Annotated in this window: 40 protein-coding genes (1 of these 40 cut by a window edge); 17 read left to right on the forward strand and 23 right to left on the reverse strand. The window is 62.8% G+C overall.

Features of this window, described 5'->3' with window-relative positions; translation table 11 throughout:
• Positions 1-662 carry the start of a hybrid sensor histidine kinase/response regulator gene (locus tag PLANPX_RS26815; RefSeq protein WP_152101689.1) on the reverse strand. 988 nt of this gene lie to the left of the window's left edge, so 662 of the gene's 1,650 nt are visible here — the first part of the coding sequence; its start codon is at positions 660-662; its stop codon lies beyond the left edge, outside the window.
• A 1,023-nt stretch (positions 663-1,685) separates the two neighbouring features.
• Here PLANPX_RS26815 and PLANPX_RS28370 point away from each other — a divergent pair.
• The 4 genes from PLANPX_RS28370 to PLANPX_RS26835 all read left to right on the forward strand — a co-directional run bounded on the left by PLANPX_RS28370 (position 1,686) and on the right by PLANPX_RS26835 (position 8,417).
• Positions 1,686-3,383, forward strand: a complete 1,698-nt coding sequence (locus PLANPX_RS28370) for a DEAD/DEAH box helicase (protein WP_198421821.1) — start codon at positions 1,686-1,688, stop codon at positions 3,381-3,383.
• Between the two features lie 104 nt (positions 3,384-3,487).
• A complete protein-coding gene (locus PLANPX_RS26825; protein ID WP_152101691.1) occupies positions 3,488-5,194 on the forward strand; it encodes a glycoside hydrolase family 25 protein in 1,707 nt (568 codons plus the stop codon).
• Positions 5,195-5,204: 10 nt separating this feature from the next.
• Positions 5,205-6,551 carry an NAD(P)/FAD-dependent oxidoreductase gene (locus tag PLANPX_RS26830; RefSeq protein WP_152101692.1) on the forward strand — a complete coding sequence of 449 codons (1,347 nt, stop codon included), beginning with the start codon at positions 5,205-5,207 and terminating at the stop codon, positions 6,549-6,551.
• Positions 6,552-6,659: 108 nt separating this feature from the next.
• A complete protein-coding gene (locus PLANPX_RS26835; RefSeq protein ID WP_152101693.1) occupies positions 6,660-8,417 on the forward strand; it encodes a family 16 glycoside hydrolase in 1,758 nt (585 codons plus the stop codon).
• A gap of 177 nt (positions 8,418-8,594) precedes the next feature.
• Here the strand turns inward: PLANPX_RS26835 and PLANPX_RS26840 are convergent, their stop codons facing one another.
• Complete coding sequence (locus PLANPX_RS26840; protein ID WP_152101694.1) at positions 8,595-11,909, reverse strand: PVC-type heme-binding CxxCH protein; 3,315 nt, start codon at positions 11,907-11,909, stop codon at positions 8,595-8,597.
• A 305-nt stretch (positions 11,910-12,214) separates the two neighbouring features.
• Between PLANPX_RS26840 and PLANPX_RS26845 the strand changes: the two genes are divergently transcribed.
• Both PLANPX_RS26845 and PLANPX_RS26850 read left to right on the forward strand, forming a co-directional pair.
• Complete coding sequence (locus PLANPX_RS26845) at positions 12,215-13,087, forward strand: alkaline phosphatase family protein (RefSeq protein WP_172992353.1); 873 nt, start codon at positions 12,215-12,217, stop codon at positions 13,085-13,087.
• A 554-nt stretch (positions 13,088-13,641) separates the two neighbouring features.
• The gene (locus tag PLANPX_RS26850) at positions 13,642-14,202 is read left to right on the forward strand and encodes an Ig-like domain-containing protein (protein ID WP_152101696.1); all 561 of its coding nucleotides are present in this window, start codon (positions 13,642-13,644) and stop codon (positions 14,200-14,202) included.
• A 143-nt stretch (positions 14,203-14,345) separates the two neighbouring features.
• Here PLANPX_RS26850 and PLANPX_RS26855 read toward each other — a convergent pair whose 3' ends face one another.
• The 3 genes from PLANPX_RS26855 to PLANPX_RS26865 form a co-directional block, all read right to left on the reverse strand.
• Entirely contained in the window at positions 14,346-14,600 is a 255-nt protein-coding gene (locus PLANPX_RS26855; RefSeq protein ID WP_152101697.1) for a hypothetical protein, read from the reverse strand.
• Positions 14,601-14,652: 52 nt separating this feature from the next.
• On the reverse strand, positions 14,653-15,084 hold the full coding sequence (locus PLANPX_RS26860) for a hypothetical protein (protein WP_152101698.1): 432 nt from the start codon (positions 15,082-15,084) through the stop codon (positions 14,653-14,655).
• 197 nt (positions 15,085-15,281) lie between these two features.
• Positions 15,282-16,031, reverse strand: a complete 750-nt coding sequence (locus tag PLANPX_RS26865) for a superoxide dismutase (RefSeq protein WP_232536258.1) — start codon at positions 16,029-16,031, stop codon at positions 15,282-15,284.
• A gap of 517 nt (positions 16,032-16,548) precedes the next feature.
• Between PLANPX_RS26865 and PLANPX_RS26870 the strand changes: the two genes are divergently transcribed.
• Both PLANPX_RS26870 and PLANPX_RS26875 read left to right on the forward strand, forming a co-directional pair.
• Positions 16,549-17,340: a hypothetical protein gene (locus PLANPX_RS26870; protein WP_152101699.1), complete on the forward strand. Its 792-nt coding sequence runs from the start codon at positions 16,549-16,551 to the stop codon at positions 17,338-17,340.
• Positions 17,341-17,618: 278 nt separating this feature from the next.
• On the forward strand, positions 17,619-17,873 hold the full coding sequence (locus PLANPX_RS26875) for a hypothetical protein (protein WP_152101700.1): 255 nt from the start codon (positions 17,619-17,621) through the stop codon (positions 17,871-17,873).
• A 322-nt stretch (positions 17,874-18,195) separates the two neighbouring features.
• On the opposite strand, the gene ilvC is transcribed toward PLANPX_RS26875, so the two are convergent.
• The 3 genes from ilvC to ilvN all read right to left on the reverse strand — a co-directional run bounded on the left by ilvC (position 18,196) and on the right by ilvN (position 21,321).
• Positions 18,196-19,203, reverse strand: a complete 1,008-nt coding sequence (ilvC, locus tag PLANPX_RS26880; RefSeq protein ID WP_152101701.1) for a ketol-acid reductoisomerase — start codon at positions 19,201-19,203, stop codon at positions 18,196-18,198.
• A 130-nt stretch (positions 19,204-19,333) separates the two neighbouring features.
• Positions 19,334-20,731, reverse strand: a complete 1,398-nt coding sequence (locus PLANPX_RS26885; protein ID WP_152101702.1) for a hypothetical protein — start codon at positions 20,729-20,731, stop codon at positions 19,334-19,336.
• A gap of 59 nt (positions 20,732-20,790) precedes the next feature.
• Positions 20,791-21,321 (reverse strand): acetolactate synthase small subunit, encoded by a 531-nt coding sequence (gene ilvN / locus PLANPX_RS26890; RefSeq protein ID WP_152101703.1) that lies wholly within the window; start codon positions 21,319-21,321, stop codon positions 20,791-20,793.
• 360 nt (positions 21,322-21,681) lie between these two features.
• Here ilvN and uvrA point away from each other — a divergent pair, with 360 nt between their 5' ends.
• Together uvrA and PLANPX_RS26900 are read left to right on the forward strand one after the other, a co-directional pair.
• Complete coding sequence (gene uvrA, locus PLANPX_RS26895) at positions 21,682-24,558, forward strand: excinuclease ABC subunit UvrA (protein ID WP_152101704.1); 2,877 nt, start codon at positions 21,682-21,684, stop codon at positions 24,556-24,558.
• Positions 24,559-24,789: 231 nt separating this feature from the next.
• Complete coding sequence (locus tag PLANPX_RS26900) at positions 24,790-25,425, forward strand: PEP-CTERM sorting domain-containing protein (protein ID WP_152101705.1); 636 nt, start codon at positions 24,790-24,792, stop codon at positions 25,423-25,425.
• 158 nt (positions 25,426-25,583) lie between these two features.
• Here the strand turns inward: PLANPX_RS26900 and fadA are convergent, their stop codons facing one another.
• Positions 25,584-26,741, reverse strand: coding sequence for an acetyl-CoA C-acyltransferase FadA (fadA, locus tag PLANPX_RS26905; RefSeq protein WP_152101706.1), 1,158 nt, complete (start codon positions 26,739-26,741; stop codon positions 25,584-25,586).
• A 148-nt stretch (positions 26,742-26,889) separates the two neighbouring features.
• Positions 26,890-29,034 (reverse strand): 3-hydroxyacyl-CoA dehydrogenase NAD-binding domain-containing protein, encoded by a 2,145-nt coding sequence (locus tag PLANPX_RS26910; protein WP_152101707.1) that lies wholly within the window; start codon positions 29,032-29,034, stop codon positions 26,890-26,892.
• 233 nt (positions 29,035-29,267) lie between these two features.
• On the opposite strand from PLANPX_RS26910, the gene PLANPX_RS26915 reads away from it, so the two are divergent.
• A complete protein-coding gene (locus PLANPX_RS26915) occupies positions 29,268-29,789 on the forward strand; it encodes a DUF4430 domain-containing protein (protein WP_152101708.1) in 522 nt (173 codons plus the stop codon).
• Positions 29,790-29,811: 22 nt separating this feature from the next.
• Here PLANPX_RS26915 and PLANPX_RS26920 read toward each other — a convergent pair whose 3' ends face one another.
• Positions 29,812-30,057: a hypothetical protein gene (locus tag PLANPX_RS26920; RefSeq protein WP_152101709.1), complete on the reverse strand. Its 246-nt coding sequence runs from the start codon at positions 30,055-30,057 to the stop codon at positions 29,812-29,814.
• 172 nt (positions 30,058-30,229) lie between these two features.
• On the opposite strand from PLANPX_RS26920, the gene PLANPX_RS26925 reads away from it, so the two are divergent.
• Positions 30,230-30,784, forward strand: coding sequence for a DUF6580 family putative transport protein (locus PLANPX_RS26925; protein WP_152101710.1), 555 nt, complete (start codon positions 30,230-30,232; stop codon positions 30,782-30,784).
• Positions 30,785-30,936: 152 nt separating this feature from the next.
• Here the strand turns inward: PLANPX_RS26925 and PLANPX_RS26930 are convergent, their stop codons facing one another.
• Positions 30,937-32,439: a hypothetical protein gene (locus PLANPX_RS26930; RefSeq protein WP_152101711.1), complete on the reverse strand. Its 1,503-nt coding sequence runs from the start codon at positions 32,437-32,439 to the stop codon at positions 30,937-30,939.
• Between the two features lie 351 nt (positions 32,440-32,790).
• Here PLANPX_RS26930 and PLANPX_RS26935 point away from each other — a divergent pair, with 351 nt between their 5' ends.
• Entirely contained in the window at positions 32,791-33,720 is a 930-nt protein-coding gene (locus PLANPX_RS26935; protein WP_152101712.1) for a histone deacetylase, read from the forward strand.
• Between the two features lie 23 nt (positions 33,721-33,743).
• Here PLANPX_RS26935 and PLANPX_RS26940 read toward each other — a convergent pair whose 3' ends face one another.
• From PLANPX_RS26940 to PLANPX_RS26960, 5 genes are all read right to left on the reverse strand, one after another.
• Positions 33,744-36,197 carry a DUF11 domain-containing protein gene (locus PLANPX_RS26940; RefSeq protein WP_152101713.1) on the reverse strand — a complete coding sequence of 818 codons (2,454 nt, stop codon included), beginning with the start codon at positions 36,195-36,197 and terminating at the stop codon, positions 33,744-33,746.
• Positions 36,198-36,528: 331 nt separating this feature from the next.
• Entirely contained in the window at positions 36,529-37,626 is a 1,098-nt protein-coding gene (locus PLANPX_RS26945) for a prenyltransferase/squalene oxidase repeat-containing protein (RefSeq protein WP_198421822.1), read from the reverse strand.
• Positions 37,627-37,884: 258 nt separating this feature from the next.
• A complete protein-coding gene (locus PLANPX_RS26950) occupies positions 37,885-38,172 on the reverse strand; it encodes a co-chaperone GroES (protein WP_152101715.1) in 288 nt (95 codons plus the stop codon).
• A 262-nt stretch (positions 38,173-38,434) separates the two neighbouring features.
• On the reverse strand, positions 38,435-38,872 hold the full coding sequence (locus tag PLANPX_RS26955; protein ID WP_152101716.1) for a Minf_1886 family protein: 438 nt from the start codon (positions 38,870-38,872) through the stop codon (positions 38,435-38,437).
• Positions 38,873-39,022: 150 nt separating this feature from the next.
• A complete protein-coding gene (locus PLANPX_RS26960; RefSeq protein ID WP_152101717.1) occupies positions 39,023-39,955 on the reverse strand; it encodes a PSP1 domain-containing protein in 933 nt (310 codons plus the stop codon).
• 421 nt (positions 39,956-40,376) lie between these two features.
• Between PLANPX_RS26960 and PLANPX_RS26965 the strand changes: the two genes are divergently transcribed.
• Positions 40,377-41,123 carry a dienelactone hydrolase family protein gene (locus tag PLANPX_RS26965; protein WP_172992354.1) on the forward strand — a complete coding sequence of 249 codons (747 nt, stop codon included), beginning with the start codon at positions 40,377-40,379 and terminating at the stop codon, positions 41,121-41,123.
• 90 nt (positions 41,124-41,213) lie between these two features.
• Here the strand turns inward: PLANPX_RS26965 and PLANPX_RS26970 are convergent, their stop codons facing one another.
• The 5 genes from PLANPX_RS26970 to PLANPX_RS26990 all read right to left on the reverse strand — a co-directional run bounded on the left by PLANPX_RS26970 (position 41,214) and on the right by PLANPX_RS26990 (position 51,956).
• On the reverse strand, positions 41,214-43,454 hold the full coding sequence (locus PLANPX_RS26970) for a penicillin acylase family protein (protein ID WP_152101719.1): 2,241 nt from the start codon (positions 43,452-43,454) through the stop codon (positions 41,214-41,216).
• A gap of 166 nt (positions 43,455-43,620) precedes the next feature.
• Positions 43,621-44,625: a YhdH/YhfP family quinone oxidoreductase gene (locus PLANPX_RS26975; RefSeq protein ID WP_152101720.1), complete on the reverse strand. Its 1,005-nt coding sequence runs from the start codon at positions 44,623-44,625 to the stop codon at positions 43,621-43,623.
• A gap of 292 nt (positions 44,626-44,917) precedes the next feature.
• Positions 44,918-48,157, reverse strand: a complete 3,240-nt coding sequence (locus tag PLANPX_RS26980) for an ELWxxDGT repeat protein (RefSeq protein WP_152101721.1) — start codon at positions 48,155-48,157, stop codon at positions 44,918-44,920.
• Between the two features lie 96 nt (positions 48,158-48,253).
• A complete protein-coding gene (locus tag PLANPX_RS26985) occupies positions 48,254-51,142 on the reverse strand; it encodes an ELWxxDGT repeat protein (RefSeq protein WP_152101722.1) in 2,889 nt (962 codons plus the stop codon).
• A gap of 259 nt (positions 51,143-51,401) precedes the next feature.
• Positions 51,402-51,956, reverse strand: a complete 555-nt coding sequence (locus tag PLANPX_RS26990) for a hypothetical protein (RefSeq protein WP_152101723.1) — start codon at positions 51,954-51,956, stop codon at positions 51,402-51,404.
• Positions 51,957-52,561: 605 nt separating this feature from the next.
• Here PLANPX_RS26990 and PLANPX_RS26995 point away from each other — a divergent pair.
• The 3 genes from PLANPX_RS26995 to PLANPX_RS27005 all read left to right on the forward strand — a co-directional run bounded on the left by PLANPX_RS26995 (position 52,562) and on the right by PLANPX_RS27005 (position 55,729).
• Positions 52,562-53,428 carry a hypothetical protein gene (locus PLANPX_RS26995; RefSeq protein ID WP_152101724.1) on the forward strand — a complete coding sequence of 289 codons (867 nt, stop codon included), beginning with the start codon at positions 52,562-52,564 and terminating at the stop codon, positions 53,426-53,428.
• 175 nt (positions 53,429-53,603) lie between these two features.
• On the forward strand, positions 53,604-54,002 hold the full coding sequence (locus PLANPX_RS27000) for a hypothetical protein (RefSeq protein ID WP_152101725.1): 399 nt from the start codon (positions 53,604-53,606) through the stop codon (positions 54,000-54,002).
• Positions 54,003-54,109: 107 nt separating this feature from the next.
• Complete coding sequence (locus PLANPX_RS27005) at positions 54,110-55,729, forward strand: RAD55 family ATPase (protein WP_152101726.1); 1,620 nt, start codon at positions 54,110-54,112, stop codon at positions 55,727-55,729.
• Between the two features lie 87 nt (positions 55,730-55,816).
• Here PLANPX_RS27005 and PLANPX_RS27010 read toward each other — a convergent pair whose 3' ends face one another.
• A complete protein-coding gene (locus PLANPX_RS27010; RefSeq protein ID WP_152101727.1) occupies positions 55,817-57,571 on the reverse strand; it encodes a glycerophosphodiester phosphodiesterase family protein in 1,755 nt (584 codons plus the stop codon).
• Positions 57,572-57,671 lie beyond the last annotated feature (100 nt).

Raw genomic sequence — 57,671 nt, forward strand, 5'->3', positions numbered from 1 at the left:
TCGATGATTTGCACCTGAGCGCGGCCATTCCGTTCGATCACCGTCGCCGCGTTGGTCACTTCGTCCGGACTGCGAGGATTCATCAGCAGCAACTGAGCGTATCCCATCATCGCGTTGAGCGGCGTCCGCAACTCATGCGAGACGAGCGATAAAAACTCGTCCTTCATGCGGTTCGCCTTCTCTGCTTCGCTCCGCGCGTGCCGTTCGCTTTCCAGCAGCCGCTCGCGCTCTTCCTCGGCTAGCTTCCGCTCGGCAATCTCGTGAGCCAGTTGCTCGTTCAACTTCGCCATCCCTGGAAAGTGGAGCACGCCAGGCGTGATCTGGATGAGTGCGAACACCGTTCCCCACGAGACGACCGCCGTCGCAAATTTCACCAACCCCGCCAACCGATAGACCGGCTGCCAAAAGATGATCGCATCGATGAGGTGCGTCGTCCCGCAAGCGAAAATAAAGGCCACGAACAACCACAAGATCCGCGGAAACGGCACGTCCTTTCGCCGCAAAATGAAAAATGCCAGCACGCACGGAATCGCGGTGTAAGCGCCCCAGATCGCGATGTCGGAGAGAATGTGAAGCCAACCGAGCTCGTCGCTCCAGACGCCGCACTTCCACCGCGGCGGAAAGCCGGTGGTATCAAACGCCCCGGTCAGAATCTCGAACATGAGAAGCCCCGCGTCGTGCCTGCGAAGGTGATTGCCGAGCGAGAGCGACCGCGCGGCGTCGCCTCATGATATCGGCCGAACCAAGCGTCGGCGACGGAGAGCGGGCGAGCCGAATGCAAGCCTGCCATTTCTGCCATCTGCGCATCGGCCGGCAAATCGCTAACAATTACAGACGTGCGGATCGGGGATCGCGATGCGCGCCGAGTAGTTGCACCACCGTTGGGTTCGTATCCCGTGCCCGAAGAGAATTTTCTTAATGAGGTTCCCTCCCCTTGAGGGGGAGGGTTAGGGAGGGGTGGTTGAAGCGGGTACCAACTACGCCCCCCTCCCCAGCCCTCCCCTCCAGGGGGAGGGAGCCAGAACATCTAGTACCAACGGCCACGCTCGCCATTCTGTCGCGACAAAATAGACGAGACGACAAAATGCCAACCATCGAAACCAACGCAAACCCCCGAGAAAACGGCTCTCGAAACGGCCTCACCGTGTCACCATTGCCTTTTTGTCGCCAAAAATCGCACGACGCGACAAAATGCCGCCAACGCTACCCGATAATCAACGTAACTACAATCATTAAAAAGACTTACGGAGCGGACGACTCGCAGTCCCGCTCCCACCCGGCATTGACTTCCCCCTCCACAGTGGTATTCTTGTCTCCGTACCTCAGGTGCGAGACCGGCCACCAGCCTCCTTTTGGCGTCGCCGGATCATTCGATTTCGTTGTCGCGGTCCAGCGGCGAGTTCTTTCCCCTCCGGAAAGCCCCTTCGCCAGCGGATTCCTGCCTTCGACCACGACTGATTTTCTTGCCCCTCGTGGCAATTGCGTGCACCACGCGGACTTCGTCGTTCCACGACGTCGTCGAATATCAGTCTCTCACCAGACCGATTCTCGTGTTCCCCGCACGTTAGCAATCAACCGTCGCGGCCCTCGTTCTTTCACGAGTGCGGCCGCGGTATCCAGTCAAGCTCTGCGCTCAATGTGCGCGGGGTCAACGCTCGCATCCGCGGGCAGAAATGAATTTGAGAATGGTTAAGTTCGATTCACTCAACCTTGGTCCGGCTCTGCTTCGCGCGATCGCCGACAAAGGTTACGAGATCGCGACGCCGATTCAGGCTGATGCGATTCCCCCGATCCTCGAAGGTCGCGACCTGATCGGTTGCGCCCAGACCGGCACCGGCAAGACGGCCGCTTTCGCGCTGCCGACAATCCACCGTATTCTCGTCGCGCTCCAAAAAGAACGCGACGAAGCGGCCAAGGCCAACGGTCAACCGACCGACCAACCCGAAGCGGCGGAAGCTCCTGCCGAACCTCAAGATTCGCGCCGCCAAGGCAATCGGGCCGATCGCCGCGCCGGTCGCCACCAAACTTCACGCCGTCCGCAAGCTCGTCGCAAGACCCGCGCCCTGGTGCTCGCTCCGACCCGCGAACTCGTTTCGCAAATCGCGGCCAGCTTCGCTGTCTACGGCAAGCACACCGCGCTGCGTCATGCCGTGATCTACGGCGGCGTCGGCCAGGGCCCGCAAGTGAAGGCCCTGCAACACGGTTCTGACGTGATCATCGCCACGCCGGGCCGCTTGCTCGACCTGATGAACCAAGGGCACGTTGATCTCAGCAAGATCGAGAGCCTGATTCTCGACGAAGCCGATCAAATGCTCGACATGGGCTTCATCCCCGACCTGAAGCGGATCATCTCGAAGGTGCCGAAGCAGCGCCAAACGCTGATGTTCTCGGCCACGATGCCGCAAGCGATTCGCGAACTCGCTCACGAGTGGCTTGAGTTCCCCGTGAGCGTGCAAACCGCTCCGGTCGCGACGCCGGCCGAGAAGGTCGACCAAACGGTTTACTTCGTCTCGAAGGACGGCAAGATTCGCCTCCTCGAGCAGTGGCTGCAGAACACAGCGAACAGCCGCACGATCGTCTTCTCGCGCACCAAGCACGGGGCCGACAAGATCGTGAAGTACCTCTGCAAGAGCAAGATCAACGCCGCGGCGATTCACGGCAACAAAAGCCAGAACTTCCGCGAACGGACGCTGCAGCAGTTCAAGTCGAACCGTCCGCCGGTGTTGGTGGCGACCGACATCGCCGCTCGCGGTCTCGACATCAAAGAGGTGTCGCACGTCATTAATTACGACATCCCGGAAACCCCGGAAACCTACGTGCACCGCATCGGTCGCACGGCTCGCGCCGGCGCCACGGGTTCAGCGATCTCGTTCTGCTCGGCGGAAGAGATTCGCTACTTCCGCGGCATCGAGAAGTTGACCCGTCGGCGGATCGAAGTCGGCGTCGGTCACGAAGACCTTACGTTCACCGCTCCCCCGGCCCCGGTCGACGAACCACGCCCGCAGCGTGGCGGCCAACGTGGCCGTCGCGGCGGACCGGGCGGTCCTGGCGGCGGCGGTAATCGTCGTTCGCGGTTCAGCAAGTCGAACGGCGGCGGCTACGGCAATAACAATGGCGGCGGTAGCAACGGCGCCCCGGCCGCTGGTCACGCCACTGGCAACGGCGCTGGCGGAGCCCGCCCAGCTGGCGGTCGTCGTTTCAACGGCGCGAATGGCGCCAGCCGTCCGAAGCCACCTCGTCCGCCGAAGCGTCGCACCGACGGTCGCGCCGCCGACAGCGAGCCGCTGACGCTCGACGGTCCCGCGCCCGCCAACAACAAGCCGCCGGCCACCGGCAGCGGCCGTCGCCCCAAGCGCCGCAAGAAGGTGACTTCGAAGCTGTAAAAGTTGCGAAGCCTTCGTAAGGATTGCGCGAAGCTTAGTAAGCCGCTGCGCTTAACGGCGAATTGCCGGGGAATTCCTCGGCAATTCGCCGCGCAGGCCGCTGCTTGAAAAGCGCTAACGTCGCGACTGGCGTTTACACTAGAGAGAGCGTCACGGCCCGCATTGTCGGCGACGCCCTCGGTGGCGAAGGTCGTCGCCTCTCACTCCAGGCGGTTCTTGCGATGCATCGTTCGCGGCAACTCATTTTGCTAACGCTCTTGGCTGTTTGTTGTTGCCAACAACGCGGCGCCGCGCAGCCATACGTTCCCGGCATCGACGTCTCGCTCTTTCAGGATGCGATTGACTGGAATGCCGTCCGCACGGCCGGCGTCGAGTTCGCCGTCGTCCGCGCGAGCCGCGGCGAGACCTACAACGACCCGCTGTTCCTCGCCAATATGCGTGAGGCGACGAAGGCGGGCGTGTTGGTCGGAACGTATCACTTCTGCAACCTCGACACGAACTACGGTTCGCTGTCGAACGCCGATGCGATCGCCGACGCCACGGCCGAAGCCAATCATTACCTCAGCGTCATCAAACCCTACTACGACGCCGGTCAGATGCTGCCCCCGGTGGCCGACGTCGAAGGCTTCCCAGACTTTGCCTCGACGGCTCAGGCGAAGAACTACACTTCGGTTTGGACAAAACAGTTCTCCGACACGATCTACAACTCGCTCGGCGTGAAGCCGATGGTTTACACGAGTCTCTCGAAGGCGAACAGCTTCTTCACCACCGCGGTGTCGAACCAGAACGACCTCTGGCTCGCGTGGTGGAAGTCGACCGGTACGGCCAACCCGCCCACGGCCGCCGACACGCCGACATGGGGCGCCTGGGACTTTTGGCAGTGGGCCGACGACTGGACGGTCAACGGCATCGAAGGAGCCGTCGACGGCGACTTGTTCAACGGCAACCGCGCTCAATTGGAAGCGAAGCTCAGCGGCCATGGCCAGCTTGGCGGTCTGCCCGGCGGGCGGATGCTGATTACCGACTTCGACGGCGGCGATCAGGAAGGTTACTTCGGGCAATCGCCGACTTACTCAGGTTCGAACACCGGCATCGCCTCGGCGACCGCGGAGCGCGTCACGAACCAAGCGCACGAAGGGACCGGTTCGCAACGACTTACGGTCACCCCGAGCAGCGCCACGTGGTCGATGCGCTTCCTGCCCGGCCTCGGCGCCTCGCCCTCAACGCCCGATGCGAATCTCAAGCTTGAGACGACAGGTTCGATCGGCTTCTGGCTGAAGACGGCTAGCACCGGGATGTCGGTCCAACTTGCAATCGACGATTCCGATGGCACGGAGCGCAGCATTTCAAAGTCTGTCGCGTCCGACAATCAGTGGCATCTCTACGAATGGCAGTTCGACGACGCAGCCCAGTGGAACACGTGGCTGTCGGGCTCAAACGGCGCGATCAACGCTGCGACGACGACGATCGACTCAATCCTGTTCTCGGGCAACGCTGCGTCAACGTTCTATATGGATACGGTGGCCCATAATCCCAATGGGAGTTTGGCGCCGATTGCGGGCGACTTCAACCAGGACTGGCTCGTCGACGGTCGCGACCTCGACGTGTGGAAGACGGCGTTCGGCGCCACCGCAGCGGGCGATGCGAACAACGACGGCGTCACCAATGGCGCCGACTTCCTCGTTTGGCAAAGCCATCAAACGGTCGTGAACGCCTCTGCCGCCGTCGCCGCCGTGCCCGAACCTGCCGCGGTGACGCTCGTCGGCGTCGCTCTCCTCTGCGGGTGGCGTCGCCGAGGCCATGCGGGGTAAGCTGCTCGGCATGGATGAATCGTTCGAAGTGGTCGTCATCGGCGCCGGAGCGGCTGGGCTTATGGCGGCGACGCGCGCCGCCGAACGGGGCCGCCGTACGCTGCTGCTCGAGAAGAACACGAAGCCTGGCGTGAAGATCCTCATGTCGGGCGGCACCCGCTGCAACCTCACCCACTCAACCGACGCCCGCGGCATCGTCGCGGGCTTCGGCGCGGGGGGGCCGTTCCTCCACTCGGCGCTCGCGGCGCTCGGGCCGGACGAACTCGTGTGGATGTTCGAAGCCGAGGGGGTCGCGACCAAAGTTGAAGAGACCGGCAAGGTGTTCCCGGCCAGCGACCGTGCGCTCGACGTGCTGCTCGCGCTACGGCGAATGCTCGATCGCAGCGGCGCCGAGTTGCGACTCGCGACGCCAGTGCTGGAGATCGCCCGCGAAGGCGACGGCTATCGCGTGTTTACCGACGACGGCGGCATCCATGCCGAGCGGCTGATCATCACCGTCGGCGGCCAGTCGTACCCCGGCTGCGGCACGATCGGCGAAGGGTACGCGTGGGCGAAGACGTTCGGCCACAAAATCATCCCGCCCCGCCCCGCGCTCGTGCCGCTCACGTCGAACGAACGCTGGGTGCAAGAACTAAGCGGCGTGACCGTGCCCGACGTTCTAGTAGAGGTCGTGGCCGACGATTCTCCCCCTCCCTCGAAGGGAGGGGCCAGGGGAGGGATTCCCAACCGCCCCACCCCGCAAGAAAAAGCAGACAAGAAAAACCAAAAACCCCTCACCCAACCTCTCCCCTCAGGGGAGAGGGTTCGGATGTCTCGCCGCGCTTCGTTCTTGTTCACCCACTTCGGCCTCTCCGGCCCCGCGCCGATGGACGTCAGCCGCGCGATCACGGAACGTCCCCAAGCCGGGTTGTGGAAGGCGATCTGCGACTTCGTTCCCAATGTGAAAGAGAACGAAATCCTCGACCGCCTCGCCGCCGAAGCCGCACACTCCGGCAAGAAGGGCGTCCTCAACATCATCGCGGAACTCGCGCCGCGCCGTTTGGCCGAGGCGCTGATGACCCGCGCTCGCGTCCCGCACGATCGCCGCGCCGCCGAACTCTCGCGTAACGAGCGCTTGGCGCTCGTCGAAGGATTGAAACGGACCGCCATCCCCATCAGCGGCACGCTCGGCTTCAAGAAGGCCGAGGTCACCGCCGGCGGCGTCTCGCTCGACGAAGTCGACTCGCGGACGATGGAAAGCAAGCTCGCGCCGAACCTGTTTTTCGCCGGCGAGATTCTCGATCTCGACGGCCGCATCGGCGGTTTTAATTTTCAGGCGGCGTTCAGCACCGGCTTTCTCGCCGGCGAGAAGGCGTAAACCGCCCGATTGCTGCGCAGTTTCGGGGCTGGCGACGGCGCCGAACGTCTAACTAAAATAGGCCTCTTCGGCCAACAGACTTTTCTGCACCACCCTGCGAGCACATCCATGGATCGCCGCCAGTTCCTCGCCGCCAGCGCTCTCACGCCGGCACTCACTCTCGCCGCGTCTCGCCTCGGCTTCGCAGCGGAGAGCGACGGTTGGATCCAACTCTTCAACGGCAAGGACCTCACGGGCTGGACGCCGAAGATTCGCGGGCATGAACTCGGCGTCAACTACGCCGACACGTTCCGCGTCGAGAACGGCGTCATCAAAACCGCCTACGATAAGTACGAAGGCCCCTTCCGCGGCCGCTACGGCCACCTGTTCTATAAGGAGCCGTACTCGAACTACATCCTGCGCATCGAGTACCGCTTCGTCGGCGAGCAGGCCAACGGCGGCCCCGGCTGGGCGACCCGCAACAGCGGCGTGATGATCCATGGGCAAGATCCGAAGGGGATGACGAAGGACCAGGAGTTTCCCGTTTCGATCGAGGTGCAGTTCCTCGGCGGCGATGGCAAGAACCCGCGGCCAACGGGCAACCTCTGCACGCCTGGTACGAACGTCGTGCTCGATGGCAAGCTCCACACGGCCCACTGCACGAACAGTACGAGCGACACCTTCCACGGCGACCAATGGGTGACCGCCGAGATTGAAGTCCACGCCGGCAAACTGATCCGCCACAAGATCAACGGCAAGACGGTGCTCGAGTACACCGAGCCGCAACTCGATCCGCAAGACGCGGATGCCAAGAAGTTGCTCGAGGCCGGTGCGGCGAAGATCATCACTGGCGGCACGATCGCGCTGCAGTCGGAAAGCCATCCCGTCGAGTTCCGCAAAGTGGAACTCAAGCCGCTGCCAGCCGAGACAGGCGCCAAGAACGATCCGCAGGAGCCGTGCGACCCTGTGGAACTCACCGAGCCGGGTTCGTTCATGATCGTCGCGATGCCCGATACCCAGATCTACGCGATGCATCTCAAGTGGAATCATCACTTCCACAACCAAACGCAGTGGATCGCCGACAACGCCGAGCGGCTCAACATCAAGTACGTCCTCCACGAAGGGGACATCACGAACAACAACGTGCCGAAGCAGTGGGAAGTTGCGAAGGCGGCGATGAGCCGGCTCGACGGTAAGGTTCCCTACGCCTTGACGCCGGGCAATCACGACTACGGCAAGAACGGTTCGTCGGCCGATCGCACGACGATGCTCAACGACTATTTCTCCGCCGAGGAACTGGCGAAGGTTCCCGGCTTCGGCGGCGTGATGGAAGCGGGCAAGCTGGAGAATAGCTACCACACGTTCGAAGCGAACGGCAAGAAGTATCTCATCCTCGCGCTCGAATGGGGACCGCGGGACGAAGCGGTGGCGTGGGCCGACAAGATCGTCAGCAAGCATCCCGATCATCAAGTGATCCTGCTCACACATGCCTACATGTACTACGACGATACGCGGTACGACTGGAAGACGCGCGGCGACAAGCAAACCTGGAACCCGCACGCTTACGCCCAGTCGAAGCTGCCAGGCGGCGTCAACGACGGCCAAGAGCTATGGGACAAGCTCGTGAAGAAGCACCCTGGCTTTATCATGACGCTCAACGGCCACGTCCTCGAAGATGGCGCCGGCCGCACGTCGACCCCCGGCGACGCGGGTAACATGGTCCATCAAATGCTGGCCAACTATCAGAACCGCGCTGAGGGAGGCGAAGGCTTCATGCGACTGATCGAGTTCCTGCCCGACGGCAAGACGATCAAGGTACGGAGCTTTAGCCCGTCGACGAAGCGGTGCAAAGTGGCCGAGGATCAGCAGTTCACGCTGAGCCTGTAGGGCGAATGCGTTAACCGCGAATCACGCGAATCTGCAGCAGCATGAGAAGACTGGACAGGATTACGGGATCGTATCGGATCGACAGGATTGGAAAGACGAAATCCTGTCGATCCTCTTTATCATGTGATCCCGTCCAGTCTTAATTTGCGTCAAGTAACGGTTAATCGCCGTACCGACTTACTCGCCGCCGGAGGCCGTTTCGGCGGGAGGCGTCGGCGCCGTCTGCTGCGCGGCGAGGAACTCGAGCAGGTCGAGGAACTCGACGCCGCTCATTCCTTCGTGCAGTTTCTCCGGCATGCTGGAGACTTCGAGCTCTTCGCGAATGTCGATGTCTTCCTTCGGCACCTTCTCAACGGTGCCCTGGCCGACGACGAGGGTCAGTTCCTTGTCGTCCTCAGCGACGACAAGCCCCGAGACCGCTTTGCCGTCGATCGTGAGAATGTTGGTCGCCCGGTACTTCGGATCGATCTTCTTGTTGGGGAACAGCACCGATTCGAGGATTTCGTCGAGCCGCAGCCGCTTGCCGACGTCGCTCAGGTTTGGTCCGAAGTCGGCCCCCTCGGCGCCGACGCGATGGCAGGCGGCGCACGCCCGCTTGAAGACCTTGGCGCCTTCGCCCGCGTTGCCGTCGAGGGCGTTGAGCCGCGACATCACCGTGGTGCGATGGCCTTCGCTGTCGTAGCGTTCGATGATCGAGTTCACCAGCGAAGTCACTTCGCGGCCCTTATCGTTGCCGGAAGCAACGCGAACGAGAAAAGCCGCCGCTGCCGGATCTTCAATCGACCACGGTGCATTCCCGGCGAGGGCCGGTTCCCACACCGGTCGTAGCGAACCAAGCGCACTTTCAAGCGTGAACGTGAGCTCGGCATCCATCGGGTGCTTGAGCACGCCGAGCGCGAGTTGCACCGCCGTCGGTACGGGGAAGTAGCTCAACCCGCGAACCGCTTCGAGTCGCACCCGCGGGTGAGGATCGCTTGCGAGCTTCGCCAGCATGTCGAGGGCGCCCGGATAGAGATCGCGTTGGTCGGCGATCGTGTGCGCCGCCGCCGCGCGAGCGTTGAAGTCTTGCGCCGCGGCGACCTGTTCGATCAGCTTCGCATCGAACGCATGCTGCCCGGCGAGCGCCCACATTGCTTCGGTGATAAGTCGATCGTGCAGCGGATCGTTCGCATCGATCTTGCCGACCCACTCCTGCACTGCCGCGACGACCTGATCTTTCGGTCGATCGCGCAGTTCGCGCTGTACGCGGTACCGCGCTGCGGGCTCGTATTCGCGGAGTTGTTCCAAGAGTTCCGGCACGCTCTTCCCCGCTTGGGTGACCGGCGTCACCAGCGGCCGGCCCTTCGCGGTCATGCGGTAGATGCGGCCATGCGTGTGATCGCGATTCGGATCGCGCTGCGAGTACTGCATGTGGCCGATGAGCGGGTTATGCCAATCGATGAAGTAGAGGGCGCCATCGGGGCCAATTTGCGGATCGCCGGGGCGGAAGTTGCGGTCGGTCGACGTCACCAGATCTTCGACGCGACTTCCTTTGTAGCCCGAGCCATTGTCCTCAACCTTGAACTGCAAAATGCCGTTCATGTTGATGACGCAGGCGTAGAAGAAGTTCCCCTGCTCCGATTCGGGGAAGTGGCGGCTAAACAAAAAGCCGTTGCCGAGCGCCGGCCGCATCGTTGGGCCGTCGTAGGCGATGAACTGCTCGTTGTTGCCTCGCTGCTCGCTCGGCGCCACGGTCAGCGGCGTCGCCCAGTGCTGGTTGGCGCCGGTGCCGTCGCCGAGGAACGGCTGGCCCCAATCGTTGTGGCTAAAGCACCACGCGTTCACCAGACAGGGGTAGATGTACTTTTCCAGCTTCCAGTTACGCGGGTCGAGGGCGTAGCCGGACGATTTGTCTTTGTTGCGGACCGGTCCGTACGGCGTTTCGACCGTGCCGCTCATCGAGATCCCTTCGAGCATGATGAGCCGCCCGTCGGGGGTCCACTCGAACGCGCTGATCGCGTGATGCGTATCGTCGGTAGCGAAGCCGTCGAGCACCACCTCGTGGACGTCGGCCTTATCGTCGCCGTCGGTATCCTTGAAAAACATCAGCTTCGGCTGATTCACGACGAGCACGCCGCCGTTCCAGAACTCGAACCCGACCGGCACGTGCAATCCGTCGGCGAAGACAGTCGACTTGTCGGCCTTACCGTCCCCGTCGGTGTCTTCGAAGATGATCAGCTTGTCGTTCGGTTTCGGATCGCCCGGCTTCCACTGCGGGTAGCTTGGCATGCACGCGGCCCACAGGCGGCCCTTGTTATCAAACGCCATCTGCACCGGCTTGGCGAGGTCGGGGAAGTCTTCTTCCGATGCGAAGGTTTGGATTTCGTATCCCTCGGGAACCTTCATCGCCTTGAGCGCTTCATCGGGCGTGAGGATGCGGAGGTCAGCCGGTTCGGAATAGGGTTTTGTGCCGAAGGCGGTCGGCGGGATCGCGAGCACGGGGTTCACGTCGTCGGGGACCGGCGGCGTCTTGCCTTGAGCGATCGCCCAGATGACTTCGTCACGCTGCGCGCACATCTTGCGAATCTTCGCATACTCGGCAGGGAACGTTTCGACGTCGAGCGGTTTCGAACGGCTGCCGTAGACGTACCAGCCGTTGACCATGCGGTAGTCTTGCTGGTGGTGCCATTGGAGGTCGACGATGGCGTTGCGCAACGGCTCAAGCTTTTTCCAGTCGGACGCTTTCGTGATATCGACCGTCCCTTTTCCAAAGAGTGCTCCGTCAAGAATGCCCGCGACGAACGCATCTCCGACGGGATTAAGGTGGACGCCGTCAGTCGTGAAATGGAGTACTAGTCCCTTCTTTCCTTCCTTTGATCGCTTCGGCTCCTGCGGAGTCTTTGCGAACAGATCAACGAACGGCAACTTCTCCGTCTGCGCGAACTCCTTCATCGCCTTCGTATACTCATAGAGATTCTCATTCTCCTTAGCCCCATTCGGCATCAACGGATTGCCGGTTGCTTCGTACGCAATTGGCGATACCAGTACAATCCGCGGCGCCACGCCATCTTTGGTGAACTGGTCGCGGGTCCGTTTCACCCATGCCGCCAAGTCTTCCTTGAACTTCGGCAGCCCGTCGTATCCGGCATACGACTCGTTGTAACCAAAGAACGCGATGATCACGTTGGGTGCAAATTCCTCCAGCGGGTCGTCGATCGCCGTGTAGTCGTTCGAACGCTGCTGGTTGCCGACCTCGTCCGCCGGCCAGCCGAAGTTGCGGACGACGAGCTCGTAGGCCGGGAATCGCGTGTGGAGCAGCGCCTCGAAATTGCCGTAGAGCCGCATCCGCTCGGCGAGACCGTTGCCGACGAGGGCGATGCGATCGTGCGGCTTCAGTTCAAGCTGCGGCTGGGAGGCGTCAGCCGCGAGGACTCGACTGTCGGTCGCAATGAAGCCGAGAGCCAAGAGAAACAGAGCGAGACTAAGGAAGCGAATGCTTGCGAGACTACGCACGTCGAAACTCCGTCGCGTGGAAGCCGCCGTGGTGGATGGCGGCGATAGATCAGAAGCAACTACGCTGAGGCAGCGCAGTATGCCATTATAGCCATACGTACGGCCGCGAGGGGAACTGCCTCGGCCGCGAAAAGCCGGCAGAGAATCCGCAAAACACCGGCGGAAATCTTGTAAGATATTTGGCTCATCCAGCGTAGTGCGAGCAACGCCACGACTTCTTTCGCGAGGACAGCCTGATGCTCAGCCGTTCTCTCCGCCGCCGGTTCGGCGTGACTTCATTTGCAATCTGTGTAGCGATTTTCGCAATGGCCTCCGCCGCTGACGCCGTGGAGCCGACGAAGAAGGTGCTCGTCATTGGCATCGACGGTTGTCGTTTCGACGCCCTCCAGCGGGCCGAGACTCCGCATCTCGACGCGCTGATGGAAGCGGGCGCCGTCGCCCAACCGACGCGGATTTTTCCGGCGCGGTATCGAGAGGCCGACACGATCAGCGGTCCCGGGTGGTCGAACATCCTATGCGGCGTCTGGTCCGACAAGCATCGCGCGATGGACAACGAATTCACGGCGCCGAACTACGAGGAGTACCCTCACTTCTTCAAACGGTTGAAGCAGGCGCAGCCCGACGCCGCGACGGCGTCGTTCTCCGACTGGAGCCCGATCGCAAAAAACATCCTCAGCGATTCGGACGTGACGCTCGACGCCGAACGCGAGGATCACAACTACCAACTCAGCGACGTCGAGATCGTCGCCGCGGCGAGCAAGCATTTGCGCGAAGCCGATCCGACGGCGACGGTCGTTTACTTCGGACAGGTTGACGGCGCCGGGCATGCCGACGGGTTTCATCCCTCGGTGCCGACTTACGTGAAGGCGATCGAACGGGTCGATGGCTATGTTGGCGAACTGCTCGCAGCGATCGAATCGCGCCCCACTCGCGCCAATGAAGATTGGCTGATCCTGGTAACGACCGACCACGGCGGCAGCGGCACGAGCCATAGCAACGGGCACGAGAATCCGGAGGTCGCGTGCTCGTGGCTGGTCGTCAGCGGCGATGCGGCCCATCGCGGCAAGATCGCCGGTGAACGGGGACAGGTCGACCTCGTGCCGACGGCGCTCAAGCACCTCGGCGTCTCCGTTGATCCGGCTTGGAAGCTGGATGGCGAAGCGGTGGGATTGAAGTAGGTGCGAGTGGCTGGCGGTTGCGTGGTTCTGAATGCGGGGATTTTTAACCACGAAACACGCGAAAGGACACGAAAAGAAAGCGAGAGGGAATGCAATAAGTTGCGTTCGTTAGCGTCGGTCGGCGTTGACTCTTCTTTATTTTCGGTGCTCTCGTACTTTGCTAAGTAAAATTTCCTCTCTCCGCTATCTTTTGCCAGTAGAGATCCTTCAGGTCCGACTCGCTAACAAATCACATCTCGAAGAACGGAGACCGTCATGGGCGTTCGTTTGTGGATGGCAAACGTAGTTCGGGCTGCGGCCATGGCGAGCACGCTGTTGCTGCAGCAGGCGACGATGGCAGACGGTAGCGAGAACGACTCAGTGCCGCGCAGTCGCAGGCTGGCGATGCGACCGAGAGCGATTCCGCAACGAAGGCCGCAACTGCGGAGCCGAGCGCCAGGCGGACGAAGAGTCCTTTCCCGCAATACAGAGCGAATCCAGCCAACGGCGCGACGGACATTGATCCGGGGCTGAAGGAGATTGTGATTCGCTTTGATCGCGAGATGGAGGCGGGGATGAGTATCACGGGCGATCCGTCGCTATTGCCGCCGATCGACTCGGCTTCCGCGAAGCCCGGGTGGCGAGATCGACGAACATTCGTGTTGCCGGTGAAGCTCGCCGAGGGAGCGTACTATCGGATCGGGATTAATTCGAAAAGCCACCAGAACTTTCGCGACAGCCATGGCACGCCCGCCCCGCCGACCGTGATCGCATTCACTACCAATGGGGCGTCGAAGAAGTTAGTCGCCAAGTTGGCGGCGCCGCGCGTCGTGTCGACGGAGCCGCCGATTGGATCCAAGGACGTCGACGCCGCTATTAGCGAACTGAAGATAACGTTCGACGCGCCGATGGGGGGCGGCATGTCGTTCGTCGGCAAGGTGCCCGCGACCAGTGACCGCCGGCCGGCTTGGTCGAAGGATGGCCGCACAATCACGCTGCCGATCAAACTGGAGCCAGGGCAAACATACCGCTTCGGGCTGAATAGCGAACGGCACGTCAACTTCCAGAGCAAAGGCGGCGTGCCGCTGGAACCGGTGGCGTTCGAGTTCTCAACGGCAGCGAAAGAGAATAAGTAGAAGCGGGGATTTTTTAACCACGAAACACACGAAAGGAACGAAAGAAGCAGAAAAAGCCAAATTGCACCGCTGATGGAGGCTGATTGATCGTTAGTAAAGACGGAATAGTTTATTAGCGCCCATTCGCGTCAATTAGCGGTTCCTCATCTTTTTTCCTTTTCGTTCATTTCGTGTGTTTCGTGGTTTAACTCTTCTGCCTCTGGGCTCATCGTCGCCGCGACGGATGGGAATCTTCGCAACATGGCCTTGAGCGTGAGGGCCTGCAGGATGATCAGCGGCGTGAGCAGTACGAGGCCGCCGAGTGCGATGCTGAAGCCGTAGATGAAAACCGTGAGCGGGACTGAGAACAGGAAGAAGAGAACGAGTGCGATTGCGGCGATGTGGAGTTTGCGGAGCATGGACGCTGTCGCACCCATCGAGTGAGTTTCACTAATTTTTGAGCGCCTGCCATCAGAAAACGCCGTCAGGAAAGCTGTTATGGGTGATGGCTCCCTTAAGTGTCCCATGGCTTCCACGCACACGCATGCTCGCTTTGGGGATTTCCACCTTTATCCATTGCGCTGTTGGACTCGTCAAATCAATTAGTTGCGAAAAATCACCCTCGCTAAGCAAACAGATCGTTACCTTGCCGCACACCAACACAATAAATGTTCTAAATCCAGATGCAATGTCTGAGCTTATTGTGTTGAGGTCATCGGGTTGAAATGTGAAAGTCCAAGGCGCACTAGTTTTTTCCGTCAATTTGACCATCAATCGCCGGTCAGTGTTAACCATGTAGTGGCCGTACTTCGCGTCTGCTTTATTGAGCGCTTTGAATGATACGTGCTCGGTGAGTTGCGTGAGAGCTGCGCCATGAAACAAGTCTTTTTGTTGGATCTTCATCCGTCCCTCAACTTTGAAGAGATTGCCCAAAAGTGGCGATTGTTACGAGTGCATTGAGGACGGATAATATCCTGTATATAAAAGCCCGGCAAGTATTTTGATTAATTGCGCTCCGGGAACTGTAAAGGATAAATGCATTGGCCCCCGGTCAACGACCGAGGGCCAATGCTTGTTTAGATTACGTTCGGCGTCAGAAGTTACGCCGCGTCAAAATTCTTCGACGCCTGGTCCCAATCGACCACGTTCCACCAAGCGGTCACGTAATCAGGCCTCTTGTTGCGGTACTTCAGGTAGTAGGCGTGCTCCCACACGTCGATGCCGACGATTGGGGTCTTGCCGGCGGTCAGTGGGCTGTCTTGGTTCGCGGTGCTGATCACCTCGAGGCCTTCGGGGCCCTTCACCAGCCAGGCCCAGCCGCTGCCGAAGCGGGTGGCGGCGGCGTTGTTCAGCGCTTCCTTGAACGATGCGAAGCTGCCGAACTTCTTGTTGATCTCTTCCGCCAGTTTGCCGGTCGGCTGGCCGCCCTTGCCGGGGCCGATGATCGTCCAGAAGAAGGTGTGGTTCACATGGCCGCCGCCGTTGTTCTGCACGGCGGTGCGAATCTCCTCCGGAATCGCATCAAGCTTCTTCACCAGTTCATCGGCCGGCAGCTTCGCCAGTTCCGGGTAGTTGGCGACCGCGGCGTTCAGCTTGTCGATGTACGCCTGATGATGCTTCGTGTAGTGGATCTCCATCGTCTCGGCGTCGATGTTCGGCTCGAGCGCGTCGAAGGCGTAGCCGAGTTTCGGCAACTTGTAGGGGCCGGTCGGCGCGGCGGGAGCAGCGGCGGCGGTTTGAGCCTGGGCGTTCGACGCCAGCATGCCGACGGCGCCGCTAGCAGCGAGCGCGGCGGCGGAGGCGCCGAGGAAGGAGCGGCGATCGACCGGGTGATCGGATGGGGTAGCCATGTAACAAAGCCTCCTCAAGGGTGGGACTGAATTGTTTGAGTTGTACGGGTGGTAATTGAGCGGGAATTTCAACGGGTGCCACTGGCGTGTCGCCAGTGCTGAAGCGGCGAGTGAGTACCTACTTCGCACTGGCGACACGCCAGTGGCACCCAGCGGGCGCGTTCTCCTTTGGATTAAACCGCTATTGCGCGCTCGTGTGGCGGTGCAGGCACTACGGAATAGCCGCAATGCACAGTTTCCGCGACCGTCAATGTTAACGCTGTCGCCGGGCGGGTGCCACCGATCTGCTGGCGCCAATCGCCCGCAAACGCTCGCCGCAACTCTTACGACGCAGGCAACTTACGACTCGTTCGACAGTTCGGCGAAATTACTGCGAACCGCTCGACCCCTTTCGTGGATCCTTCCGTAGAACGGGCAGACCGAATATGGAAAGTCCCGCAACAGGAAGGGCGGGCGGTAGCGCGTCGGGCCGAGAGGAACTCGCTCGGATGCGCCTTGGAAGCAGGAGCCTTCCCCCATGCCTCTTTTCGCTTCGTCGGTGCGCGCCATGAGCGCCGCCGCCGTGATTCTTTCGTTTGTTGCCGCTGGCCCTAAGGAAACAGCCGACGCTGCGGGGCTCGCCTTCGACTTCGGTCGGGCGATCGAATGCCGTGACGTGACGACGCCGGAATTCTCCGAGCGCTACCCCGACGAACGCGTCATCGAGTCGACCATTCGCCTCTCGGTCTATCTCACCTCGGGCGCGATGAGCGACGTCGAAACCATTCGCGTCGAGATCGGCGACGTCGATCGCCGCCTGAAGGTGTACGACTTCTCGCCAAGCACGCGGCTTGAAAGCGAGTTTGCCGACGACATCGAGACGGTGAAGACGACCGAGTCGTCGCACTCGTTCGAAGCGTCGCTCGGCGGCGAGGTGCCTTGCATCGGCGGCACGGCCGCGAACGTCACGCCGTCGATCAGCGGCGGCAAAGGCGGGAAGGAAGTCGTCACCGAGAAGCAAAAACGGGTCGCCCCGAAGCAAGCGGTGATCGCCAGCGGTACGACAAATGAAGAACATGGCGTCTTCTTTGTGCTGCGGCCGTCGCCGACGACGTCGCTCGAAGGGGTCCACGAGCTGAAGGTGCAGTTCATCGTGCCGGTCACGTGGCGCGGCGACGCGGTTCGCGTGGCGGTGCAAGCGGCCGGCAACCAGAAGGTGCTATGGATGAACCAGCCGAAGGTGCTGGCGCAGAAGTCGACGGCCGTTGCCCTCTACATGGAAGGCGACTTTGCGGCCCGGCGTGCGGCGGAGCGGTTGGTGCGGCAGTAGAGAGGGTTCAGCGGTTGGGGTTCAGGGTTCAGCGCAGCCGATGGCGGAGATCAATTGAATACGATCCGTCGTCAAAGTTGTGGCGCTCTTCAGCGAGCCGTTCGCTAGCAGCCCTTGCCTTGCCTCAGCAGTAAGTCGTTGCGAGGTTGCCGTTTAGCGAATCGCTGGTCGCCACGGCCCTTCGATTGGCCTCCCGATTGCGTCCGTATGCGGTCATTCCACTCCCGCCTCTCCGGAGCAGGGCGGGAGCTTGTGACAGCAGTGCACGCGAGGCGGCGATGGCCATTCTGAACTGTTTGTGGGTCGGCGTCCTCGCGGGGCTCGTCGGCAGCCGGCTCATTCGGACGAACGACGGTTATGTCTCCGCCGGCAGCAGCGTCGCGGTCGGCCTGGTTGGCGGACTCATCGGGTTGCTGTCGCGATCCCGCTACGGCGATCTCCCGCACGTCGACATTCTCTCCGCTGGCATCGGCGCCGCGGTCGCGCTCATCGCTTGGGCGTTCGTACAGCGCGTTTGTTTGTGCCGACGTTAGATCCTTGCCGCGCTGCTCTCATACGCTGAAAGCGTTAACGATTTCAGCCCAGGGTTCGACGCGCAGCGTCGAACCCTGGGAATAGATGCCATCATGCCCACTACCCTGCAAGGGTAGAACAAGTCGCGGCGCAATGAACGCATTGCTGTAACCCTTTCAGGGTTATGCTGCTCGCCAACGAAAAAACCCAGGGTACGACGCAAGCGTCGAACCCTGGGCTAGATGATGCAACGCCGTTGGCGTTGGCGCGACTAGACGCAATCGATGGGAGGTCGACTACGTTCCGCTCCGGCGGGTCGTTGACCCGCGGCTATGGCGGCGACTAGTCGACTTCCTTTTCGTTGATCCACGACATCATGCGGCGGAGCTCCTTGCCCACCTTTTCGACGCCGTGCTCGCGCTCGCGGCGACGGGTCGCCTTGAACGACGCAGCCCCGCCCTTGTTCTCGAGGATCCAGTCGCGGGCGAATTGACCGCTGCGGATTTCCTCGAGGATCTTCTTCATTTCCTTCTTCGTCTCTTCGGTGACGATCCGCGGGCCGCGGGTGTAGTCGCCGTATTCAGCGGTGTTCGAGATGCTGTACCGCATGTAGTTGAGGCCGCCCTGGTAGAACAGGTCGACGATCAGCTTCAACTCGTGCATGCATTCGAAGTAGGCCATCTCGGGCTGGTAGCCGGCTTCGACGAGGGTTTCGAAGCCCGCCTTCACGAGCGCCGCGGCGCCGCCGCAAAGAACGGCTTGCTCGCCGAACAGGTCGGTTTCGGTTTCTTCAGCGAACGTCGTTTGAATGACGCCGCCGCGGGTGCCGCCGATGCCCTTCGCGTAGGCCATGCCGATCTTGAAGGTTTCGTCGCTGGCGCCATCGCCCAGGGCGATAAGGCACGGCACGCCGCCGCCCGCTTCGAATTCGCTGCGAACCAAGTGGCCCGGGCCCTTCGGCGCGACGAGCAGCAGATCGACGCCCTTCGGCGGTTCGATCTGGCCGAAGTGAATGTTGAAGCCGTGCGAACACATCAGCACGTTGCCGGGCTTCAGGTTGTCGCGGATCTCGGCCTTGAAGACGTCGGCTTGCAGTTCATCCGGCAGCAGGATGTTGATGACGTCGGCTTGCTTGGTTGCTTCGGCGGCGGAGACGGGCTCGAAGCCGTGGCTCTTGGCGAGATCGTAGTTCTTGCCGCCGGGACGCTGGCCAATAACGACCTTCACGCCGCTGTCGCGGAGGTTCTGAGCATGGGCGTGGCCCTGCGAACCGTAACCAATGATGGCGACCGTCTTCCCCTTGAGAGCGGCGAGATCGGCGTCTTTGTCGTAGTAAATCTTTGCGGCCATGAAGGTTCCTAGTTCAAGTGTCTGGGCCAGCTGCGATCGTCTTTAACGCGTCGATGCGACTGGCAATGTCGATGTGGAGTAAATGATGACGAGCGATCTGGCGACGGCTCGTTGACAGTGTGTGGGTGAATCAGAGTTGCAAGCAGTGACGCGGGCGACGCGACGCTACTGCAATCGCGACGATGGCCGTCAGTGAACTGACGAGGCTGAGCGGTTCCGGCACGGCGACGTTCGCAGCCGTAGCACCGCTGCTAGGCGCGAAGTTCCGTTGCCAAGCGAGGAAGTCGGCGCCGTCGCTGTCTCCATCGCCGTCAGCATCGGCCGAAGCGGTGGCGCCAGCGAAGGCCGTTTTCCAAATGTCGAGATCGTCGCCGTCGACGAACCCATCGTGATTGAAGTCGCCGGCGATGGGAGCCGTGACCGGAGGATCGTAGGCGATCCAAATTTCGTTACTTTGTTCGGCGACAAAGGAGATGACAGGCAGCCCTAGTCGATCGAAGGCGAGTCCGACGCCTTGAGCTTCCCTGATCGCCGACCCGCCGGGAAGAAAGTTAGCGACGGTTGTGACGGTCCACTGAGGGTTCGGCTGATTACCGTCGAAGAGGGCGTATTTGAGAGTTCCGTCGTTGACCCAAGCGGCTCCGACGATGCCCTGATCATTGGCGGCCGTAGCCACGTCGGCAATGCCTGGATAGCTAGCCGTATCCAAGGTCGACGAGAGCCACCCGCCTGAAACAACGTCGAAATGGTAAGCGACGACCGAATTAAATTCCTGACTTGCGTTCAGGCCAACAACGTGAGGGCGCGACGCCGAGTCGTAGGCTAAATCGAGCGATGCGCCAAAGAGTGACGATTCGCCAGGGTTATTCAATGGCGTCGACAGCCATGTGTCTCCCAGCAAACGCGTCTTCTGCCAGAAGGTAACGGCGCCTCCGAAATCAGCGCTCTGGGAAATGAGGCCCGTGTCGCCCAGCGGCGACTTCGCGATGTCGTAAACCTTGTGCCCGTACGTTAGTCCCGGCGGCGTGTCATTCGTTGCGGTAACCAGATTTCCGGAGCCGTCGAACTTTGCCGCTTGGATGTCGAGGAGCGGCGTTTGAAAGCCGCCGAACGACGTCCCACGCACGACGGCGTTAAACATGTTCGACGACTGATGTTGCGTTTGAACCGAGACGGCGAATCCGTCAGGCGAGCCGCTTGTCGCCTGCAAGTAGACTTCGTCGGAGGGGATGAAGCCCTGCGTGAGATTCGTGCCGATTCGATGCCAATTCGTCCTAGGGCCTTGCGCTGGCTGGTCGTACGGGCTCGGAACGGAGAATAGCGAGTAAGCGCTAAGCTGGTTGTTGTAATCGGCGCTAAAGATCACTGGCCAATTCAAATTGCTTCGCATTGCCAGCGCCGTTTGAGGCTTCTGGGCGTAATTGATGAAGCCTGTGCGCTGAAACGTCCAGCTGATTTCATCAGCAACGCCCGCGAACGGACTCAACGCCACGCACGCGATACCGCAGAGCAGCCAGTGGAGTTTCATGGTGATTGGGACTTCATCTGAGAAGAAAAGGCCTCAAGCCGGTTTCGCTTCGCCGAAAGCTACGCCTTCACCCCAGCCACTTTCCGCAGAGAACTCGCCTCCACAGCCGGACGAACCGCGCCGCGGACCATGGCGATCCGGCCAGTGCGGACCAACTCGACGATGCCGAACGGACGCATCAGGTCGATGAAGGCTTCGACCTTCTTTTCCGGGCCGGAGATCTCGACGATCACTTGGTCGGGGGCGACGTCGACGACGCGGCCGCGGAAGATGTTGCAGAGCTCGTGAATCTGAGCGCGGCTCTCGGCCGCGGCGCGGACCTTGATCAGCATCAAGTCGCGTTCGACATACTCCTGCGATGACACATCGTCGACCTGGACGACCGTGACGATCTTCTCAAGCTGCTTCCGCACCTGCTCCAGGACGTTGTCGTCGCCGACGACGACGAACGTCATCCGCGAGAGGGTGGGGTCTTCGGTGGCGCCGACCGCGAGGCTGTCGATGTTGTAGCCGCGCGAGGAAAACATGCCGGCCACATGGGCCAGCACGCCGGGGACGTTTTGCACGAGAGCCGAGAGGACGTGACGCATGACATAGTCCTGGGGATTGCCAAAAATCGAACCTTTGATCATAGCTGCGAAGGGGTTAGGTCACAAGTTGCCGGGAGGGCGGGCAGTGGCTGCGGTTTGAGTGAATTTGCCGGTCATTTTCGGGAGCGACGCTGTCATTCCGAGGTACTCCGAGGAATCTAGCCGGACTCCTCGGAGTACCTCGGGGTGACAGGGTACTGAGGCCAAGGTTGGGCTGGCTTTCGTGGCCCTCCAGCCCGCCCGTCCGGTTGCCCGGGGCGAACCCCTGGGGTAGCCTGACAGGTTTGGCCTCAGACCGGTGCGATCGACTAGGGAGTCGGTGACCGTTCGGACCACCGCAGCACCCCGACCGATTCCCGCATGTCGAGCGACCTGCAGCCGCCGCCGAGCACCGCCGCCGCCCCGTCTGGGGAGGTGATCCGCATTCGCGGCGCCCGCACCCACAACCTGCGGAACGTCGACCTCGACATCCCCCAGTGGCGACTGGTGGTGATGACAGGACTCAGCGGGTCGGGGAAAAGTTCGCTCGCTTTTGACACGTTGCTGGCTGAGGGGCAGCGGCAGTACATCGAAAGCCTCTCGACGTACGCTCGCCAGTTCTTCGATCAGATGGAACGGCCCGACGTCGACCTAATCGAGGGCCTGCAGCCCACCGTCGCCCTCGACCAGCGGACGACGACGAACAACCCGCGCAGCACGGTCGCGACGGTCACCGAGATCTACGACTTCCTGCGGGTGTTGATGGCCCGCACCGGCGATGTGGCTTGCCCCAATTGCGGGACGGCGATCTCGCAGCAAACGCCGGCCGAGATTCAGCAGGCGATTCTCGCGCTCCCCGAGCAATCGAAGGTGATGATCCTCGCGCCGATGGTGCGCGGCCGCAAAGGACGCCACTCCGAGATTCTCGATCTGGTGCGCAAGGAAGGCTTCGTCCGCGTCCGCATCGACGGGCTCACCTACGAGCTCGAAGACGTGCCCGAACTGAAAGCGCAGCAGCGGCACGACATCGACGCAGTGGTCGATCGCGTGATCATTCGACCGGGCATCGAGAACCGACTGTCGGAATCGGTGCGGCTGGCGCTCAAGCATGGCGATGGCGCGTTGCGAACGGCGACGCTGACGCCCGAAGCGAAAGTCGCTGCCAACGGGCATGCGAACGGCACGGCGTCGACCGCGGAGAATGGCTGGGAAGAACGCGTCTTTAGCACGCGGTACGCCTGCCCCGACTGCAAAACGAACCTCACTGAAATCGAGCCGCGGACGTTCAGCTTCAACAGCCCCTACGGCGCCTGCCCGGCATGCGAGGGCCTGGCGGCGCGGGAAGGATTTGTGCCGGAGTTAGTGATTCCCGACGAGACGCAATCGCTCGCCGCCGGCGCCGTGGCGCCGTGGCGCGGGGCGGCCGCTGATGCTCGCAAAGCGCAGCATGCGTTTCTCGATGCATGGCTCACGCAAGCGAAGCTCGATTGGGAAACGCCGCTCGAAGCGTGGCCTGCGAAGGCCCGCGAGCAACTGCTGACCGGAGACGGCGGCAAGTTCCCCGGCCTGCTCGCCCACTTCGAGATGGACTACGCCGCGGCGACGAACGACGCGACGCTCAGCAAGCTCGCCGAATTCCGCGGTCCAGTCCCCTGCCCCGAATGCGGCGGCTCGCGGTTGCGGGCCGAAGCCCGCTCCTGCCGATTGGGCGGACTCGCAATCCACGAGATCACCGCGCTCCCGATCGACCGCGCAAGACAATTCTTCGGCGATCTGAAATTTCTGCCGGCGATGCAGCCTGTCGGCGAACCGCTTACCGCCGAGATCGCGCGACGGCTCGACTTCCTCGTCGAAGTTGGCGTCGAGTATCTCACTCTCGACCGCGCCGCCGATTCGCTCAGCGGCGGCGAGATGCAGCGCGTGCGACTGGCGACCGGCATCGGCTCGGGGCTCGTCGGCGTCCTGTACATTCTCGACGAGCCGTCGATCGGCCTCCACCCGCGGGACAACGCCCGGCTGATCGAATCGCTCCGCAAGCTGCAACAGCAAGGCAACACGGTGCTCGTCGTCGAGCATGACGAAGCCCTCATTCGCGCCGCTGACTGGTTGATCGACGTCGGCCCCGGCGCGGGCGATCGCGGCGGCACGATCGTCTCGCAGGGAACGCCAGCGGAAGTCGCCGCCGATCCCGATTCGATTACTGGCGGCTATCTCAGCGGTCGCCTGCGCATCGAACCCCCGGCCCAGCGTCGCAAGCCGGCGAAAACGCGGATGCTGGAACTCGAAGGCGCGACGCTCCACAACCTACAAAACGTCGACGTGCAAATTCCGCTGGGGCTCTTCACCTGCATCACGGGCGTCAGCGGTTCAGGAAAAAGCTCGCTGATTATCGACACGCTCGGCGCCGCGCTGGCTCGCAAGCTCAACGGCGTCCTGACGCGCCCTGGCCCGTACCGCGCACTACGCGGCGTGGCGAAGCTCGAACGATTGATCCACGTCGACCAATCCCCGATCGGCCGCACGCCGCGTTCGAACCCCGCCACCTTCACCGGCATGTGGGACGAAATCCGCCGCGTCTTCGCCGGCACGAAGCACGCCAAGCAGCACGGTTACAAAGTGGGCCGCTTCAGCTTCAACACGAAGGGTGGCCGTTGCGAGCATTGCCAAGGCCAAGGGGTCGAGCGGATCGAGATGCGGTTCCTGCCCGACCTGTTCGTCACCTGCCCGGTGTGCCACGGCCGGCAGTTCAATCGGCAGACGCTCGCTGTGCGATACCGCGATCGTTCGATCGCCGACGTGCTGGCGATGCCGATCGACGAAGCCGTGTCGTTCTTTGAGAATCACCCGAGCATCCACCGCATGCTCACGAGCCTCGTCGACGTGGGCCTCGGCTACCTGACGCTCGGCCAGCGCAGCACCACCCTCTCGGGCGGCGAAGCGCAGCGGATCAAGCTTGCCGCGGAACTCGGCCGCCCCTCCGGCGGACCGACGCTCTACATCCTCGACGAACCGACCACTGGCCTGCACACCGACGACGTTGGCCGTTTGCTCCGCGTGTTGCAGCAGTTGGTGGAGTTGGGCCACTCGGTGCTAGTGATTGAACATCACCTCGAAATGATCAAATGCGCCGACTGGGTGATCGACGTCGGCCCCGAAGGAGGCGCGGCGGGCGGCCAGATCGTCGTCGCCGGAACTCCTGACGACGTCGCCGCTTGCGAGGCAAGCTACACAGGACGTTGGCTGCGGGAACTGCTGTAAAAAACCCGCAGTGCTCCCGATTTCTGCATAAGCGTACGCAAAGTGCGCAATTTGCGACACGCCGTGACGAAATCTTGGCGATTCGGCCGTGCCGATCAAATTGTTAGGGATTGAAGAAAGTAATTGCACTCCTCTATCCAATCACTTAGGCTATGCCCGTCAGGCCACGGGCGATCGCCTGGGCTTGGATATTATCAGGGGCGTCATTTTTTTCTTCTGTGAGGTGCGCTAATGATTCGATCACGCAATTTGGTCTTGGTTGCCGCGTTAGCGGCGACGCTCTTCTTCCAGGCTCCAGTTCGGGCGGCCAATGTCTGGCTGAGCTTGAACCTGCAATTCAATACGCCTGGCAACGTCAATTCGGGCGGCACATGGACGACGGTCGCCAAGGCTCAGCCGCAAGGAATTGCCGGCGTCAACATGAATCTGACGAACACGACCTTTGGGTCGTTTCTCGCGCCGCCGCAACTCGACGTTCAGTTGCAGTCAGGCAACACGACGCTGCGGAACGTCGTGGTGGGCGATAGCTTGACCCCGCCCTATCCGCTCGGCATTGGCGTCATTGGCAGCTCGTTCCCGTCGACGTACGTCGATCCGGTCGGCCTTGTGCCTTTCGGCGGCAATCCGAACTACGGTTCGTTCACCGGCGGCGTTGCGCTGGCGACGGGCACCTTCGCTGCGGGCGTCGTACCGAGTTGGACGGGCGTTTCAGACGCCAACCTGTTCACGGGGGCGTCGCCCGCGCCGGTTGTCGACGCGGATACGTTGCTGACGGTCCGCTGGGCTGTGCCCGAACCGGCGACTTTTGGACTCGGCGGCATGGCGCTCGTCGCGCTAGTCGCGGCCTCCCGTCGCAAGAGCAGCTAGTTGCCTCCTCGCGAGCGTAAATGCTCGCAGTTCGGCGATCAAGTTCGCAACTAACGCAGCAGCCCCGACCTAGCTAGGTCGGGGCTGTTTTTGTTGACGCATTGAGAAGGGGCGACAGCGTGCGTTGCAGCGGTCGAGAGCGGCTTAGGCGCGTTCGCCTACACCCGCTCGAAGATCGTCGCGATCCCCTGCCCGATGCCGATGCACATCGTCGCCAGACCAAACTGGGCGTCGCGGGCGATCATCGCGTTGATCAGCGTCGTGGCGATGCGGGCGCCGCTCGCGCCGAGCGGGTGGCCGATGGCGATCGCGCCGCCGCGGATGTTGACTTTGGCGGGGTCGAGTTCCAGCATCTGAATGCAAGCGAGCGCCTGCGCGGCGAACGCTTCATTCAGCTCGATCAGGCCGATGTCGGCTAGCGACAGACCGGCACGCTTCAGCGCGAGCTGCGTCGCCGGCACGGGGCCGGTGCCCATGACGCTCGGATCGACGCCGGCGACCGCGGTGGAGCGGATTTTCACGAGCGGCTTCAAGCCGAGCTCTTTCGCGCGGACGTCGCTCATCATCAGCAGCGCCGCGGCGCCGTCGTTCAGCGGCGAGCTGTTGCCGGCCGTCACCGTGCCGATCTTCGGCATGAACGCCGGCGGCAGCGCGGCGAGCGCTTCTAGCGTCGTGTCGCGGCGGATGCACTGGTCTTCGCGGACCAGCACGCGGGCGCCCAGTTCGTCGCGGCCCCAGATCGGGATGATTTCGTTCGCGAATTCCCCGGCGTCGGTTGCAGCGGCTGCCTTGCGATGGCTGGCGAGGGCGAACTCGTCTTGCGCTTCGCGGTCGATTCCCTGCGTTTGTGCCAGAAACTCGGCGGTGAACCCCATGTGGAGCGCGCCCTTGCTCGTGGCGTGAAACAGCTTCGGATTAAAATCGACTCCCGCATCCATCGGGATGTGCTGCATATGCTCGAGCCCGCCGACGATCTGCACGTCCTCGGCGCCGGCCGTCACCGAGTGGGCCGCCTGGTTGATCGCCTGCAAGCTGCTGCCGCACAGGCGATTGACAGTCGCGCCGCCGACGCTGCTCGGCAAGCCGGCCAGCAGCGCCACGATTCGACCGACGTTGAACCCCTGCTCTTTCTGTTGCTGCGTGTTGCCGAGCACGACGTCCTCGATCGCCGCCGGATCGATGCCGGTTCGCTCGACGAGCGCCTTCACGACCGCCGCGGCGAGATCGTCGGAGCGCACGTCGCGAAAGACGCCCCGCTCGGCATGAGCCCGTCCGATGGGCGTCCGGCAGCAGTCAACGATCACTGGAGTTTTCATGGGTCAGAACTTCTCGTTTATGGCTTGGTTTGGAGCCGCCGATGAACGCCGATAGACGCAAATGAATTTCTATCTGCGTTCATCCGCGTCCATCTGCGGTTCCTGCTTTGTCTTCCGTCGTGTTCGCCGTGCCGTCGTGGTTCAATTCTCAAGCGTCGTAAAACTTCTTCCCAGCTTTCGCCGTGCGGATCAGCAGTTCCGTCGGCAAGTAGCGGTCGCCCAGCGTTTCGTACGGTTCAAGTTTCTTGACAATCGCCTCGGCGCCGATCGTGTCGGCCCAGAAGAACAGCCCGCCATGGAACGGCGGGAAGCCGATGCCGTAGATCAACGCGAGGTCGACGTCACGAACATTCGCGGCAATGCCGTCTTCGACCACCCGCGTCGCTTCGAGGAACATCGGCAAGATGAGCCGGTCGATTAGTTCGCCCGTCGAGAACTTGCGCTCGTCCTTGCGATGCGGCGCGATGATCGCTTCCGCTTGCGGGCTGTCGGAGCCGTGGTCGTTCCGCTTGCCGGAGTAGTTGAAGAAGCCGCCGGGGCCCTTCTTGCCGACGCGGCCGGCGTCGACCATCGCGGGCAAGATTTCGGATCGCACGACGCGATGCGGGAACGCGCTCGCCATCACGCCGCCGGCGTGGAGCGCCACGTCGAGCCCTACGGTGTCGTACAGCGCGAGCGGCCCCATCGGCATGCCGAACGCGGTCGCGGCCCGTTCGATCGCCTTGATCGGGGCCCCCTCTTGAAGCAGCAGCAGCGCCTCGTTCATGTACGGCAGCAGCACGCGATTCACTAGGAACCCCGGGCCGTCGTTCACCACGATCGGCGATTTGCCGATACGGCGGGAGTAGGCGACGGCCGTGGCGATCGTATCGTCGCTCGTCCCGCGGCCGCGAATCACCTCGACCAGCGGCATCATCCGCACCGGGTTGAAGAAGTGCAGGCCGCAGAACTGCTCCGGCCGCACCAGCGGCCCGGCGAGGTCGCTGATCGGGATCGTCGACGTGTTGGTGGCGAGGATCGAGTGGGCCTTGATGATCGGTTCGAGCCGCTCGTACAGTTCCTGCTTGGCGCCTTCGCTCTCGTAGATCGCTTCGATGATCAGGTCGACGTCGGCGAGCTCGCTGTCGTGCATCGTGCCGTTGACGAGCGGCGAGAGCTCGATCGCCTTCGCGGCGTCGGGGCCTTTTAGTTGCTTGTTGTAGCTTGCTTCCGCGAGCACCCCCTTCACGCCGCGGGACACCGCTTCGTGCGTCGTGTCGCCGAGCGCGACCGGAATGCCTCGCTTGACGTTCGCCGCGGCGATCCCCTGCCCCATCGTGCCGGCGCCGATGACGCTCACCGACTTCACCTCGCGCGGCGAGCCCTTCGCAGGCATCGCCTTCTTGTTCTGGTCGCGAAGAAAGAAGACGTTGAGCAGCGCCCGATTGACGGTCGACCCGAACAGCGGTGCAAAGCCCTCGGCTTCCAATTCACAGGCGGCTTCGACGTCTACGCCGGCCGAGCCGATGAGCGTTTCGAGGGCGGCGATTGGCGCCGGGTACTGACCCTTCGTTTGGCCCTGGATGTAGGCGTTGGCCGTCGCGGCGAGGAAGCCGAGTTCGGTGTCGCTGATCGCGATCGGGGCGTACGAGCGGCAACGGTCTTCGAGGTATTCTTTGGTTTGCTGTTCGTTGCGAACGAGGCGAATCGCCGCGGCGAGGAGCGCGTCGCCCCCTTCGGTGGTGACGTCGTCAATGAGGCCCATCGCCTGGGCCGTCGCGGCGTCGATCGACTCGCCGCCGGTGATCAGCTCCACCGCGTTGCTCAGGCCCACGATCCGCGGCGTGCGGGCCGTGCCGCCCCAGCCGGGGAAGATGCCGAGCTTCACTTCGGGGAAGCCGAAGCTCGTTTCGCTATTCGCAACCATGATCCGGCGATCGCACCAGACGGAAAGTTCCGCCCCGCCGCCGACGCAGATCCCTTCGATGGCCGCCACGGTGACGAACGGCGCCTTCGCCAGTCGACCGAACAGCTGCTGGCCGCGGCGAGAGATTTCGACGATATGTTCGGCGGGGGCATCGATGTCGGCGGCGAACTCGCGGAGATCGGCCCCGGCGATGAAGTTGCCCGGCTTCGTCGAGCGGAAGATCAGGCCCGCCAAGTCGGTCCGTTTTTCAAGCGTCGAGAGGATGCCGTCGAGCTCGGCGAGCGCCGGCCGCGAGAGGATGTTGGCGCCCTTTTGCGGATCGTTGATCGTGATGACCGCGATGTCGCTGGCGGGCGACTCCAGATGAAAGAGCAAGCCGTCAGCCATGATCGCCGCCTTGATTCGATGTGCAAACTGTCAGGTTGAAAAGTCGTCATTGAGCAGGAGAAAAGGTTTTCACCACAACGGCACGACGGACACAACGTGAGGAAGAGAAGAGAAAATGAACTTATTCCCCGTCTTTCGTCGTGATCGTCGTGCCGTTGTGGTGCTCTCCCCTGCCCCGCCGCGTTCGAGGCGTCAATTCACCCCGCCGCGAGCCGCTGGTATGTTGGCATTCTATGGAAACCCCCGCCCCGAGCCCAGTCAGCCAACTTCCGTCCACTTCGCCTACCGGCCGCCCTTGGGCGCTGCCGCTCGTCCTGGCCGTCGCCTTCGCGACGACTGGCTGGCTGTTGGTGAGTTTTCGCAACAGCTCGCACGAAGGTCCGCCGAGCGCGACTCCTGCCGCCGGCGCCGAGAACCTCACCGCCGCTCCCGAGCCGGGCGTCGAGACCGCCTCGCTCGAAATCCGCTACGGCAACGGCGCCCGCCGCGAGATCGCCGCCCTCCCCTGGCACGAGGGCATGACCGTCGGCGACCTGATGCGGCTAGCCCAGAAGTTCCGCCCCGGGATCGAATTCACCCACACCGGCAAGGAGGAAATGAGTTTCCTGACCTCGCTGGATGGGGTGGCGAACGAGGGCGCCGACGGCCGATTCTGGGTTTATGACGTCGGCGGACGGAAGGCCCAGGTGAGCTACGAAGTCCAGCCGCTGGCGGCGGGCGAGCGCGTCTTGTGGGTTTTCAAGCGTCCGGAGTGATGCGCGATGTACGCGCGGTACGTCATGCTAAGCAGAGGCGAGCCTGCAGTACCGCCTTTGTCGCTGCGGCGTCGAACGGAGCCGATTCGCCCCTGGCACTCTGAGCTTCGGCAACCTGCAGCTTGCTCTGGAGATCTGCCAGTTCTTGCTGATACTGGCGAAAATCGTCGACCGCACTCTCAACCGAAACGGCAGCGTCTCCCATCGCGAGCCGCTTGCCCAGAAAGTCGTGAAACTGCTGAAGTTCGGTCGAGCCGTCGGCGATCATAGGGATATCCTCCAGGCCAATTTTAGCCCCAGCCGCGGCCAATTCCAAATCAGCGGGCCGTACGGGCTCCGGCTTGTGGCAGTTTGCGAAACCGGGGTAGAATCGCCTGCCTGCGGCGGCCCTTTTTTGACGCTGCCCAATTTTGCCGCCTCCCAACGTAGTTGAATCTGCCATGAACCGAGAAACGCGTCGCGACTTGTTGATCTTCGCCCTGCTGCTGGCCTTTGGCGTCGTCGGACGTTGGGCCGAGCCGGCGTGGAACTTCACGCCGCTGGCGGCCGTGACGGCGCTCGGGGCGTTCTACTTCCGCAGCTGGTTGCCGGCGATCTTGTTGCCGTCGACGCTGTTGGTCGTCTCCGACCTCATGCTACCGTCGCACGACGCGTGGCAAGTGCAGCTGTCGGTGCACCTGATGGCGATCGTGCCGCTGATGCTCGGCCGCGCTGCCCGCAATCAAGAAGGCTGGCGCCGCGCCGCGTTCTGGGGCATGTGCGGTTTCGTTCCGGCGACGATGTTCTACCTCGTCACCAACTTCGCCGTGTGGGCTTCGAAGAGCCTTTACGCTCCGACGGTTGCCGGGTTGATGGAAAGCTATGCGAAAGCGTTGCCTTTCTATCGCACGATGCTGGCGGGCGATGTTTGCTACATCGCGTTGATGACGGCCTGCTTGGCGGCGGCTCACCTGCTGCAGCCGCAAGGGCTTGAGCAGCCGATCGAGCGGAAGTAAGCCGCATCGCGTCTAGCCCCGGGCTCCGCCCGGGGGTCGCGCACCACGCCGATGGATGGTGCGCCGTCCCTACTTCATGCCCACCCCCGGGCAGAGCCCGGGGCTATAGTGGTTGCAGCACAGACTGCGCGAGTGACGCGTCGGATTGCCAACTAACCAGCCGACTCGGGAACTTCGGCCGCCGGCGCTTCGGCGGCGGGTTTATCGGCGGCAGGTTCCACCGCGTCCGCGCCAGCCGGCGCGGCTTCAGCGTCGCCGGCAGGATCGGCCGCTTCGTCTGCGGGCTCATCGGCGGCGGCCTCGGCGCCGAACTCGTCTTCCATCGCCGCGTCGTCGCCGGCGGCAGCAGCCGGGGCCCACGTGGTCACCATCTTGTTGACGCTGACCGCCAGCTTGCGGACCTCCGGAGCAATCTGCACTTCGCTCACGTTGTCGGGGGCCGAACCCTCGGCAACGCCGCGCAGCGAGGCGGCAAGTTCGGTGAGCTTCGCCTTCGATTCATCCGTGCCGCCAGCAGCCACGGCCGAGGCGCCGTCGGCGACGGCGAGCAGGCGGTCGATCATGCGGCGGCGCTCGTACTTGGGGCCGAGATCTTCAGGCATCATCCCGAAGTTGCCCATGCCCATTTCACCGCCGCCACGGCCAAACCCCATGCCGCCTCCGCCCGTACCAAAACCGCCGCCCCCGTTCTTGTAGAACTCGTCTTCGAACTTCTTGGCGTCGTCGGCTTCGAGCGAGAGGACTTGCTTCGACAGCTCACCCAGGGCATTGGTCATCGCTTCGACGTCGAGTCCCTGAGCCGCCGTATACATCTCAGGCTTCAATAGCTGAGCGATGCCGCAACGGTCGTCGAGGTGGATCGATTTGTCGGCGAGGAGTGCCACGAAGGTCTCTTGAACCGGCGGCGTCATGCTCTTCGCGACTTGGGCTGCGAGCAGCTTGGCCGCCTGCTTGCGGACCCAGCCGTACGCTTCCGGCGGCGCATCTTCCGGGGCTTCCTTCAGCAGTGCGATGGCCGTCGCCGCTTTGGTAACGCGTGCGGCCAATGCCGGATCCATGCCGTCGACGCGGCGTTGCAGGCCGATCATCGCGGCGAGCTTGAGGGCCGTCGGCACTTCGACGGTCGCGTTGCCGGTTTTGAATTCCGTGTTCTCTAAGATGGCGAGCAGCGGCTCGGTGGCTGCCGGCAGCGGCTTGCCGGCCGCATCGTTGAGTTGGCCGATGATCAGCACGGCGTTGTAGCGGCTCGCGGGATGGTAGTACCCCTTCGCGATCGCATCCATCGCTTTGAGCGTATTCGACGTGAGGTAGTCGCGGGCGCCCTGCGACTTGGCCGTGTTGATATAGCGGGTGAAGAGTTGGTCGCGCGTGATGGCGATCTGGCCGAGCGCTTCGGGCGGATCGTAGACCGTCATCGACGGGAAGATGTACTTCATGAAGAACTCATTGAGCGTCTTCGTATCATCTGCGCTGGGATCGGTCGTGTTGCGGAGGATCGTCGCCACTTTGCCAGAAATCGCCTTCGCCTGCGCGAGCGGGATCGGCTTGAGAGCGCGGTACGATTGCGCCGAAGCAGTGAGCGCCGTCGCGCAGCCCACGGCAAGCGTGGCCAGGGTGACGATAGATTGCCAGCGCGAACGACCTGTGCGGGTCATGACCTCGATCTCCTCTTGAGTTCCGGCTCCGCGTCTCCATCGCCCAGGAGGGCGGATGAGCATTGGCAAATGGCGCGAATCGGTCCACGATCCACCCTACTCACGGGGCTTCGCGAATGTCAAGCTAAGGGCTGTTTTCTCGGGGGTTTTCGCCAACTTGGAGACCGGAAACTCGGGCCTTTTGCGACTGGTGGCCTGCGTAGGTTTTTTGACAGGATTACAGGATTTCACGGATCGACTGGATGGAGTGCCGAGGGGGTAACCTGATCGACCTGCTTGTATCCTGTCGATCCGTCTGATTCTGTATTCCTGTCCAGTCTTCAGTCGGTCAGCCATTCCGCGAGAGTCGCCATGCCCCTCCTCTACGCCAGTCCTCGGTTCCTGGAGCACCGCACGGGCGAGCATGTCGAATCGCCGGTTCGGCTGGAGCACATCACCGCCCGGCTGGAGAGTTCAGGCCTGGCCGCCGCCTCCCGCCGGCCCGTCTGGGAGCCGGCGAGCCCAGCGGAACTCCTGGCGGTGCACGACGGCGATTATCTTGAGTCGGTCGAGGCCCTCTGCCTCCGCGGCGGGGGACGGCTCGACGCCGACACGGTCGTGTCACCCGCTTCCTACGAGGTCGCCCGACTGGCCGCCGGGGCCGCCTGCGACGCCACTCGCCGAGTGCTGCGGGGCGAGGAGGCGACCGCTCTGTGCCTCGTCCGGCCTCCAGGTCACCACGCTTTGGCCGACCGGGCGATGGGCTTCTGCCTGGTGGGAAACGTCGCGGTCGCCGCCCGGCTGGCCCTCGACGAGTTCCAGCTCGATCGCGTGCTCGTCGTCGACTGGGACGTCCACCACGGCAACGGCACGCAGGACCTATTCTACGACGATCCGCGGGTCGGCGTCTTCTCGAGCCACCGCTGGCCCTTCTGGCCCGGCACCGGCGCCGCCGACGAAACCGGACATGGCGACGGCCTGGGCGCCACGCGGAACCTGCCGGTGACGTTCGGCACGCCCCGCCGCGAGTATCTCGCGCGGTTCACTGGCGAGCTCATCGAGTTAGCCGCGCGGATGAAGCCGCAGCTGGTGCTGATCAGCGCCGGGTTCGACAGCCACGCCGCCGACCCGATTGGTTCGCTCGGCTTGGAGACCGAAGACTTCGCCGAGCTGACGAGTGCGGTCCGCGCCGTCGCTAACGACTACGCCGCCGGACGGATCGTCAGCGTGCTCGAAGGAGGCTACAACCCGCCGGTGCTGGCGGAGTGCGTGGCGGTGCATTTGGCGGGGCTGCAGACTTAGCGACAGCTTCGCCCGTAGGCCTCTTACTGATCAGAGTACACCCGCGTGCTCTGTTCCTTCGTGATCGGCTCGGTCACTTCGTCGGCGAGCACCATGATCTTCGCGCGTTGATCGCCCGCTTGCAGGCCTTGGAGCTGGACCTGGAACTTCGCTTCAGCCCGCGGCGCGAGTTGCGGGATCGGCGCGAACGCGATGCGGTCTTGCAGCACTTGCGATTGCGTGGCGCCGTTGCCGGCTACGCCCCGCAAGCCTTGCGGCATCACGACCTGCACTTGGACGTTCGCCGCAGCCTTCGAACCTTGGTTGACGACGGTGATCTCGTACGAGGTGTCGCGCCCGACTTCGACGGCGCCTTCCGAGGCCTTCACTTCGAACGAAAGAGCCACGAGACCTTCGACGGTGAGGCTCGTTTCGGTGCGATCTTCCAGGCCGCGGTCAGCGCGGGTGGCGACTTGCACGGTGTGCTGGCCCGGCTCGACGGGGAGCGCCGTGAGCTGGATCGTGCCGCGCTCGTTGGCGGGGAGTTCGGCCAGGCTCCAGTGGACGCTGTGCGACTTGGCGTCGTACTCGCCGTGGTTGTTCGCTTCCTTAAACTTCAGCCCTGGCGGCAGCTTCGTGATGATCTCCAGTTCCTTAGCCGAGGCGGTGCCGGGGTTCTCGATGTTGACGGTGTAGGTGGCCGGGCGATCGAGGTATCGCATCTTCGGGCCGTCGATTGAAACCTTGAGCGCGGGGGCGACGACTTCGAACTCGCAGCTCGCTTGGACTTCGAGGCTCGCGTCGGCGCGGGCGGTCATCGTGTTGACGATGCGGCCCGCTTCCTCGGCGGTGAGCAGCAGGTCGAGTTGCTTCGAAGCGCCTGGTAGTAGCGAGCCGACTTCGAACTCGAGCGCCGGGCCCGCTTCGTGCGAGACGCCGGCCGGGATCGTTTCGAGCAGCATGACGCCGGTCGCTTCGCCGCTGCCGGGGTTCGAGACTTCGATTTGGACAAGCTGCTTCTCGCCAGCCATCACGCGCGGCGGCGCGGTGAGGCGCAGGGCGAGTTCAGGCTTCGTGCAACGGACCTTCGCTGAGGCTTGCGCGGCAAACGTCACGGTGGCGACGCTGCCTAGTTCGCCTTCGGTCTTCGGCAGGAGTTGCATCTCGACGATACGCTCTTCGCCTGGCGCCATCGCGCCGAGATCCCACTGGACGCGCGAGCCGGCGACCTGCGCCTTGGGCGCCGTGCCGACGAGTTGCGTGCCGAGCGGCACCTCGTCGTGCACCTGCACGCCCTGCACCGTTTGCTTGCTGTTGTTCTGCACGCGGACGGCGAAGTTGCACGGACGGCCGACTTGGATTTCAGTCGGCGTTTGCTTTTGGATAGTGATCGCGGGGCTTTGCAGCCCTTCGAGGTCGCGGCTGCCCGGTTGGCCCGAACCATCGGCGGCGGCGAGGCCGGGAGTTGGCGTCGGCGTGATATCGGTTGACGGTTGCAGTGCCGCGGGATGTTGGGCGGCCGGTTGCTCGGCCGCAGCGCTTGCGGGGGCGTGATGTTGAGCGCGAAGCTGATTCGCGGATTGCGAGACTTCGTTGGCGAACGACGGCTCAGTGCGGGAAGCGACTTCCATCGGCGCGGCGGCTTGAGCGCCGAAGGGGTTCGCCGGCGGCGCGGCCATTGTCGGTTCAGCAGCGGCAACGGCGGCGGGAGCCGGAGCGTCGGCGTGGTACGACTGAATCTCCGGCGCGGGCTGTGGTTGGAACTCCGCCGGGATCGGCGTCGCGGCAGGGGCTGGGGCTGGCGTTTCGGCGAGCGTTGGTTCGTGGGGCGCGGGCGTCGTCTCGGCGGGGCCGAAGGCGGCGGCAGCGTTGGCTGCGGCGGCGCTCGCTTCGGGAGCGGGGGCCGGCGCCGGGGCGGCTTCGCCGTAGCGGCCGCCCGATTGGAATGGGTTCGATGACAATGCCACCGGATTCGACGGCGCCGCGGCTTCAGCCGAGGGGGCCGGCGTCTCGCTCACAGGAGCGGTGTGCGAGGCGGTGCGGAGCTTGTTCGGGCCGGGCTCTTGGCCGCGGGTGACTTCGGCCGCGTTCGGCGTCATGTCGACCGGGGCCGCGGCGGCGAAGGGATTCTGAGCGGGGGCGAGTTCGGCGGCGCTGCGCGGCGTGTCGACTTCGTCGGCGTCGGGCGCAGCGACTGGCGCTTGCGGAGCCGGCATGGGCGCGGCAGCGTAACGGTTGTTTGATGCTTCGGCTGGATACGCGGCAGACTCGGGGCCGGCGGCGAAGAGTTGTTTGATTTGCTCGCTCTGTCCTGCCGAAGCGGGAGCAGCGAAGGGGTCGACGGCCTCCACGGCTTGCTGATCGCCGCGCGGCGCCGTGGCCGGCACGGCGAAGTGGTAGACGCCAAAGCCGCCGCCGGCGAAGACTCCCGACGCGAGCGTCCAGGGAATGAGGCGGCTGACGAGACGGCGCGGCGCGGGTGCGGAGATGGTTTCCATACCAAGAACCCCGATGGTCGATTAGCGAGTCGCGACTGCGGCGGAAGATCGCTCTGCCAATCCGTGCAGAGGCGGGAAATCTTCAGCGCAGGCAAATGGTTACGCTGCCGAAAGTTCGGCAGAGGCGTCGGGTGGTACCAAATCGCTGCGCAGGGGTGAAGAGCAGTTGCGGTTTGGAGCGACTGTGGGAGGCGTCTCCGACGCCGATTACGCTTACCACTGCAGGCCGACGCTGTCCCGTTACGCCGCTTCGGCGTCGGAGACGCCTCCCACAAAATGAGATGGGCGTGCTAGCGTGACAGCATTTCACTGCCCACTGCCCACTGCCCACTTACTTCGCGTAGGAGAGTGCTAGCAGCACGTAGCCCGTGGCGAGGTTCGGATCGGCCTCGAGCCAGCGTTCGTTCGCGTTGGCCCAGCTGCCGTCGTCTTTCTGGCGGGCGGCCAGCGCTGCGACGAGTTCGCTCTTCCAATCGTGCTTGTCGCCATCTTTCTCGGCGAACGACGACTCGCCATAGGCGCTCAGCGCTTTGGCGAACGTGTGGAAGTAGTAGTAGAGGCCCGAGTCGCCCATGCCCGGATTCTCTTCGAGCGAGTAGTGCTGCTGCAGCCACTCGACGGCTGCTTTCACGCGCGGGTCGTCCTTGTCGACTCCGGCGTAAAGCATGCTCTTCAGGCCGGCGTAGGTCATCGAGCCGTAGCTGCGGAGGCCGCCGTTGGGGAGCGCCCCGGCCTGGCTCGAACCTCCCTGGGCGATCGTGTAGTAAAAGCCGCCGTCGGGGTTGAGCGCGGGGAACTTTGTTTCGTTGTACTTGCTCGGCAGGTTCTGGCAGCGGGAGACGAACACGAGGGCCCGCTGCACCGCTTCGTCGTCGGCGGGCGTGTCGAGCGCTTGGAGGGCGTCGAGCAGGAAGGTGGTGTTCGAGAGGTCGGGGCGAGCGTGCCCGCCGTAACCTGCTCCGCCGTAGAAGTCACTCGACTCGGGGTGGTCTTCGTCGCTGTCCCACTGAATGTGCTTCACGTAGGCGCCGGCGTTCTTGAGCAGCTCGTCGTATTTGCCGGCGCCGTTCGCCTTTTTGAACGCGCGGATCGCCATGCAGGTTTCGTAGTTGCTGTACTTCGACCCTTCGGCGGCGATGGCGCCGTCGGTGCGGGCGAAGGTCTTCAAATAGTCGAGCGCTTTGGCGACCGTGGGATCGCTCGCGGGGATGCCGTTCTCCAGGAGGCCAGTCGCGACGATCGCCGTGATGCCGGGGCCGGCTTGCTTGCTAAAGGAACCGTCGTCGGCTTGCGACTTGCGCAGGAACTCGACGCCGCGGTCGACGAGTTGCTGGGCGGTCGGCGCGGCGGCCGTCGCCGATTGGGCGGACGCTGTATCAAGCGAGTTGATGATCAGCGATGCTGCGAAGAGAAGAGCGACGATTCGCATGGTTCGTTCCTTGAAGTCAAAGGACGCGCAGGGATTAGTGCGAGTAGGGCGCGCCTGAACTCGCTGCCGCATTCTAGCCCCGGGCTCTGCCCGGGGGTTGCGCAACGCGCGGCAACGTCTACCGGAGTGGAAGCAGACCCCCGGGCGAAGCCCGGGGCTAGGGATGGCCGTGCGTAGATTATCCCGCCATAAGTGCGGAATTACAAACCCCTCAAATCGGCCACTGCCCCGCGGTGCGCGCGACCCCGGTGGCTGCTTCTAGCGGACGATCGCCAGGATGTCGTCCGCGTTGAGGATCAGCAGTTTCTCCTCGTCGATCGTCACCTCGGCGCCCGAGTAGCTGCTGAAGACGACGCGGTCGCCTTCGTTCACTTCGTGCGGGGCGCGGGTGCCGTCGGGCAGCATCAGGCCGTCGCCGACGCTCAGGACGCGGCCTTGTTGCGGCTGTTCGCGCGCCGCGTCGGGGAGCAGAATTCCGCCCGCCGTTTTCTCCGCCGACTCGAGACGCTTCACAACTAACTTGTCGCCCAGGGGGACAACTTTCATGGCGGTAGGCTCAATCTAAATGAGGTTCGAGTCGGTTTCGCGGAGCGTGTCTCGGCCGGTAATCCCGGCGAGGGGCCGCGTCAGGGCGACAAGGGCTCCATTTCACACTGAATGGAGGGTCGATATCAAGCGGTTACCGCCATCGACGCCAAGAAAAGTAGCCAACCGACCAGTAGCAGGCTGGACAGGATGAGCTGGAATCGGCTCCCCCGCGGGCGGAGGGGAGCAGCGGGCGGGGCGACTTTCGAGCCCTTGCGGCGACTCACGACCGCGGCTCCTCGAAGGCGTCGGCCGCCGAGATTTGGAAGCTGTGTTGGAAGCCTTCGTCGAATTCAAAGACGTCGTCAAAGTCTTCGCGGCGATCGTCAGGCGTTTTGCGCATTTGGCCGATCTCGATCAGGTTGAAGACGATCTCGCCGAAGTCGCCGGTGCGGCGGATGCCCCAGTGGTTGAGGACCTGCTTGGCGAGGTAGCCGTACTGCTGGTGGGCGTAACGGCGCATCGCTTCGCAGAGTTGCTGCCCGGTGACGTGGCGTTCGGGCTGCTCGTCCGAGTCGTCGGCATCGAAGTCGGGATCGACGCCGAGGCCCATTTTCTCTTGGGCGAAGCGCAGCGATTCGAAGACGAACACGTAGGCGTCGAAGTGGTAACGCCGGTCGTGCCGCAACAGTTCGGCAATCGGGTGAGCGGGGTCAAGCATTGGTGGTCTCGAGGAAGTCGACGCGCGGCCGTGCGGGTGCTCGTCGTCTCTATGGTGAATTATACGGCAGGTTCTCTGGTGGGGAGCGCTGAATCTGGTTCTTCACCACGAAGTTGCGAACGCTCTAAGGGGCCCGCTTTCCTTCGTGGTTTACTCTTCATTGCCCGGCGTTTCATCGGCCGGTCGCTCTGCCTGGGCTACGCCGCCGCCGTTGTCTTCTGTTTGCTCTTGTGCTCCGTGCGCTGGCTTCGGTTTGCCGCGACCGCCTCCGCCGCTGCGGCTGAGGACGGTCATCACGTCGGACGCGTCGATCATGATTCGACGCATGTCTTCCATCTGCACGAGAAGCTGGCCCGCCAAGATCTCCTGGGCGAGCACCTGAGCCTTCCCTTTATTCGTGATAATCTGGGCCCCCACGGGCGGCAAGTCTTTTTGCAGCTCCTGATAGACGTCGAACTCATAGCGGAGGCAGCATTTTAGCCGTCCGCAGCGGCCCGAAATTTTGCTGGGGTCGAGCGTCGCCTTTTGCAACTTTGCCATCCGCATCGATACAGGCGGCATTTCCGACAGGTGGGTGTTACAGCAGACCGGTTTGCCGCAGTCGCCGTAGTCGGCCAGCAGCTTCGCTTCGTCGCGGACGCCGATCTGGCGCATCTCGATGCGGGTTTGGAATTCCTTCGCCAAATCCTTGACGAGTTGGCGGAAGTCGATGCGGTCTTCAGCGAGGTAGTAGACGACAACGCGCTCGCCGCCGAAGAGGCGTTCGATGTCGATCAGCTTCATGTCGAGTTGCAGCTGCGCGATGCAGTCGCGGCAGAGCTTGTGCTCGCGTTCTTCCTGCTCGGCGAGACGACGGATCTCGCGCTTGTCCTCTTCCGATTGCTCGTGGAGGATCTGACCCCCCTTGGGATCGGTCATGTTGGAGACGACGTGCTCGGTCGCTTCGCAGAGGACTTCGCCGGTCTCGATGCCGCGCTGGGTGCGGATGATGACTTGCATGCCGCGCGCGAAGGTCTCGCCTGATCGCGTGCCGAGCACGCTCAGGTTTCGCATGACGCCATGTCTCACGACGTACTTGGGCATGGAGGGCAGTATATCCGGCAGCCCCGGAAGCGGCCATGCCGCATAAACGGCCGCGCGGGCGGAGCTGGCATTTGCCGGGGAAAGGCAACCGCCAAGGACGCCAAGAGCGCCAAGGAAATACGGAGAAAGTGGTGGAACCGCCGGCGGCTTGCGGCTCTGTTTGTGGGAGGCGTCTCCGACGCCGAAGCCGGTCGCTACACCAATCAGTTGTGGTAGCTCAGCGCGGCTTCGGGGTCAGAGACCCCTCCCACAGACTTTCTTACGCACGGTTCCTGCTGTTTCTGAATGTCACCCAGCGGCGGGTGGCGATATGATAGGCGGCTCCCCTTCTCTGCACCTTTGGGAGTCTCGATCGATGTTGACTTTTCGTCGCCGACTTTTCCTGTGCGTGGCCCTGCTGGCACTCTCCCCTACTCTGCCGATGAATGCTCAATCGCCTGCTGCTCCCGCTGTAACGAACGCCGACTTGTTTGAAGCTCTTGAGTTCAAGGGCGCCGACGGCGAGGTGTTGAAGTACCGGCTGCTGAAGCCGATCGACTTCGACGCCAAGGCGAAGGAGAAGTATCCGCTCGTGCTGTTCCTGCATGGCGCCGGCGAACGCGGCGATGACAACGAACGGCAGCTCATCTGGGGCGGCAAGGAACTCGGCGACGAAACGCTGCGGCGCCGTTACCCGGCGTTCGTGCTCGTGCCGCAATGCCCGAACGATGCGGTGTGGGCGCAGATTCGTTGGAACGGAGACGAAGCGAAGCCCGACAAGATGAGCGGGCCGTTAGGGCTGTCGCTCGAGCTGATTGAATCGCTGAAAAAGGAGTATCCGATCGACGAGAATCGGCTCTACGCCGTGGGCCTCTCGATGGGGGGCTTCGGCACGTGGGATCTGTTGGAGCGGAAGCCTGGCTACCTGGCCGCGGCGGTTCCGATTTGCGGCGGCGGCGATCCGAAGAACGTCGGAGCGTACAAGTCGACGCCGATCTGGGTCTTCCACGGCGACGCCGACGACGTGATCAAGCCGGAACTCTCGCGCGAGATGATCGCCGCGCTCAAGGCAGCGGGCGGCACGCCGATCTACACCGAGTACCCCGGCGTGGGGCACAACTCCTGGTCGCCGACGTTTGAGAATCGGGGGACTTGGGATTGGTTGTTTGCTCAGCGTAAGTCTGATTAATTAAAAACAGATCTCACGCAAAGGCGCGAAGGCGCAAAGGAAATACAAGCAAGAAGTTTCTTCTTTGTGCCTTCGCGCCTTTGCGTGAGATCATTCTGTTTTAGGCATCGCGGGAGTCACTTCCTCGCCCGGGCGGTAGCTGCGGACGGCATGCCTCAACACTTGGGCTTCGGTGAAGCGTTCGGTCTTCAATCGTTGCTCGGCCAGCAGTTTGGATTGGTCGAAGTAGTGCGGCGAGCGCGGGTCGCCGCTCACGCCGAAGGGGACAAGGCTCGCGCCGCGGACGCCCTCGGGGGCGAACTCCCACGCGGCGAGGTACGAGACGCCCGCCATGCCGTATCGTTTGCGCTGCGAGATCACCAGCGGGATGTCGATGCTCGGCGAGTAGTACTGCGTGAGCGCGACGCCCATCGGGCCGTGGCCGCCGATGCAGGGGAGACTTGGGCCGCCGTCGACGAAGCGGGCGTCGGTGAGATCGGCGACGCGCGAGGTTCGCTGCGAGCGGTAGAGTTCGCCGTACGGAACCTTCCAATCGCCATGGAAATCAACGAGCCCTTCTGCGGCTCGCACGAGCGCGGCGAGTTGCTTCTCTGGCTTGTCGACGAACTGCGCACGCATCGTTTCGCCCGGGTAGCTGGGGCCGTAGAGGAGTTCGTACCACGCGGTGCAAAGCGTCGCTGCGGTCGAGTCGGCGGTGATGCGGCCATCCCACGCGAGGAGGTGTTCGAGGTAAGGTCGCACTTGCTCAGCCGCCTTTGGATCGGCTGCTTTTAGTTTTTCGAGTTCGGCGGCGTACTTCGGCAGTTCCTGGCGAGCCCAGTAAACTTCGGTGTCGAACGCGAGTCGCTGCCAGTCGGCGAACGTGATCTTGTTGACGCCGCGGAGCAGTTCGAGCGAGCGGAGCGAACGGCGATTGCGAACCTCGCCGTCGCCGACCATGTACTTGGGGAAGTCTTGCGGCTGGGGGTTGCCGCCGTCGGTCACTTGGAACGGCGTCGAGTTGCAGTTCTGCAAGAAGCCGGCGCCGGGGTTCGAGACTTGCGGCAGCTCTTCGAGTTCGTGCACGCCGAGCCACTCGGCCGCGGGGTCGGCGCCGTCGACCGGCTGCGACCAATCGAACCGCGGGTTGCGGCGCGGGATGCGGCCGTTGTAGAGAAACCACGAGTTGCCGTCGGCGTCAGCGTAGACGATGTTCATGAACAGCATTTGCATTGGCGCGAGCGCGGTGCGGAACTCGGCTTGGTTCTTCGCCCGCATCATGCCGAGGGCTTGCCGCATTGGCACCGCTTCGAACAGACCCGAGATCCGTGCGGCGAGCATCGTCCGGTCGTCTTCGCGCTGGACGATTGGGCCGTGATGCGTCTTGCGGAAGAGGTGGCGGCGATCTTCGAGGCCGGTCGACTTGCGGACGCGAATCGTTTCGGTCCACTCCTCCGCCTGGCGGTAGTCGTTGCCATACTCGTAGGCGAGCGGTTGCTGCGGATCGCTGAACTTCACCCGCCATAGGTCGGCGATGTCGGGGCGATTCGTGACGAGCGTCCAGCCGAGGCGATCGTTGTGGCCCATCGCCGGGGTGGGGCTACCGTAGAAGCCGGCGCCGATGAAGTTCCACGGGGCGCCGTCGACGCCCCCCTTGCTCTGGAGGTGCGACTCCATGAGCTGCGTGAAGCCGAACCACGGCATGTGGGGGCTCGCCATCAACAGCGGATGGCCGCTCGCGCTGCGGGCGCCGTTGACGACCCAGCCGTTCGAACCAGTGGCGGCCCAAATTTGCGGATTGCGGCGCGGCAGGAACTCGTCGGAGAGACCGGTGAAGCGGAACGAAAGCTCGAGCGCGACTTGCCGGAAGTACGCAAGGACGTGCCACGGTTCGAACCGCTCGATCATGCGCGGTTTGACTTCGGGATGCATCGCGAGGAAGTGGTTGATCCCCGCCACGAACGCCGCGTAGAGTCGCTGCGACTTGCGATCGAGCGCGGCGAAGTCGCGCTGGCTGCGGGGAACAATCTCGAACGCGCGGTTCAGCAGATCGGAGTTGATCCCCTGCGGACCGTGGACTTCGCTGTAGCGGCCGAGGGCGAGGATGTAGACGTCTTCGACTTGCCAGAAGTAATCCTCGGCCTGAACGTAGCCGTAACCGAAGATGGTCGCTTCGTCGTCGTCGCCAATGACGTGAGCGAGGCCGAACTCGTCGCGGTGGATGGTGACGTGCGGAGCAAGCTCGCCGGCGGTGGGGAGCGCGTCTGGTTCGGCGGCCGTGATGAATGCCGGGAATGCTTCAGCACAGAGCACACAGAGAGCACAGAGGAAAATGCGGAGAGTCGCGTGCATTTTCTTTTCTCTGTGGTTGGTTTTGAAGTGGAACGTTTGACGTTTGCGGAGCTGCTTTTTTGAACCGCCAAGGACGCCAAGAGCGCCAAGGAAATGCGGGGATTATTTTTGTATTCCCTTGGCGCTCTTGGCGTCCTTGGCGGTTAAGTCTTTGAACTTCAATGCACTAAACATGCGGTCGTACCAGCGTCCGGCCGTGCGTTTGGCCGGCGAGCATCTCTTCGACGGCGGCGGGGACTTGGCTGAGGGTGATCTCGCGGCGGAGGCGTTCCAAGTGTTCTAGTTTCCACTCCGTAGCGAGGCGCCGCCAGATCTCCAGGCGGGGCGTGCGGGGACATTTCGCGGAATCGATGCCGTAGAGGGTGACGCCGCGGAGGAGAAATGGGTAAACGGTGAGCGGCAGTTGGTCGCCCGCAACGAGCCCGCAGGCGGTGACGCAGCCGCGGTAGGCGGTGCTTCGCAGCAGCGTTGCCAGCACCTTGCCGCCAACGGTGTCGACGGCGGCGGCCCAGCGGCCTTTCAGAAGCGGGCGATCGGTGGCGTCGGCGACCTCGTCACGAGCGAGGATCGACGTGGCGCCGAGTTCGCGGAGGAGCGGCGTTTGTTCCGGTTTGCCGGTGACGGCGGCGATTGTGTAGCCGAGCTTCGCGAGGAGTGCGACCGCGAGCGAACCGACGCCGCCCGTGGCGCCAGTGACGACGATCTCGCCGTCTGCGGGCGTGATGCCGTGATTGACGATGCGCTCGACGCACTGAGCGGCGGTGAAGCCGGCGGTGCCGTAGGTCATTGCCTCTTCGGCGGTGAGCTCGGCGGGCAGGCGGACGACCCACGCGGCGGGGACGCGAATGAACGCGCTGTACCCGCCCCAGGCGGCGGAGCCGAGGTCGTAGCCTGTGACGAGGACCGGATCGCCGGGGCGAAAATCGGATGAGGTGGTTTCGACGACGCGGCCGGCGGCGTCGATCCCCGGCACGTGCGGCAGCGACCGGACGATCCCCTCGTGCGCGCGGCAGGCGAGTGCGTCTTTGTAGTTGAACGACGAGGCGCTCACTTGGATGAGGACGTCGCCCGGCGGGAGGTCGTCGATCGTGAGTTGCTCAACGCCGCACGCGACGGCGCCGGCGGCGTTGCGGCGGACCATGAGGCAGGGGAAGTGATTTTGTGACGACATCGGTAAACTGGCGGCGGTGCGCGGAGAGAGAGCGGCGAGCGCTATGACGGACGCTCGGCGAAGCGTGACTTGTCGTTATACAGCGCGACGGGTGCCATGTCGTCGCGGAGCGTCGCCATGTGGAACCATGGTGGAGCCTTTGCGAGGGTTCGGCATGCTCACGCCTTGCGGGGCGAGAGCATGGCGCATAGCGGTGCGTTCGGGCCATGTCGGTCGAGCCCCCGGTTTGAAGAACCGGGGGCTAATGAAATTGGATGAGCGGCAGGTATTTGGGGGTTGACGCGGCGGGGCGTTAGCGGGCGGCCCCGATTTCTTCGTGGGGATCGAAGAGCGTTTCAGCGGCGGGGAGCGTGTTGGCGGGGCCGACTGGTCGCTGAAGCGACTCAGTTCGATGGGTGGAGGCGGTGCGATGAGTGGGGGCAGGGTGGGAGGAACGGGGAGGAGTTGACGGCGTTGGGGGGGCGATCGGTGCGTCGTGGCGTGGGGAGCGGGAGGGGCGGGCGTGGCTTCTCACGGCCGTTTGATCGTGAAGCGTCAGCGCGGCGGCGCCGAGCGGTTCGGCGTCGGCGCTTGTGAACGCAGCGTCGACGGCGGCAAGCGTCGCGCCTGCGGCCGGGGCCATGACGGCGGCGGATTCCGCGGCGGGCGCTTGCTTGCCGAAGTTTCCTTTCCAGACGTCGAGGTCGAAGCCGTTCACGAGGCCGTTGCCGGTGCCGTCTGCGCCCGAGCCGTAGGGTTCGACGCGGGTGTTGAAGCTGCGCTGCCAGGCGAGTAAGTCGGCGCCGTCGACGACGCCGTCGCCTGTGTAGTCGCCGGATTGCGGGGTCGCGGATTCGCGGAGAACATACATTTCGACGCCGAAGCCGGTGAAGGTGCGCTCGCCGCCTACGAATGCCAAGTTGCCGTTAAGGTTGATGAGATTTTTCGTTTGTCGATTGCTCAACGAATAGACGTCCGTCAGAAGTTCTGCTTGCGACGAGGAGCTGTTGATGCGGTAGATCGCTTCTAGGTTGGCCAGTTGAGGTCGGGCGACGAAATAGAGCCAATCGCCGATGACGACGTATTGCGGAGTTTGGAAGGGGCTGAGGGGAAAAGAACTTAACGTACCAGGCGCGACGTCGGCGGCGAGTACCGTGCCGGCGGCCGTGCCGTCGCTTTTCCAGAGCTCGTTGCCGCTGGCCGGCGTCGTAGCGCTGAAGAAAAGCGTGCCGTTGAAGTTGAAGAGATTGAGCGGGCTGCTGTTCGTAGAGCCGGGAATGATGTCGAGGACTTCGAACGTTCCCTCTGGCGTGCCGTCGCTACGCCACAGCTCGCGGCCATGGTCGAGGGTGAGAGGCGTGAAGAACAACGTGCCGTTGACGTTCACCATACTCGTCGGAACGCCGCCGATGCTGGTTGGCTGCAGGTCGATGATGCGGCGGGCGCCTGCGGAGTCGGCGATCCAAAGTTCGTCGCCAGCGGCGACGTCGCGCATGAGGAAGAAGACTTTGTCGCCGACGACGGTCAGGCGAGCGGCGGTCGCGTCGATTGTGGCCTCGGCGAAGCTGGTGACTTGGACGGGCGTCGACTCGCCGGGGGCAAGCTTCCAGAGTTCGCGGCCCGTCGTCGGAGTGATGGCCGTGAAGTAGAGCGTACCGGCGGCGACGACGAAGTCTCCTGGCGACGATGAGGCCGCGCCTTGGTTGAGGTCTGCCGCGCGCATGGTTCCGGCGACGGTTCCATCGCTGCGCCAGAGTTCGGCGCCGCTGGAGTCGTTCGCTGCGTAATAGAGGACGCCGCCGACGTTCGTGAACTGACGCGGAAAGCTGCTGGAGGCGCCGGGATTGGCTTCGGCGACGAGGGTGGTTCCGGCGGCGGTGCCGTCGCTGCTCCAGAGTTCGAAGCCGCTCGCGCCGTCGTTAGCGGCGAAGTAGAGCTTGCCGTTGACGTTGACGAAGTAGGTCGCCGGCGACAGGGAAAAACTGGAATTAGCGCCTGGGTAGATATCTTTGACGATAAACGTCCCGGCGCTGGTTCCGTCGGTGCGCCAGAGCTCGTTGCCGTGCACGCCGTCGTAGGCGATGAAGTAGTAAATGCCGTTGACCTCCACCGGGACGGAGGGGTTCGACGCATCGGTGGAGATGCGGACGTCTTTGACGAGTCGCGTTCCGGCGGCTGTGCCGTCGCTGATCCAAGGTTCGGGGCCGACGGCGCTGCTGCCGGCGGCGGTGAAGAGGATTTGGCCGTTGAAGTTGGCGAAGCGGCTTGCGTTTGAGGAGCCGACGCCGGGGAGGATGTCGCGAATGAGCGCGACGCTGGCGCCGTCGAGTTGGTAAAACTCGACGCCGGCGCCGGCGGTGGCGGCGCTGAAGTAGAGCGTGCCGTTGATGTTGGCGAATTGGGCGGGGTTCGAAGCCGCTGCGCCGGGGTTGATATTTTCAACGAGCAGAGTGCCGGCGGCGGTGCCGTCGCTGCGCCAGAGTTCGGCGCCGTTCACGCCGTCGTTGGCGGCGAAATAGAGGACGCCGCCATAGTTGAAGAGGTACTTTGGGTCGGAGGCGTTGATTCCGCTGCGAATGTCTTTGACGAGCATGGTGCCGGCGGTCGTGCCGTCAGATTTCCAGAGCTCGGCGCCTTCGATTGTCGTGCGATCGGCGACGAAGAAGAGCGTGCCGCTGACATTCGTCAGCCGACCGAGAGAGTCGTTTCCGAAAGGGTTGAGGTCGGCGACCCGCTGCGTGCCGACGACCGTGCCGTCGGTTTTCCAGAACTCAATGCCGTCGATGCCTTGATTGGCGGTGAAATAGAGCGTTGAGCCGACTTGCGTGAAGTTGGCGAAGGGGCCGCTGGACGATGACGAGCTGAAGGTTCTGAGCAACGTAGGCTCGGCAGCGGAGCCGTCGTCGAGGAACAGCGAATAATTGCCGCCGGCGTTGCGGGCGGTGAAGACGAGCGCGCCGTTCAAATTGAACTGCGGCAGCGCTTGGGAGGTGGTTGCCCCGGGAAGAACGTCGCGGGCGATGACCGTGCCGTCGGCCGTGCCGTCGCTTTTCCAGAGTTCCGTGCCGGTTGCGTCGTCGGTGGCGCTGAAGAAGAGCGTGCCGTTAATGTTCGTGAGGGCCGTGGGCGATGAGCCGCCGCCGGCGCGGATCTCTTTGACCAACCAGGTGCCGGCGGTCGTGCCGTCGGTGCGCCAGAGCTCCACATTCTTGGAGCTTTCGCTGGCGGCGAAATAGAAGACGCCGTTGACGTTGGCGAGTACGGAGCCTGTGGTTTCGAAGGTGCGGATGCGCGTCGTGCCCGCTTCCGTGCCGTCGGTGCGCCAAAGTTCCGCGGGGGATGTGGTCGAGGTGAAAAACAGCGCGTGGTCGCCATTGACGACATACCCCAACGGAGCCGAGCCCTGCCCCGTCGGAATGGAATTGATATCGAGCAGCAGCTCGGGGACGGCGCTGAGAACTTGGCGTGGTTCGAGCGTTTCGAATTGCAGGCGGTTGCCGGCGATGCGCGGCGAAGTCGGGCGGGCGGAGCGATGAGAGCGGCGGTGGTGCACGGGGCCTCCGGCAATGAAGAGCGATGAGCCGTTAAGCTACGCTAGATTGCGGCGGCAGACAATTAAAGCAGCTGGAATGCGGGCGCGGGCCGGGCGCTACGGTTGCGGGGCTTCGTTGACGGCGGGGGGAATGCTTTTGGGGAGCTGAGGGGATAGTGAGCGGGGCGTGGCGGCGGGCGTGAGCGCGGGCGCGGGGAGTTGGTTTGGGGCTGGCGGTTGGCGATGGTTGGTGCGCTGAGGGCGTGCGGCGTCGTCGACGGTGGCGGCTTGGCGGAGCGTGAGCGCCGCGGCGCCGAGGGAGAGTCGCGGGGAGGGGGCGGCGATGGCGAGCGGTTCAAAGGCAACGTCGCTATTCTCGAACGCGGCGTCGAGTGCGGCGACGGAGGGCGGCGCGACGGTCGTTTCGCCGAAGTGGTCTTTCCAGACGGTCAGATCGTTGGCGTTGACGAGGCCGTTGCCCGAACCGTCGGCGCCGGTTCCTGGCGTTGGGGCGCTTTGTCCGTAAGAGCGTTGCCAGGCAAGGAAGTCGGCGCCGTCGACGACGCCGTCGGTGCTGTAGTCGCCGGCGCCCGCGAAGGCGGTTTCTTTGAGGAGCCACATTTCAGTTCCGTACTCGATGCCGCCCGGCAGCGCGTATGCCAAGGCGAGACTGCCGTTGACGTTGGCGAGCCAGCGCGGGCCATCTTGTTGGGTGGAATTGATAAAGCCGTCGGTAAGCAACTCGACGTCGCCCCTAAGGCCGTTGACTCGAAAAATGGTAGGAACGTCATTCGAGGGTGCGATAAAGTAGAGCCAATCATCGATGACCGCTATTCGAGGAAGCGAAGAACCCACGTAGTAGGGGAATGAGGTAAGGGGGCCGGGGGCGATGTCTCTTGCGAGGCGAGTGCCGGCGGGGCTTCCGTCGCTTAGCCAGGGTTCGAAGCCGTTCTTGCCGTCGTTAGCAATGAAGAAAAGCTGGCCGTTGACGTTCGTCAGATAGCGGGGCGAGCTGCTGGGCGAGCCGGCAGCGTTGCTGATGTCACGCACGAGGTATGTTCCAGCTTCCGTACCGTCGCTGCGCCAAAGTTCCGTTCCCGTTTGATTCGTCGTGGCGGCGAAATAGAGAATTCCGTTGCATTCTACGAAGGGCGACTGCGTGTTGAGGGAACTGCCGGCCCCTGGTTGGATATCTTTCACGAGCCGCGTGCCGGCGACGGTTCCGTCGCTAACCCATAGTTCACCGCCGAGGTTGGAACGGAACAAGTTGAAAAACAACTGGTTGCCGACGCGCGTCAGCTGAGAAGGCGACGAGATGCCGCCAAGGTTGATTAGCGGCGTCGGGGGCGTTCCGTCGCCGGAAGTTTTCCAGATATTGTTGGCGGCGCCGAAATAAACGGCCCCGTTGAGCGAAACGAAATCGAAAGGATCCGACGAGGCGCTGCCTGGCTGAACGTTGCCGACCATGACGGTGCCGGCGGCCGTACCGTCGCTCTTCCACGGCTCGACGCCGGCGACGCCGTCGGTTACGGCAAAGTAGAGAATGCCGTCGACGTTGGTCAAACGACGCGGCGGCAAATTGCTGAGTCCGGGCGATATCTCTCGCACCAACGCCGTGCCTGCCGCCGAGCCGTCGGAGCGCCATAACTCAAGGCCAGTGACGCCGTTGTTGGCGACGAAGTAGAGCGTGCCGTTGACGTTGGTGAAATAACGGGGCGCCGATGAGCGAGCCCCGGGAGCGATGTCGAGCACCATTCGCGTTCCCGCGGCGGTGCCGTCGGTGCGCCAGAGCTCGTCGCCGTGAACGCCGTCGTTCGCGGAGAAGTAATAGACGCCGTTGACGTTTACCGGCGTGCTAGGAGAAGCATCGTTCGTGTTCAACGCGACGTCCGCCAACAAGAGTGTGCCGTCGGCCGCACCGTCGGTGATCCAAGGTTCCGCCCCGTGGATGCCGTCGTTAGCGACGAACAGGAGCTTGTCGCCGAACGCCGCGAGCTTTCCTACAACGCTGCCGGCCGCTCCGGGCTGGATGTCTTTGACGAGCATCGTGCCGGCCTCTGTGCCATCGCTTTTCCAGAGTTCGACGCCAGATCCGGTTCTGTGCGCGGCGAAGAATAACGTTCCGTTGACGTTGAGGAGTTGAGAAGGTTTGGAGGCGCCAGTGGGATTGATATTCTTGACGCGCGTGGTGCCCGCCGACGTGCCATCGGTCGTCCAAAGTTCGACGTCGTTGTCGGAGCCGCTGGCGGCAAAGTAGAGTTTGCCGTTCGCTTCGACGAAGGCGCGTCGATTGACCTCGACGCTTGAAACGACGGGAGCGACATTTTTTAGAAAGTAGGTTCCTTGCTGCGTCCCGTCGCTGCGGTAGATTCCCAATCCATTGACGCCGTCATCGGCGACGAAGACGATCGCGCCGTTCAAGCCGGCGATTCCGAAGAGCACCGAACTCTCGACTCCCGGATATATGTCCTTCACCAACTGAGTGCCAGCTTCCGTTCCGTCGCTTTTCCAAAGCTCGACGCCGCCGACGCCGTCGTCCGCCCGGAAGTAGAGAACGCCGTCGACATTGGCGAGAGATTGTGGGCGCGACGCAAACTCGCCTGGATTAATGTCTTTGACTTGAGTGGTCCCGGCAGTGGTGCCGTCGGTGTGCCAAAGTTCGACGCCGTTCGACCCGTCGCTCGCGGCGAAGAAGAGAACGCCGTTCACATTGACGAGCGAGTCGGAGGAGACGAAGCGGCGAACGAGCGTTGTTCCCGCAGGGGTTCCGTCGGTCTTCCAGAGTTCATCGCCTAGGTCGCCCGAATTGAAGTAGGCGACGTTTCCCGTCACGACGTAGTCGGAAACGTCGTAGGGAGTAACTGCCGGGGTGGAGTTGACGTCGAGCAGCAGCTCGGCGACGCCGCTGAGGACTTGGCGGGGTTCGAGGGTTTCGAACTGGAGGCGGTCGTTGGTGCGGAGCGGCGAGGTGGCGTGAGCGGCGCGGCGGGGACGGCGGTGGTGCACTGGGCCTCCGGCAACGGGGAGCGATGAATCGCTAGGCTACGCTAGATTGCGGGAGTAAGCAACCAAATGGTCTGGAATTGGACGTTCGCGGCGACGGGAAAATAAAAAATGCCGCGGAGCGGCGGAGGCGAGCGTTACCACGCGGAGCGTGGGAACGAGGGTGAGTCGCGCGTGGGTTCGGACTGGTCGCTTAAGCGACCAGTCCGGGGGCGGTGTGCGCGATGACGTTGCCGGCGGGGCCTTGGCCTGGCGTTCGAGGTTACTCGCCAGTTTCGTTGATGATCGGGATGCCGCGCTGCTGCACCGCCTCCAGGAAGGCGGGAGCCGCGGCTTCGATCACGTGATTGCCTAGCGGCACCTTCGTCGGTTCGCCGCCGCTCTTCTTTTCGCACAGCATCGAATAATTCACGTTCTTCCGGCCGCGGCGGCCGGTTGTCTCTTCCTTAATGAGCCGCACCTGAGCGAGATTGTCGTATTTCACCTCGAGGGGTGCAGAGAACACCCATATGCCGACCTTCGCGGACATTCCCGAGTCGTCGATCGCGACCCGATCGAGAAACAGCGCCGGGGCGAGTCCAAGGGCGGCGATTGGTCCGAGGATAATCATCGTCCAGCCGAAGCGGTCGGAGTGTGCCTTCACAAACCAGCCGCCGACGGCGGCCGCAACGCCGCCGAGGAACGTGACGATGGGCACCCACAGCTCGTTTTGGAAGACGTGGGCCGTGCCTTCGGTCGTTTCGCGAACGCAGCCGGTCGAAAGGGCGACGGCGGCGAGGAGTAGCGGCAAGCGCCAACCAGAGCGGGCGAGGAGCATTGTTCGGTCCATGGACGGGGATAAGACGCGGGGTGCGACTTGAAAGGGCGCGAATGAGGATGCGGCGGCAGTATATCGAGAATGTCGCGGTATTGCCAATGCGGATATGGGGTTAGGGACATCGCGTTGGCGTGTCTTGAGGACTTGTTCGCCCTGCATTTCATCGGCGGCGACGGCCGCGTGCCGAGCAGGCTCCGGTGAGTGCGACGGCGCCCCAAATGTGGGGGAGTGGAAAAAGTCAACGAAAGAAGTCGCTGCTACTTGACGCGCTATAATCAGCAACCCTAGAGTCAACGCCCACTGTTCGGATTGCAATTGGTTGTTTTGATTGTTGGGGCGTCGATTTGAACTCGTCTGCTGCTGACCTGGCGATGGATTTTCTTGTAGACGCTGCGGCGTTGTGTTTTTTTCTAGGCGCTGGCGGCGACCTTTATGTGACCGCGTTCATCGGGCAGATTTCTCAATTGATTTTTCTCGTCTTATGGATGAGGTTTTGGGAGGCGAAGGCAGTGCAGTCGTTAGGAGGGACTCTGCCTCGCTTGCGGTCAACTGCTCCTCCGTGCAACCTCTTCTCTACGGACGGGCTGGTTCTGAGGAATGCTCCGTTGATTGCGATCGGCGTTGTTCTTGTGGTTTCGCCTTTTCTTTTGCCAGTCGCGGTGGGGGGCGTCGTGTATGCGCGAAGAACGTTCCTGCGGAGCAGCGGTCGTTCCGCCGGGAGCGTCGACTACCATCCGGCTCCGGGCGAGGAGTCTGCCGTCGCGCGCGAGGCGATGCATTCCGTCGTTGACTCGAAGCGACTGTGGGTCTATCGAATGTCAATCGCCATTTCGATGGTTGCGGTCCGGGTGATCTTTAGCGCTTTGGACGAGTTGGGGTGGCTGTGGCGTCAATCCGCAAATCGCGATGTTTCTGGTGCGGGAGACGTCGAGGGGGCGGAAGGTGCGGCAAACAACGCGCGGCCGGTGGAGGAGCCAAGGAATCGGTTGCACTTGCGAAGCGCGCTGACCGAGACGATAGACAAGTCGAAGCCCCAGCTTGTGGATGGTTGCAGATCGCACCAGTTCGGCGCGCGCGTGTGGCTTCCCGCTGCAGCGGGCGATGTGCACGTTAGTCTGCCGGCGATGTGCTCAAGTCGAGGCGTATTTGCCCGGGATGTAACATCGCACGAGACACTGCACTGTTTTCAGCATGCCTGCCATGGAATTCTGCATAGTGAGTTTCATGGCACCATGAAGGCGGTTTGCCGGGCATACGTCGAGCTTGAGGCTTGCTTGTTGGGGTCGCCGGTGCTGTTTTGGATCGCGGGAGGGGTGACCATCCAGGCCCTGCTGGCGACTGTCCAGCATGCAGCGACAGCTGAGCCGGTCTGGATGTCTCTTTCGCTGGTCGCGACGGCGATTATCTTGGTAGTATGGGGGGAAAGGATCGAATGGTCTGGCGGGAGCGGCCAGGAAATGGCTAGAGGTTGAGTTGGGGTTGGCGTAGACTCCTCTGAAACGACGATAATTGAAAAGCCGCCCGTTCACCCAAGGCGTTAGCCTGATGGCTCCAACAGGTAAGGTTAAGCAGTCTTCTGACGCTCCAGCTGCCGGGGCAACTGCGAGTCGTCGCGGTTCTCATGCTGAGTCGACGATCAATGCGCTCATGGCGCTCGGCGTCATCGCGTTGGCCGTCTGCTTCGGGCAACTTGGGAACTACCTGGTTTCTTTCTTTTCCGGTAAGCCGTACGAAGCGTCGACCGCGCGTCAGGCCTCGATCGATTTGTTGATCGGCTTAGTCGCTTCCGCTTTGTTTGTGGTTGCACTGGTCGTGTTTGGTCAGATCACTTTCCTGGTGGTGAGGTTTGTGCGACTGCGATTAACGGCAGCGCCGTCTGGCAAGGAGTCCGAGGTCGTCTCCAGCCAGGAATCTCACCCTGTCTACAGCAAGTCGAGCGACGAGAGCGATTGGGAGAGCGTGGTTGCAAGCGAGCCAATCAGGTTGCAGCAGCGCATTCTGGCCGAAGCGCGCGAGTCGAGGCCGGCGGCCCCGTTTAGAGGTTGAATCGAATGGCAGGCGATCGCACGAGTTGCATCTCAACCAGAATCATTGGATTGGATGAAATTCTCGGAGGCGGGTTGCTACGCAGGCACGATGGAACTTGTCCGTCGATGCTCATCTCCGGTCTGCCGGGCGCAGGCAAGTCGACGTTGGCTCTGACAATGGCCGTCTCGCGGCCAATTGAGGATATAGATGCCGAATATATGGCTGAATTGAGGCCGGCGGAGCTGCCGGTAGTGTATTTCATCACGGAAGAGCGTCCTGAGGATTACTACGAGTTCATTACGGCGTTAAGTCCCGATTCCGGGGTCGAGTCAGCGACTTACTTGGACGGGAACTATCGAATAAAAGCGAAAGAATTGGGGCTGGATAAGGGAAATTACAGGGTCATCTTCAGTTTTTACCCCATGTATGCGGTGGCGACTGGGCGGTCTTCGGACGCCGCCAATCGCACGTTAATTGATCACGTCGACGACCGACTCGCTGCGGTCGGCCCGTGCCGCTTGGTGGTGATTGACTCGTTGTGGGGAGATTATGGGCTCGCCGCGACCGAACTCGATATGGGAGTGCTGCACGATCGTGAACTGGTTGCGGAGCGAGCGGTATTCAAGAATTTATGCGAGGTGTCGCACCGTATTAAAGTTCCATTGGCGATGGTGGTCGAGCGCGACGACAACTGGCAGGACTGGCGGGAGTTCGCGGTCGATATTGTCCTGCGATTACGAAAAGTCGATGAGGAACAGAACCGCACGCGGCGCGTCATCGAAGTGGCGAAGTCGCGCTATCAGCGTAGTATTCCCGGATATCATACGCTTCAGCTCGGCGCTGGCGGCGCTGTAGTTCATCCCAATGGCTTTGCGTTGCTAGAAGAGAGAAGGCTGCTGAAGGCGGCTCGGCGCGAGCCGGTTGGGCGTTATCCGAAGGCCGAAAACGAGCAATTCGCCGCTGACGCCGCGTTTCACAAATTCTTGCCCGGGATCGCGCCCGCTTCTGCAACGCTCATTTACGGGGACGATCAGACTCGCAAGCGTCTTGTTGCAGTTCGTTTCCTCGAGCCCGCGCTGATCAAGCCGGGTGAAAAGAAGTCCCTGGTGGTCTGTTTCGGGCCCGATGAGCGGGCGTTTAGGCGAATACTCACCGACTATAGCTCAAAGTTCTTAGGCGACAGTCGAGACGAACGCGAGCGTAAGCTAGCTCGAGTATCGATCGAAGAGGGACCGACGGACGTTTCGGGAATGGAGACGTTTCTAGGGCGATTGGCGGAAGCCTTTGATTCCTGGGACTACGACCGGGTCGTTGTGGACGATGTGGCGGCGATTCGCAACTGGGAGGACTTTATTCCTCCCCTGAAGCGATTGTTCAGCTTGTACGGCATCACTTCTCTGTTCGTACACACTCTTGAACGAGAGGAGCATCACCGACATCGCGTGATGTTCGATACGATCATCCGCACGAAGAGATTCACGAGATGGTTCAACGATCAAGACGATCCCACAAATCAAGATAATTCAGCAAACGCTACTCAGGGGTTTACGTATCCTCGTGCAGTCTTCGGCCGGGGATTCGCATATCACAAGACTAAAGAGAATTCTATATCGCCGCAGGACGTAGCGTGGTGGCGAGTCAACGTCGACTTCCAGAATAATATTTCTCTTGTACAGCATCCTCGCCTCGTCTTGCGCGGCAGCGAGTTGGAGTTAATTGGATCGGTTTCGAGGCCGAAAAAATAGACGGCTGTTCGGCTAAATTGGGCTTTCTAAAAACGATGCCGATTGTTCTTCGTTCACCTAGAAAACTTACTGCTTCGATCACTTCCCTCATGTGCGGCGTTGACGGAGAACGCATCCGATTGTTGCGATGATCGCGAGGAACGCCCCAGCGGGTTCCGGGATGCTGGTCGATGCGGCGGTTGTTGCTGAAGCGGCGTTCGCCGGGATGCCGCGGGCGTGGCCGAAGGTGTTCTTCCAGTCGGCGAGCGTGATGCCGCTGCCGCCGCGTTGCCAGGCGAGGAAGTCGGCGCCGTCGACCTTGAAATCGCCGTTAGCGTCGCCGGCGTAGATGATGTCGGCCATCAGATCGGGGCGGTCGGTTTCGATCGAGTCGACGCCCATCGCGATTAGCTGTTCCATCCGCGCGGGGGTGTTGACGGTGAAGACGTCGACCCACATGCCGTTGCGGTGGAAGGCGTTGATCGCTTCTTGAGTGATCGAGCCGTCGCCGATCGACAGGCCGTCGATGCCGCTCGCTTTGAGCGCCTGCAAGTTGGCGTCGCTGAGGTTGCTGGGGACGGCAGTGAGGAGTTGGATTTCGGAGTTGCCGAAGCGGGGGTCGCTCGTGTACTGGCCGCTGGAGGGCCAGATCCAAATGTCGTCGGCCGTGGCGCCCGAGGCGAAGATGGCGTCGTCGACGGCGTCGCGGAACGCTTGGTTCGCGGCGACTTTGACGTCGAGAATCGTGCGGCCTTTGCCGACGGTGTACTGCAGCACTTCGGTGAGCGTGGGAACCTTCTCGCCGGCGTATTGGGCGCCGTACCAACTGCCGGCGTCGAGCGCCTTCACCTGGGCGAGCGTGAGGTTCGCGATCGGGCCGCTGCCGTTGGTGGTGCGGTCGAGCGTATCGTCGTGGAAGACGACGGCGTGGCCGTCGGCGGTGAGGTGGACGTCGAGTTCGAACAGGTCGTTGCCGACTTCGTACCCTTTGGCGAACGCTGCCATCGTATTTTCAGGAGCGAGCGTGCCGCCGCCGCGGTGACCCATGATTTGCGTGCGGCCGAACAGGGGCGGCGTCGGGGCCGGCGGTTCTGGCGGCGGGGCGGGAATCGTCGGACCGGCGACCGTGGCGCCGGCCGCGGAGACGTTGCCAAGCAGACGGACCTGTTCGTTGGTAAGGGCGCTGTCGACGTAGCGAAAGCTGCTCACGTAACCGGCGGCGGTTTCGTTGCCGTCGTCGGCGAACAGATAGAAGGAGGAGGCGAGGTCAAAGCGCTCGTCATCGGCCGGCTGCGTGCCGACGAGGGCGCCGTTGATGAACTTGGTGAGCGTACCGGTGGCGGAACGAGTGATGGCGATGCGGTTCCAAGTGTTCGGGACGATGGCGCCTTGGTACGAACCGTTGATGCCAACGCCGCCGCTGGCTGAATTTTGGATGAAAAAGTCGCCGTCGTCGTCGTTGGCGAGATTGGTTTGTAGCAGGCCGCGCCACTTGCCGTCGGAGGCTGCGGGCGAGAGGAAGTCCCAGAACATCGTGTAGGCCGTGGCGCCGCTGCCGCCGGGGAAGACCTGGTAGCCTTGCGTCGGCGTCGCCGCGGGGAATCGCATCACCCCGCCGCTACCGCCGCTGGGGAAAGCGGGCAAGCCGAGTGAGGCGGCCGTGCCGAACTGCGTGGCGCCGGGGCCCCAGTTTGTGCTGAGCGGATCGTAGTATTGGATCGTGGCGGAGCCGATGGAAGCGGCGAGGGGCGTGGCGCCGTCGAAGTTCCAGGTGAGGTCGACGGCTTGGGCGGGGCCGGCGGCAATGGCGAGGGCCGCGCCGATGAAAAGTGCGGTGATCTGTGCGAGCGGACGGCGTGGCATTCGGTCACCGATTGAATGAGAGCGGATCGATAGGAGTCGCGTCGGGTGAAGGCGGGTGCAGTATAGATGAGTCGCTGCGGGATTGCGGCGGCGTGCGCAA

Origin of the sequence: Lacipirellula parvula (genome assembly GCF_009177095.1) — a bacterium.
In the GTDB taxonomy this organism is placed as follows: domain Bacteria; phylum Planctomycetota; class Planctomycetia; order Pirellulales; family Lacipirellulaceae; genus Lacipirellula; species Lacipirellula parvula.

What these genes read in the sequence shown, in the direction of transcription:
- PLANPX_RS26975 (WP_152101720.1), bottom strand. Translation starts at nt 44,625, where the DNA reads ATGTCGTCACAAAATCACTTCCCCTGCCTCATGGTCCGCCGCAACGCC.
- PLANPX_RS26925 (WP_152101710.1), top strand. Translation starts at nt 30,230, where the DNA reads ATGAACCGAGAAACGCGTCGCGACTTGTTGATCTTCGCCCTGCTGCTG.
- PLANPX_RS26970 (WP_152101719.1), bottom strand. Translation starts at nt 43,454, where the DNA reads ATGCACGCGACTCTCCGCATTTTCCTCTGTGCTCTCTGTGTGCTCTGT.
- PLANPX_RS26865 (WP_232536258.1), bottom strand. Translation starts at nt 16,031, where the DNA reads ATGGCTACCCCATCCGATCACCCGGTCGATCGCCGCTCCTTCCTCGGC.
- PLANPX_RS26855 (WP_152101697.1), bottom strand. Translation starts at nt 14,600, where the DNA reads ATGCTCCGCAAACTCCACATCGCCGCAATCGCACTCGTTCTCTTCTTC.
- PLANPX_RS26850 (WP_152101696.1), top strand. Translation starts at nt 13,642, where the DNA reads ATGAGTATCACGGGCGATCCGTCGCTATTGCCGCCGATCGACTCGGCT.
- PLANPX_RS26830 (WP_152101692.1), top strand. Translation starts at nt 5,205, where the DNA reads ATGGATGAATCGTTCGAAGTGGTCGTCATCGGCGCCGGAGCGGCTGGG.
- PLANPX_RS26910 (WP_152101707.1), bottom strand. Translation starts at nt 29,034, where the DNA reads ATGGCTGACGGCTTGCTCTTTCATCTGGAGTCGCCCGCCAGCGACATC.
- PLANPX_RS27010 (WP_152101727.1), bottom strand. Translation starts at nt 57,571, where the DNA reads ATGCCACGCCGTCCGCTCGCACAGATCACCGCACTTTTCATCGGCGCG.
- PLANPX_RS26935 (WP_152101712.1), top strand. Translation starts at nt 32,791, where the DNA reads ATGCCCCTCCTCTACGCCAGTCCTCGGTTCCTGGAGCACCGCACGGGC.
- PLANPX_RS26955 (WP_152101716.1), bottom strand. Translation starts at nt 38,872, where the DNA reads ATGCTTGACCCCGCTCACCCGATTGCCGAACTGTTGCGGCACGACCGG.
- PLANPX_RS26835 (WP_152101693.1), top strand. Translation starts at nt 6,660, where the DNA reads ATGGATCGCCGCCAGTTCCTCGCCGCCAGCGCTCTCACGCCGGCACTC.
- ilvC (WP_152101701.1), bottom strand. Translation starts at nt 19,203, where the DNA reads ATGGCCGCAAAGATTTACTACGACAAAGACGCCGATCTCGCCGCTCTC.
- ilvN (WP_152101703.1), bottom strand. Translation starts at nt 21,321, where the DNA reads ATGCGTCACGTCCTCTCGGCTCTCGTGCAAAACGTCCCCGGCGTGCTG.
- PLANPX_RS26915 (WP_152101708.1), top strand. Translation starts at nt 29,268, where the DNA reads ATGGAAACCCCCGCCCCGAGCCCAGTCAGCCAACTTCCGTCCACTTCG.
- PLANPX_RS26960 (WP_152101717.1), bottom strand. Translation starts at nt 39,955, where the DNA reads ATGCCCAAGTACGTCGTGAGACATGGCGTCATGCGAAACCTGAGCGTG.
- PLANPX_RS27005 (WP_152101726.1), top strand. Translation starts at nt 54,110, where the DNA reads ATGCTCATCTCCGGTCTGCCGGGCGCAGGCAAGTCGACGTTGGCTCTG.
- PLANPX_RS26945 (WP_198421822.1), bottom strand. Translation starts at nt 37,626, where the DNA reads ATGCGAATCGTCGCTCTTCTCTTCGCAGCATCGCTGATCATCAACTCG.
- PLANPX_RS26965 (WP_172992354.1), top strand. Translation starts at nt 40,377, where the DNA reads ATGAATGCTCAATCGCCTGCTGCTCCCGCTGTAACGAACGCCGACTTG.
- PLANPX_RS26990 (WP_152101723.1), bottom strand. Translation starts at nt 51,956, where the DNA reads ATGCTCCTCGCCCGCTCTGGTTGGCGCTTGCCGCTACTCCTCGCCGCC.
- PLANPX_RS26875 (WP_152101700.1), top strand. Translation starts at nt 17,619, where the DNA reads ATGGCCATTCTGAACTGTTTGTGGGTCGGCGTCCTCGCGGGGCTCGTC.
- PLANPX_RS26920 (WP_152101709.1), bottom strand. Translation starts at nt 30,057, where the DNA reads ATGATCGCCGACGGCTCGACCGAACTTCAGCAGTTTCACGACTTTCTG.
- PLANPX_RS28370 (WP_198421821.1), top strand. Translation starts at nt 1,686, where the DNA reads ATGGTTAAGTTCGATTCACTCAACCTTGGTCCGGCTCTGCTTCGCGCG.
- PLANPX_RS26940 (WP_152101713.1), bottom strand. Translation starts at nt 36,197, where the DNA reads ATGGAAACCATCTCCGCACCCGCGCCGCGCCGTCTCGTCAGCCGCCTC.
- PLANPX_RS26845 (WP_172992353.1), top strand. Translation starts at nt 12,215, where the DNA reads ATGGCCTCCGCCGCTGACGCCGTGGAGCCGACGAAGAAGGTGCTCGTC.
- uvrA (WP_152101704.1), top strand. Translation starts at nt 21,682, where the DNA reads ATGTCGAGCGACCTGCAGCCGCCGCCGAGCACCGCCGCCGCCCCGTCT.
- PLANPX_RS26885 (WP_152101702.1), bottom strand. Translation starts at nt 20,731, where the DNA reads ATGAAACTCCACTGGCTGCTCTGCGGTATCGCGTGCGTGGCGTTGAGT.
- PLANPX_RS26870 (WP_152101699.1), top strand. Translation starts at nt 16,549, where the DNA reads ATGCCTCTTTTCGCTTCGTCGGTGCGCGCCATGAGCGCCGCCGCCGTG.
- PLANPX_RS26950 (WP_152101715.1), bottom strand. Translation starts at nt 38,172, where the DNA reads ATGAAAGTTGTCCCCCTGGGCGACAAGTTAGTTGTGAAGCGTCTCGAG.
- PLANPX_RS26860 (WP_152101698.1), bottom strand. Translation starts at nt 15,084, where the DNA reads ATGAAGATCCAACAAAAAGACTTGTTTCATGGCGCAGCTCTCACGCAA.
- PLANPX_RS26930 (WP_152101711.1), bottom strand. Translation starts at nt 32,439, where the DNA reads ATGACCCGCACAGGTCGTTCGCGCTGGCAATCTATCGTCACCCTGGCC.
- PLANPX_RS27000 (WP_152101725.1), top strand. Translation starts at nt 53,604, where the DNA reads ATGGCGCTCGGCGTCATCGCGTTGGCCGTCTGCTTCGGGCAACTTGGG.
- fadA (WP_152101706.1), bottom strand. Translation starts at nt 26,741, where the DNA reads ATGAAAACTCCAGTGATCGTTGACTGCTGCCGGACGCCCATCGGACGG.
- PLANPX_RS26900 (WP_152101705.1), top strand. Translation starts at nt 24,790, where the DNA reads ATGATTCGATCACGCAATTTGGTCTTGGTTGCCGCGTTAGCGGCGACG.